This window comes from Roseimicrobium gellanilyticum, from assembly GCF_003315205.1.
Classification (GTDB): Bacteria; Verrucomicrobiota; Verrucomicrobiia; order Verrucomicrobiales; family Verrucomicrobiaceae; genus Roseimicrobium; species Roseimicrobium gellanilyticum.
This window is the reverse complement of record NZ_QNRR01000002.1, coordinates 1,139,542-1,181,343: the sequence shown is the minus strand read 5'-3', so window position 1 is coordinate 1,181,343 and position 41,802 is coordinate 1,139,542. Positions and strand designations below refer to the sequence as shown.

The window sequence follows — 41,802 nt, the reverse complement described above, 5'->3', positions numbered from 1 at the left end:
CAGTAGTCAGTAGTCAGTAGTCAGTAGTCAGTAGTCAGTAGTCAGTAGTCAGTAGTCAGTAGTCAGTAGTCAGTAGTCAGTAGTCAGTAGTCAGTTGGGGCGTAGCCTGGAGGAACGGAATTTGCACGAATGATCCAGCAGCCGTGACGCGAAGCGGCCTTGGCCTGCGCAGCCTGCTAAATTTTGCCGTGGGAGCGTAAAATACAAATGCTAGACACCCTGTTTGAACCCTTATGCACGGCATGAGGAAAGGTGGCAGGGGTCCGGGCCTTCAGACTTGTCCTTCTGTCCCGCAGACATCAGCCAAACTCTGCGATGAACTCCTGTGCCACGGTCGCGGAGTTGAGTCGTCGCGCAGACTTCATCATGATTTCATGTCCTGAGTCTGAAATCCAGACCAACAGGAAAGGCTCGCTTCCTCCAAATACACCACCAGCGCGAGCTGACTCAAGTCCCTGTACCAAGGCGTCAAGCAGGGCGTCCGAGTGGGCGACCTCGTAGTCGTCCATCACGCAGTTGTCTTCTGCTCTGCGGTGCATGGACTTGAAGTGTTCGTTGGCCTCCACAAGAAGCGCATTTGCTGCCACGAATCCGTCGTAATCCCAGTGTGCCCATTCATCGACGCCAAATCGGTAGTAGCGGTGAAGGCGATCCGTACGGGGCGCTTTGATGTCCGCCTCGGTATTGGCCACGGCGACGATGCTATCGATTTGATAGGGCTCACCCGGCAGAAGGGCGTAGCCGTAGAAGTCGATGTTCCGAGCGCGTAGGGTCTCGACCTGGATGCGAATACCTTCAGCCACCGCCTGGATCAGTTCTGTGCGGGGCTCAGAGAGCCATCTTTGCAGAGTATGAGTGTCCATGGTCGGTGGTCAGGGGTACCAAACTGCCCGGCCCGTGACGTCCTTTCACAAGGTCGCGGTGACATTTGGGCTTTTACCCGCAAGTGGAAGCCGCCAGGACTTCCACCTGCTCGACTGCTGGCAGAGGACGCGGATGGTGTTCCCTGAGTTCCCTCTCGGCCTTCTGCAAGTGCTGCAGGTAATTGGTTTCCTGCGCCAGCCAGCGAAGGCATGAAGGATCGTGCGAGCGATGGTGTACTTCCAGCAGATGCGAGACGTAGCGAATACGCCATCTCAACTGCTCAAGATGTTGTTCCCGGAGAAACGTGGCATGCATGGGATGGGAAAATCAGAAACTCACCTGCCCGCTGCTCAGAGCGCCGGAAGAGGTGTCGTGCTTGCGCCGAGGCCGGAGTGGGTGTGAAGGCTGCGCAGTTCCTTCTCCAAATGGACGTGCGCGTGGCTGAGCCGGTCGATCAGTTCCAGCTTGTCGACATGCCATGCGAAGTTGGGACGGCTGCGTTTGGTGCGGTGATGGCGCAAAAGTCCCTCCACATGCCGCACACGCCACTTGGCCTGATCCAAATCGATATCCCCCACGTTTTGATCCAACATGGCGAAAATTTATGAGTGCTGGAAAACACGTGCAACTGTTATGAATATTTTAGTAGGTAAAAATCCGTAAATTGTGGCGCAGACTTATTGATGGATAAGCAGGATCTTTATCTTTTGCCGGGATTGCATTCACGCGTCGAGCACTTTGCAATGAGCGCTGTCTACATCGTGCACTTTGCCTGAGGTATGTGGGTGGGCATTTGACGACAAATGCGGCCATCACGTCATCACCGTGATGGCATCACGTCGAAATCCGCGGTTCACCTCACTTCTTCGGAGCAAATGCATCCCTCAGCCCGACCGTCCGGCTGAACACGGGTTTGCCAGCGGAAGAGTCTTTGGGATCCACGAAGAAATACCCCACGCGGATGAACTGATAATGCTCGCCGGGGCCAGCCTCCGCAATGGAGGGCTCCAGCTTCGCTTCGGTCAGCACTTCGAGGGAGTTGGCATTGAGGAACTCGATGAAGTCTCCGCCTTCGCCAGCGGCCGCATCGGGATCATCCACGGTGAAAAGGCGGTCATAGAGGCGCACTTCGGCGCTGACAGCGTGCTTGGCGCTCACCCAGTGCACGGCGGCTTTCACCTTCGGACGACCTTCGGGATTCTTGCCGTGGCGGGTGTTGTCATCATAGGTGCCACGCAGTTCCACCACCTTGCCGGACTCGTCCTTGATGATGTCGGTGCAGATGACGCAGAAGGCATTCGTCAGGCGGACTTCCGCCCCGTGGGTGAAGCGGCGCCAGCCCTGCGGAGGCACTTCGGCGAAGTCATCCGCATCGATGTATACCTCACGGCTGAGGGGCACCGGGCGCGTGCCCGCATTCGGATCCTCGGGATTGTTCGGCACGTCTACAAATTCCACCTTGTCCTCAGGGTAGTTCGTGATGACGAGCTTGATGGGTTTGAGCACGGCCATGCGGCGCAGCGAGACCTTGTTCAGATCTTCGCGCACGGCATTCTCCAGCACGCTGTAATCAGTGAGCGCCTTGAACTTGGTAACTCCGACGCCCTTGCTGAAGACCTTCATGGCAGCCGGGGTATAGCCACGGCGGCGAATGCCACTGAGGGTCGGCATGCGGGGATCATCCCAACCGGAGACGTAGCCTTCCTTCACGAGGCGCAGCAGCTTGCGCTTGCTCATCACCGTCCAGTTCAGATTGAGGCGGGAAAACTCGCGCTGGATGGGGTGGCTGGGCAGGCCATCCACGTTTGCGATCAGCCAGTCATAGAGGGGGCGATGGTCCTCAAACTCCAGGGTGCAGATGGAATGGGTCACACCCTCCAGCGCATCGCAGAGAGGATGCGCGTAGTCGTACATCGGGTAGATGCACCAGGCGTCCCCCGTGCGGTGATGGTGTGCGTGGAGGATGCGGTAGATGACCGGGTCCCGCATGTTCAGGTTCGGGCTGGCCATGTCGATCTTTGCCCGGAGGGTGCGTGAGCCGTCCTCAAACTCACCCGCACGCATGCGGCGGAAGAGGTCCAAGTTCTCCTCCACACTGCGGTCACGGAAGGGACTGGGCTTGCCGGGCTCCGTGAGGGTGCCGCGGTACTGGCGCACCTGCTCCCCATTCAGGTCGCAGACGAAGGCGAGCCCCTTGGTGATGAGTTGCTCGGCGAATTCATAGAGCTTCCCGAAGAAGTCGCTCGCGTAGAAAAGATTCTTCCCCCAGTCGTAGCCCAGCCAGCGTACGTCCTCCATGATGGAGTCCACGTACTCGGTTTCCTCCTTGGTGGGGTTCGTATCGTCGAAGCGGAGGTTGCACTGGGAATTCGGCGCGAAGTCTTCTGCGATGCCGAAATTCAGCGTGATGGATTTGGCATGGCCGATGTGGAGGTAGCCATTGGGCTCCGGGGGAAAGCGGGTCACCACCTTGCCGCCGTTCTTCCCCGCCTGCACATCCGCAGCGATGATCTCCCGGATGAAGTCCAGACGAGGTGCGGTGGAAGCGGGGGCGGCAGCGGGTTCAGAGCTCATGAAAATGGGACGGAAGGGGTTACGACAGTAGCGCGGACGGTGAAGGTGGAAAGTGCGGAGTTTTTGGGAATGCGGAAATGGAGTCAGGGGACAGGCAAGGCTGGAGGGGAATGGCCGCAAAAGAACGCAGAGGACGCAAAAAGAGAGAAGGGGGAGTGGGGTGAAGAGTGATGAGGACGCTTCCGGTTAACCGCAAAGAGGCAGAGGGGCAAAGGACGCAGAGGTGGGAGGGTTTGGTGCTGAGTAGGCGATGTGGGGAGCGGGTGGTCGCGTTTTCGAAGCAGAGGAGGCGGAGATGCGGAGGGGTGAACTCATTCCCACAGGTGTTTGTTGTGCGGGACGGGCGGGTAGGAAAACCCGCCGGACGCTGTCCGGTCAGGAGACCTGTCTTCCTGGCTGGCAGAGGGCTACATTCTTACCTTTGGCTGCTTTGCGATTAAACCAAGTAGCGTCGCCCGCGAGGTCACCTCAGAGTCGTCCTTTTTACACAAGCCCTCGTTGCGTCTCTGCCTCCTCTGCTACGAGAGGCACCACCCCCTCCGAGCCTCAGACCCACCCGGTCGCCAATATCCTCTCAATCCTCTGCGTCCTTTGCCCCTGCGCCTCTTTGCGGTTAACCGGAATCGTCCCTACCGCTCGCCACCTTCTACCGCCCCATCCTTTTTGCGCTCTTTGCGTTCTTTTGCAGCTATTCCTTCCGTGCACTTGCCACGTTTCGCCTGCCATAGTATGGCGAAACTTGCCTGCGCCACCCACCTATGTTCTCGCCTCAGGAACGCCATTTGCTCATCACCATTTTCCTGGTGCTGATGATTGGGGCAGTCGTGAAATCCTGCCGTAGTCGTGTCACGGTCAATGAGATTCCCAAATCCAGAGAGAGTGGGATTCAGTCAGTTCCCCCCGTTGATGAGGGTCAGGATTAATTGACCCTGAGGCACAAATGCATCATCTTGGCCACCGCCCCCACGAATGAAGGACTATATCGCTTTCCAGCTAGCGGTGCATGAGGTTTGCCGGAAGGACTCACGGTTCTCTCCCCAGGCATACGGCTTCCTTTGTGAGACCCTGGAGCATACCTCCAAGATATTGGATCGCTCCGAGGGGGAAGACCGCCACGTGTCCGGCCAGGAGCTCATGCAGGGCTGGCGGGACCTCGCCGTGCAGCAGTTCGGGCCCATGGCATGGTTCGTCATGTGCGAGTGGGGGGTGCTCAGCAGCGAGAATGTGGGCGCCATGGTCTACAACTTCATCGAAATCGGCTACTTCCGGAAGAACGAGACGGACAACATTGAGGATTTTTCCGATGGGGTGGATCTCGAGACGGCGCTGAAAAAGCCCTTCATCCCGGCCCGGCTGGAGCCCGGAGCCGAATGAAGGAGAGAATGCGCCCACGATTTGCATTCTGAATTTGCCCGCCGGGGAAATTCACTGTTCGTTATGGGCCGGCCCTGCCCGCATCGTCATTTTTCCACCGCATGTTCACTCTGCCCCCCAATTCCGCCCAGCTCCGCACCCTGGCCAATGGCCTTGAAGTCATCATCCTTGAGGATCACTCCCATCCGCTGGCGGCCGTCCAGCTTTGGGTGAAGGCTGGCAGCCTCCATGAGGAGAAATGGACTGGCGCGGGCCTGGCGCATTTGGTGGAGCACATGTTCTTCAAGGGCACCGAGCGCCGCACCGCCCCGGAAATCGCCCAGGAAATCCAGGCTCGTGGTGGCTATGTGAACGCCTACACCACCTTCAACCGCACGGTCTACTGGATCGATGGTGTGGCTGAGCATGTGGACGGCTATCTGGACATCCTCTCGGACATGGCACGGCGCTCCACCTTCCATGCGGATGAGTTGATCAAGGAGCAGGAGGTCATCCGCCGTGAGTTCGCCATGGACAATGATGATCCCCAGTCCGTGGTGCAGCACCTTCTCCAGGCCACGGCATTCCGCGAGCATCCCCTGCGCCATCCCATCATCGGACACCTGCAGATTTTCAATCAGGTGAGTCGCGATGATCTCCTTCACTTTGTGCACCGCCACTATGTGCCGAACAATTGTTTCCTCGTCATCGTGGGTGACGTCGATACGGAAAAGACGCTACAGCAGGTGGAGCAGCACTTCGGCTCCTGGGAGCGTCGTCCCTATGAGCCTGTGATGATGCCGGAGGAGCCCACACAGGTGGCTCCACGTCGTGCCGAGCATGAGTTCAATACGGACATCGTACGCCTCAGCATGGGCTGGCACATCCATGGCGACACTCATCCTGACAAGCCAGCGCTCGACGTGCTGGGGTTTGTCCTGGGCAGCGGTCGGAGCTCCCGTTTGAATGTGGAACTCCGCGAGCGCCTTGGCGTGGCCCATTGGGTGGGCTCCGGTGCATGGTCCGCGCTGGACCGTGGTGTCTTCGCCCTGGAGGCCGAATGTGATGGTGATGACCTTGTGAAGGCGGAGGCCGCCATCGGGAGCGTGTTGCAGAAGTTCAAGGATCAGGGCTGCACCAAGGATGAACTCGACAAGGCGGTGAATGCCACCCTCAGCGGCCAGCTCCGCATGCGCAGCACCACGAGAGGCATGGCGTCCAGCCTTGGCCACAGCTGGCTGGCCGTGGGAAATCTGGACTACGATCGCACCTTCCTGCAGCGTGTCAGCGATCTGACGGTCAGTGATGTCACGAATGTGGCGAACCGTTACCTCACGGAGGCCACGCTTTCACGGGTATCCCTGCATCCCACCGGCACGCTGAAGAAGCAGTCAAAGAATGGCAACGGTGTGAAGCGTGAGGAAGCGCAACGCTTTGTGCTGAGCAATGGACTCACGCTCCTGGTCGGTGAGAATCCGCGCCTTCCGCTGGTGTCGATGCGCGCGCAGTTCCTTGCAGGCGTGCCTGTGGAGACCATGGCGAATGCCGGCGCCACGCAGGTGGCCGCGCAGATGCTGCTGAAAGGAACTGCCACCCGCACGGACGAGCAGATTGGTTCGCTGCTGGAAGATCGCGGTGGCTCCGTGACGGCGAATGGCGATGTGCATCGATTCTTCGCCGGTGCAGAGGTGATGAAGGGCGATGAGGCCCTCGCCATGGAACTGCTGGGCGATTTGCTGATTTCCCCTTCCTTCCCCGAGGCTCACCTGAAGAAGATCCAGAAGCGGCAGCTTGCTGCCATCCGTGAAGAAATGGAGGATCCGCTGACGGTGGCGCTGCGTTGCGCCCGCCGCGACATCTTCGCGACCTTGCCCTATGAGCGCACTGCCATGGGAACGCTTGAAACGGTGGAGAAGCTCTCCGTCGATTCCTGCCGCTCGATCTGGCAGCAATCCGTGACGGGGGGCAACGGCATCATCTCCGTCTTCGGCGATGTGAAAGCGGATGAGATGCGCGCACTGGTGGAACGTCATTTCGCCAGCCTGCCGGAAGGCGCGCGCTCCACGGCGGGATTCGCGCCCATGACCCAGACGGCGAGCCCGCTGCGTCGCGAGCTCACGCTGGACAAGGAGCAAGGCGTGCTGGTGCTGGGCTTCCCGACTGTGGGCATGAAAGACGCCAACGTGCCTGCGCTCAATCTTATCGATGAAGCATGCAGCGACATGGGCTCGCGTCTCTTCAATCACATTCGCGAGAAGATGGGCCTGGCCTACTATGTGGGCGCGCAAGCCTTTCATGCGCTGGGCGCCGGAGCCTTCTACTTCTATGTGGGCTGCGATCCGAAGAAGCTCGACCTCGTGGAAGAGGAACTGCGCAAGCAGATTGCCGACCTCGCCGCTGGCGGCCTTGAGAGTGCCGAGTTCCAGCGTGCGAAGACCACGTGGAAGTCCTCCTGGCTGCGTCAGCAGCAGGGGAATGGAGCCATGGCAGACGCACTGGGCTGGGATGAACTGAATGGTTTTGGCTTCCGCCACCACGCGAAGCTCCCGGAGATTCTGGAGAGCGTTACCGAGGCGCAGGTGAAGGATGTTGCGGCTCGCTTCTTTGATCCGGCGAAGGCGTTCACGGTGCGGGTGAAGCCGTGAGCTGATTCCCGGGGGAGAACGACATCCATGACCGGGCACCGCCACGATTTGGTTCTGATGGAACAAACAATCTAGGCGGCTGCCCGATGCAGGTTGGATTCAAGGTCCGGCGAACTCAGGCGTGCTGCTGATCCGCTGGAACCCCTAACCGTCCAACCCCCCCCCAATGAAAACCAAACTCTGGATGCTGGGCATCTTGATGATGTTCGGCAGTCTTACCAGCTGCACGGTCTACGACGACGATGATCTGGATGACGTCGCGGACTATGATGATGACGATGATGATGGTGTAGCCGTACGCACCACGCACCGCCGCTACATTGCGTATTCGGACTCTGAGCCCTATCCCAGGATGTATTACACTGCGCCCGCGCACCGGAGCTACTACTACCGCACTCCAGTGAGAAGAACGGCCGTCATGTATGGATATTGAGGGTGTGATACCACAGGAAGGGAAATGCTCGCGATTGATCCGGATGCCAAGACGCGCAGCCGCCTTGGGCTGCGCGTAGGCCAAGGCCTTCGGCAGGGGTTCTCTCAATCACTGCACGCTCATGTGCGATGTGGGGTGAGCTTGTGAAGCAAGCGCACCTTCGGTGATGGCCACCACACCGTTCTCCTACGCCACCTCTACTTCTTCGTTACGACGTCCTCCTGCTTCAGCCACTTCCGCATAAGGTCGTCGCCGAAGAGTTTCCCTATCATCCGGTACTTGGATCGGTGCAGGGGATTGTCGCTGTCCAGTGGCTCATTGATGACAGCGCGAGGCGGGCGGAAGTAGGAGGAATGCACGAAGCGCATCTGGCTGCCATCGTTCACCACGAAACCAGTGTGGCAGTCGAGGCCCACGATGTAGATGCCAGGACCGTGCTCCTTCAGGTACTGAACGATGGTCTCCAGAGGCTTTTCGTGGTACACGCGAATGGTATCCTGCACGCAAAGAGATTTGATGATCGTCTGGGAGGGCTGCTGGGCGAGCTTGATGCGTGGTAGCTTGAGTCCCGCATCACGCAGGGGGGTGGTGACGAAATATCCGCAAGCAATGGCGCCTTCTCCCGGCACTTCTGAGATGCCATTGAAGTCCCACGGGGTGCCGTCCCATGCGGGTAGGATGTCGGTGAGCAGTGCCCGCGTGAGGATTTCGCGCGCTTCATGCAGCACGGCTGTTTGCGCCTTGGGATTCTGGGAGGCGCTGTATTTGTCCCTGAGTGCTTCGCGCATTTTGGCAAGAGCCGCCAGAGCGTCGCGATAGGACCTCCGCTTCTCTTGGAGTTGCGCTTGAGGCAGGGTAGAGGAGGGGGGAGTCTTGGTGGATTGCTGCGCCAGCGCATCACCCTTTTCCGCTGGGCGGCATGCAGGAGGGGCCATCAGGAGCAAGAACGCGACATAGGTACAGAAAGTACAGGGTTGCGGCGAAGAGGGCGTTCGCATGGCTCCATCCTTTGCCCGGGCGTCCGGGAAGTCAGGTAAATGGACCGTAAAATCGTGCGTGCCATGCGCCTTGAATCTGCAATCCGAGGCACTGCGCCCGCCTGGCAATGCCGGATCTTTTCCATCGCCAAGCCGCCCGGCACCATGTAAAACCGCACTCCCACTTCATTCCCATGCTTCGCAGACTCTTTGCCCCACTCGCCCTGCTGGCGGTCGTGACCGCCGCCGCCGTCTTCGCCGCTCCTGCCGCCACGCCGAAGAAAAAGATCCTCTTCTTCAGCAAGTCGAGCGGCTTTGAGCACTCAGTCATCTCCTGGAAGAAGGAGAATCCGAGTTGGGCGGAAAAGGTGCTGCTGGAACTGGGTGGCAAGCACAACTGGGAGTTCACCTTCTCCAAGGACGGCTCCAAGTTCAGCAAGGATTACCTGGCCCAGTTCGACGCGGTCTTCTTCTACACGACGGGCAATCTCCTGGAGCCCGGCACGGATGGCCAGCCGGCCATGACAGCGGAAGGCAAGCAGGCGCTCTTTGACTACGTGCGCAGCGGCAAGGGCTTCCTGGGCACGCACTCCGCCAGCGATACCTTCCATACCGACAACGAATCCAAAAAAGGACCGGAGCGTTTCAAGAACCACGGAGACAAGGCGGACCCGTATGTGCGCTTCCTCGGTGCGGAGTTCATCAAGCACGGCGCGCAGCAGCCTGCGACGGTGCGCGTGACGAATCCAAAGTTCCCCGGCTTTGAGAAGGTCGGTGCGGAGTACAGCTTCCCCGAGGAGTGGTACTCGTTGAAGGACTTCACCCAGGACATCCACGTGCTCAGCGTCATCGATGCCCCCAGCATGAAGGGTGATGAATACAAGCGTCCTCCATTCCCCATCACCTGGGCTCGCAAGGAAGGGGATGGCCGCGTGTGGTACACCGCCATGGGCCACCGCGAAGACGTGTGGACCAATCCCATCTTCCAGGACATCCTCGTGGGTGGCATCAAATGGGCTCTGGGTGAAGTGCAGGCGGAGGTGCCGCCGAACCTGAAGGAAGTGGCCCCCGAAGCCTCGACGAACCCTCCCTACGTGGAACCCAAGCCCGCAGCTCCGAAGCCTGCCAAGCCGAAGACGGAAGCTCCCAAGGCGGCTACCGCCAACTAGGCAATCCACGTACAGGATTGCGGCATCTGCAACTCCAGTGTCCACTCACGCAGGGTCTGGAAGTCTAATGGCTCCGGCTGGCAGTTTCTGACCGCTTTACGACGGAATTGCCCATTGACCTGCGTAACCCTCCTTCACTGCTTTTTCCTTCAAACCAAACCATGAATCCGAATACCACTGACACCCGCCGCGGTTTCATTCGCAAAACCGCTGTTGCCGCTGCCGGCAGCTTCTTCGCGCCAAACATTCTCAAGTCGCAAGAGGGCGGCGGGAAGAAGGTGAACGTCGCCGGCATCGGCGCCATGGGCAAAGGCGAGTCCGACATCGGCATCTCCGCTGAAGGCGCCAACATCGTCGCCATCTGCGACGTGGATCGCGACCGTCTCAAGCAGATGTCCGCGAAGTATCCAAACGCCAAGGCCTTCGACAACTTCCCTGAGATGTTCGAGACCATGGGCGACAAGATCGACATGGTGACCGTGTCCACCCCGGACCATGCGCACTATCCCGCTGCCATGGAAGCCATCAAGCGCGGCAAGCACGTGTGCGTGCAGAAGCCCCTTGTGAACCGCATCTGGGAAGCCAACCAGCTTCACGAAGCCGCCAAGAAGAAGGGCGTGAAGACCAACATGGGCAACCAGGGCCACACCGGAGAGCAGATTCGCCAGCTCAAGGAGTGGATGAATGCCGGCATCATCGGCAACGTGAAGGAAATCCACGTGTGGACGAACCGTCCCATCTGGCCGCAGGGCAAGGATGCGAAGAACAAGATGGTCCCAGGTCCGCTTCCCAAGGTGAAGGTCGGTCCGAAGGACGCTCAGGTGGAGAAGGAACTCGACCTCAACTGGCAGGCCTGGCTTGCGCAGACTCCGGACATCCCCTTTACCAACGGCCTGCATCCCTTCGCCTGGCGCGGTCACCTGGAGTACGGCGCGGGCGCCATGGGTGACATGGGCTGCCACATCATGGACGGTCCCTTCTGGGCCTGTGAACTTGGCGAGCCCTACAAGATGGAAGCCGAGTGCGATGAACTGACGGACATCTCCTGGCCGAAGTCCTCACACGTGATCTTGTACTTCAAGCATGCCAAGTATGGCGAAATCAAGCTGCACTGGTACGAAGGTGGCCGCAAGCCCGAGCGTCCTGCGAAGCTGGAGTCTACTCGCGACTGGAGCAAGATGAACGGCGGCTTCTACATCGTGGGTGAAGAAGACACCATCCTCAACGTGGGTGACTACTGCGAGCACCTCGAAGTGGCGGGCAATCGCGAGAAGCTCGTGAAGTTCTTCAAGGATACTCCCAAGACCCTTGAGCGCTCCCTTGCTCCTGGCAAGCCCCAGCTTGAACTGGTGAAGGCCATTGAGCAGGACAAGATCGCTGGATCGAACTTCGACTACTCCGTGCCGCTCACGAAGCTCTGCTTGTTCGGCAACCTGGCCATCCTCAATCCTGGCAAGGTGATCAACTGGGATACTGCCAAGCAGGCCACCGGTGACGCCGAAGTCGATAAGCTCCTCAAGCGAGCTGCCGTGCGCCAGGGCTGGGATTACAGCGCGGACAAGATCTAAGTCATGCGCGAGTAGCTCAGCTGCTGGCTACTCCAACTCATCGAGAAGGCATCCCGCGTGAGTGGGATGCCTTTTATTTTGGAGGAGATGCGGAGATTTGAGCGGTGTCTCTTTCCTCACATCTCCTCTCTCATCACCCTTGTGCGATCCCACCATCCTGCCCCTCACCAAGCCGCACCTGCCGCAGTCGCGCGGCGCTCTCTTCAGAGGGCAGGCTGTTGATGTACGTGCCACTGCCCAGCTCAAAGCCCGCGAGGTGACTCAGGCGGGGAACCACTGCAAGGTACCAGTGGAAGCAGCAGGCACTTTCCTCGCCCACCGGAGCAGACCGAATCGTGAAGTTGTAGTCTGGATCCCCGGCAGCGGTGCGCAGGCGCACCAGCAGTCGCTTCAGCACGGTCGCAAGTTCCTCGATCTGCTCATCCGTGATGGAATCGTAAGAAGGCGCATGCGTGGTGGGAAAGATCCATGTGTGGTAGGGAGACAGCGACGCATAGGGAACAAAAGCCGTGAATGACCTGCTGGTCTCCACCACACGTTCACCCGCCTTCAACTCATCCGCCATCACGCGGCAGTAGAGGCATTCGCCGTGCACCTCATGAAATCTGCGCGCCTCGTGCAGCCGCATGCGCACCTGGCAGGAGACTACGGGTGCGGCAATGATTTGGGAATGCGGATGCAGCAGGGAGGAGCCGGCGCGCTCCCCATGATTTTTGAAGACCACGATGCCTCGCACATGGGCCAGCTTTTTCAGTTCCATGTACCTGGCGCGATACACCCGCAAGATGGTCGCCAGGTGAGGGACGTCCATGTCTGCCAGCGCGAGGTCGTGCCGCGGATGCTCCACCACCACTTCATGCGCGCCTGCTGCAGCCATCGAGCGGAAAGATTCGTGAGCCTGCCTGTGAAGTTCGGGTGTGGGGGTGAATGCCGCAAACTTATTCGGCAGCACCCGCACGGCCCACTTGCCATCGGGCGCTGCATCCCGCAGGATTTCCGGGTCCGTCTGTTTCTCATTGCCGGGGCAAAACGGACAGCCTTCGCTGTAGGGGGCCTGGATGGGGCGTGGTTCGGGAATCTCCTTGTGGAAATCATCCGGCCTGCGCCCCCGCGCCGCTGCCATGATGACCCAGTCCAGGGTGATGGGATTGTACCTCAGCTCGGGAGATGCCAGCGCACTCATGCACTCATCGTATCGCATCCGCCGTGTCCACACGAGAAACAAAGTGTGAATCGTTCGCGCTGGCTTTCAGCTTGATACCTCATGCCCGAGCGGTGGTGCTTGCTCTTTTTTCGCGATCGCTTTATTACATGGCGCTGCGGATCTCTGCATGAAGCGCAAGCTTGAGCGCGATTTGTTGTGCTGCCCATCCACCGCTCTCTCCCATGACTCGTGTCCAAGAAATGCTCCATCGCACCACCCAGGGTGCACTCTTCAAGCTCGTCATTGAAGAAGTGCCACTCGTGGAGCCCGCGCAACCCAAGGAAGTGAAGTATTGCTTTCACTTCTCAGGCGTCATGGTTGCTGCCGAGGGAGCCAGGACCTATTTCAAGCATCCCAAGGACAAGGTGAAACCGCTTGCGGAGCAGTACGAAGAGATCCTGAAAGCCTGGCTGCAAACCCTCGCGGAGAAAGGGGACTCACTCACCGAAGTGGACAACGGCGCCACTTGTGAACTGTTCTCCCTTCAGCAGCAGCAGCAGGTCCGCGCGGCCCTGAACGCGGACTACGCGATTAAGGCAAATGGGACGGTGGTGTGAGAATTGCTGCGGAAAGGCGCTCCAGATGCATGAGCGGTTCCATGGAACCATGAATGTAAATTTCGTTGAGCCCTGGGATGCTCGTGTGGAAAGTATATGACTTCACCGTTATGAATTTCACTCTGGGTGCCTTTGCAGCACGTCTGATTCTGGTCTGCGTCGTGGGGCTCGTATGTCAATGCAGCTCTCCTGATGTCCGTGTCCCTGTCCCATCCGCGCAGCCGATGCATTTCCGTGAAGACCAGCTCACAGCGCGTGTGAAGAAGCTTAAGCGTGGAGACTCCATGGAGCGGTGTGTGAGTCTCCTTGGTGAACCCACCAAGCGTAGTCGGCTGTATCCCAAAACAAGCATGGAGTTGTTGGGCACAAACTTCTACTATGTGATCCGGCAGAAAGGCAGCCACCTGGATGCGGGCACAGACCGCTATCTTGCAATCTGGTTTGATGCGACTGGTCATATGGCGCGGACCAATTGGTATGGTCAGCCCTGACCTTCCGGACCATCATCATTGGACGGTCCTGCGGAAAACGTACGCGGGCTGGGGATCGAACCCAGGACCAATTGGTTAAAAGCCAACTGCTCTACCGCTGAGCTACCCGCGCGTTTTTTTGAGGGGAGAGTTAGGTAGGCGTTTTGGCAGAAGGTGCAAGCGGGAATTCGTCCTGAAGGACTTTTTCCGCGAGTGTCAGCAGTGTCACTTCGGGACGAGCGACCAGGAAGGCGTGCATGCCGGCGGCGTGAGCTCCTTCGAAGTCGCAGCGTTCATCGTCACCAAGGTGAAGGCATTGCGAGGCTGCGACGTTGGCAGCGGTCAGGGCTGCTTGGAACATGCGTGCGTGCGGCTTGCTGGCGCCGACGTCGCTGGAGAGCAGCACCTGCTCAAAGAAGTGCGCGATGCCAAGGCCACTCAAGATGGGATGCAGACGGCGGTCGAAGTTCGAGAGGACGAAGAGACGCAGGTGGGGGCCATTGTGAGAATGAGCACGCAGGAGTTCCAGTGCGGGAAGAGTGTCCTCATAGAGCTGCCACGCGTCGGCGTTCGCGAAGTGCGCATACATGTCTGCAAACATCGGCTCGAACACTTCCTGGGGAATCGCTCCGGAATTGGTCGGGGCAGCTCCGTGGGAGAAGGTGAGTCGCACGACTTCATGCCACCAGGAGCGATCATCGTCCATAGGCGGCACACCTTCAGGATGCACCGGCGAGGGGACTGCTTTCCACGCGGAGCGGAAGGCTTTTTCCAGGGCACGAGGCTCTGCTGCCACCCCATGCTTCGCCGCGATGCGTGCATAGGTATCGCCCACCGGTTCATGCAGGTGAAACAAGGTGCCTGCAGCATCCAAGAAGATGGCGCGCAGCTTGGGATGTGGATCACCGGGAACTGTCATCCGGGCGCTTTCGCCGTCCCAGGGCGTGAGAGCAAGCGGTGATGATGGTCCTGAGGAGTTCGCGCCACGCATCGACGACCTGGCGCCGATGGTTCGGCTGGTTGGGCGCAAACAACCACTGCAGCCGCGGCTCTCTGCGCAGGTCGCTCGAGTGGGCGATTTTTGAATGGTAGTAATCCTCCAGCTCTCCCTCTGTGGCCACGTGGTGGCGCGACCCCTGTCCCAGGGCAATGCTCTTCTGGGAAAGGGTCGGGCGTATCTGCAGCCGGCGGCGCTTGAAAGGTTCATTCCACGGAGTGAGAAACAGCTTGAGCAGGACCGCAGCCTCTAGGGGGACGACATCGGTGGGATGCAGGGTCAGGTGACGTCCCACGGTGTAGTTTCCATCCTCGAACCGGTGGATGTAGCGATAGCCAAAGACTGGCCGGAGCCAGCCGTGATGTCTCTGTGCCGCAATCGGTCTGCTCGTGTCGAACTCGGGATATGCGGCCTCCTTCGGGTCCATCAAGTAGGCCATGCCTATGGCGTACGCCTGGCCGCTCCAGAGGTGCAGTGCAGCGTAGAAGGAGTCCCTGGAGTGCACGTGAAGAAACTCCGTGGTATTCAGGGCAAATTTCCAGCCGGTGATCTCCCGTTCCACTGCCATCACCTCCTTGTCCACCTCCTCTGCATCGAACTCGGGGCAGGTCGCATTCCGCACCTCCCAGTGAGGCGCGAGTTCACGGCAGATTTCCACCGAGCGATCTGTGGAACCGCGATTGATGAGAATGCCGTGGTCGAACAGCGGCAGATGATGGCGCAGCCAGAGAGGGAGGAGGTATTCCTCGTTGTAGAAATGCGAGATGACCGTAGAGCGCAAGGGGGGCGCGGGCCAGGGGAGTGCTGACATGCGACGGATGCGGACGGTGGTGGGCGGTGAGAAGTTTTCGCTGCCTTTGATTGCGACAAGAAGGGTGAGTTCCACCTCGGTGCTGTTGCTGGCAGGCAGTGGCACCTGCAGCTGAAAGCCGCACTGAGTGGGGACCTCATGCTGTCCTCGGAAATGCGTCACCACATCATCGCGATTCGTCGTTTGTGTGAAGGCAACGTCCGGCATTTCAGCGATGCGGACTACGCCATGCATGGGGCTGCCGTCGAGGGCAAACATCCACCCCCGGACCAGCACTTCATGAGGTGACAGGGCCCTTACCCGTGGCTTCGGATCGTCCACAAACCATTTGACCGCGAGCGGCATCTCGTGTGGGGCGGAGGTTTCTGGCATGGAAGGGAATGGCCGGTAGTCTGTGGTGGCGCTTTCTGTTGCTAGACCATCGGCGCACGGGTTTCATCTTCTATCTCTGCCTACCTGCTTGCTGCCAACTCAGGTCCACATCACCTCATGTCGCTCCTCTACCCTCGCTTGAAGCTTACCCACCTGCCACTAATGATGAGGCTCGGTGTGCAGGGTGCGATAGTAGCGGGAGTCTACGGCATCGTGCACGACCAGATCACCTACACCATCTCCCCGGAATACTTCACCGAGTTCAAGGCGGAGCAATTTCGCTACATGGACTTCGGCTGGCCAGAGCGGGTGTATGCGGGGCAAATAGGTTTCATGGCCACCTGGTGGGTGGGATTCATTGCCGGGTGGTTCTTGGCGCGCCTGACGGTGCCACATGTCCGGCGTGAGGAGGCGGTGCGGTGTTGCTGGCAGGGGTTTGGGATGCTGTTCGGGGTGGTTGTTCTGGCGGGTATGGCAGGGGCCGGGGTGGGGTGGTGGGAGACCCGCCAGGGAACTGACCCGAGCACCGGGTCGTGGATGGACTTTGCCCGCAGCTACGGGGTGCGGGACGTGCCGGGCTTCATCCGGGCGGCCTGCATTCACAATGGCAGCTACCTCGGTGCGCTGCTGGGATTGACGGGCGCTTGCTTCTACACCAGGCGGCGTGTGAGGTCCTTTGGAGACGCTGCAACCGCGCCGTTCACACCCGTCACAACCTCCGAAAAAAGAACGATCTAGCCCCGGAAGTCCCTGCTCCCTTCGTTTTCCTTTACCGGGGATAAAACTGCTTGCCAGTTCTATTCTTTCAGATACCTTCACCTTTCCTTCCGGGGCGAAAAACTCGAGATTCAATTCTCCAGAGCGAGAGTGGGACTAGTCCCGCTCTTTTTTTCGTCTGGGGAGGTCTTTCCGTTTCCTCTTTCCCCTCACAGCCATGGTCAGCGAACTTAAAGCCCTGTTTGAATACTACCAGAAGGAGAAAGGCATCGACCGCAGCAAAATGGTTGAGGCCCTTCAAAGCGCGCTTCTGGCCGCGTCCAAAAAGAGCATCGGTCCCGCCCGGGAACTGAGGATCGAGATCGATCCTGACAAGGGCACGATCAAGGCGTTTGCCAAGCTCCTCGTCTCTGAGAACGTGGAAAACCCCTTTGAGCAGCTCGCGGTGAAGCATGCGCGCAAGCTGAAGCCCGACGCCCAGCCGGGGGATGAAGTGGACGTGGAGGTCACGCCCAAGGACTTCGGCCGTATCGCCGCCCAGACGGCGAAGCAGACCTGGATGCAGCGCCTGCGCGAAGCGGAGAAGGCGAATCTCTACGAAGAATTCAAGGACCGGACGGGCGATGTCGTCAGTGGCACCATCCGCCGTTTCGACAAGTCGGACGTGATCGTGGACCTCGGCAAGTTTGAGGGCGTCATGACCGGCCGCGAGCGCGTGCCCACGGAGGACTACACCGTTGGCGACCGCATGCGCTTCTACGTGAAGGCCGTGGAGAAGAGCACCTCCCGTGGACCTGAGATCATCCTCTCCCGCAGTCATCCGAATTTTGTCCGCCGTCTCTTCGAATTTGAAGTCAGCGAGATCTCCGACCGCACGGTGGAAATCGTCAGCATCGCCCGCGAGGCTGGCTACCGCACGAAAGTGGCTGTCTTCAGCGCAGATGAGAAGGTGGACCCCGTGGGTGCCTGCGTTGGTCTCCGTGGAGCCCGCGTGAAGAACATCGTCCGCGAACTGAACAACGAGAAGGTGGACATCATCCACTGGAACAAGGACGTGGCCGAGTTCACGAAGGAGGCGCTCAAGCCCATCAAGATTCTCTCCATCGGCGTGGATGAGGCGAATAAGCGCGTGCACCTCACGGTGAGCGAGGAAGACCTCTCCAAGGCCATCGGCCGCAAGGGACAGAACGCCCGCCTCACCTCCCGTCTCATCGGGTATGATCTGGTGATCGAGAAGGACGAACATGCGAAGAAGGTGTTCGAAGGACACATGGGCGGAGCGGCCCACCAGCTGGTGGAGGCGCTCGGCATCACCGAGGAGGAGGCCGCCAAGCTCGCCGCCGAAGGCATCACGGAGCTCACCATCCTTGGCGAAGCCGGTGTCGAAGACATCGCACCCGCCTTCGACGGCGACACCGAGCGCGCTCAAGCCATTTTGGACAAGTATGCGGCCTGGAAATCTCCTGCGTCCGTAGCCTAAGCATTCGCCATCATCCCGCGTTTTCGTTTTTCACATTCCTGAGCTAAGAAGCACCCAGCCAATTTCCCTCTGCTGCCCGAACTCGAATCTTCCCGCATGGCAACCAAGCCCCCGACCTCCAAGACAACCAAACGCAGCTCTTCCCCCGGTGAGGAGCCTGCAGCCCCGTCCGCGGAGAAGACGACCAAGAAGGCAACCGTCTCACTGATCGATGAGGCTGGAGCCAAGAAGAAGCGTACGGGCGAGCTGAAGACCGGCTCCGCCTTCACGCCTCTGGGGGCCAAGCCTGCCGCGAAGCCCGCGCCCGCCGCCAAGGCTGCGCCCGCACCCGCCGCTCCTCCCAAGAAGACGCTGGACCAGGTGAAGGCCGAGGCGCTGAACCTCTTCGACGAAGAGGAACGCAAGGCTGAAGCCCGCCGCACCCGCCGTGAGGAAGCTGCTGCTGCGCCTGCCCCAGCTCCGGCCTCCAGCATTTTGCCCCCCATTTCCCTGCTGCGGGAAGAGGAGCCCAAGCCGCGCCCCGTGCCGGTGGCTGCTCCGAAGCCAGCCCCCGCTCCCGCTCCCGCCCCCCAGCTCACTCCAGTGGCCGTGGAAGAGGCCAGCGACCCCAAGGTCATCCACCTCAAGCCGCCCATCATTGTGCGCGACCTCGCGGAGCGCATGGGCTTGAAGACCTTCAACATCATCAAGGATCTGATGGGTTTCCAGGTGTTTGCCAAGGCGGATACTGCCGTGGAACCGGAAATCGCTTCGAAGGTGTGCGAGTTGCACGGCTTCACCTTTGAAAAGGAGAAGCGCGAAAAGGGTGCCGGCGTGCACAAGGTGGAGGAGAAGATTGTCGAACCCCCGCCACCGGAGCCGCCGAAGGAAGAGGAGAAGGACGTCTTCGAACTTCGTGCTCCCATCATCACCTTCATGGGTCACGTCGACCATGGAAAAACTTCCCTCATGGACGCCGTGCGCAAGTCGAGCGTCGTCAAGGGCGAGGCGGGCGGCATCACGCAGCACATCGGTGCATACAGCGTATTCTACAACGACCGCCCGATTACGTTTATCGATACTCCTGGTCACGCCGCATTCTCCGAGATGCGCGCCCGTGGTGCGGACATCACGGACATTGTGGTGCTCGTCATCGCTGCGGATGACGGCTTCATGCCGCAGACCATCGAGGCGATGAACCACGCGAAGGCCGCGAAGGTCACCATCATGGTGGCCATCAACAAGGTCGACCTGCCTGCCGCCAACCCCATGCGCGTGAAGCAGCAGCTTCAGGAGCATGGCCTCATGCCGGTGGAGTGGGGTGGTGATACGGAAGTGCTGGAAGTCTCCGCCACGAAGGGCATCGGCCTGGACAATCTCCTTGAGACCATGTCCCTGCAGGCAGAAGTGCTCGACCTGCGTGCGAATCCCAAGGCGCCCATGCGTGCCACCGTCATCGAGTCCCGCATGGACCCGGGTCGTGGACCTACCGCGACCGCCATTGTGCAGAACGGCACGCTCAAAGTCGGCGAGCCCTTCATCTGCGGCCCGTACTGGGGCAAGGTGAAGAACCTCATCAACGATTTTGGCAAGCCCATCAAGGCCGTGCTCCCCGGTATGCCGGCGGAAGTCATCGGCTTCAGCGGCATGCCCAATGTGGGCGATGAGATCGTGGAGATGGACAATGAGCGCAGCGCGAAGCGCCTGAGCGAAGAACGGCAGGAGGAAATCCGCCAGAAGAAGCTCGCCGCTCCCCGTCGCAGCACGCTGGAGACCCTCTTTGCCAACATCGAAGAAGGCGCGAAGAAGAATCTCAACATCGTCCTCAAGACGGATGTGCAGGGCTCACTGGAAGCCATCATCAAGGCGCTCAAGGAAATCAAGAGCGACAAGGTGGAGGTCAAGGTGCTGCATGGAGCTGCCGGTCCCATCTCCGAGGGTGACATCCTCCTCGCCAGTGCTTCGGACGCCGTTGTGGTGGGCTTCAATGTGAAGGTGGAAAACACCGCCGTCTCCATCGCCAAGCGCGAAGGTGTGCAGGTGAAGCTCTTCTCCATCATCTACGAACTGCTCGACCAGATGAAGGAGGCCATGCTCGGCCTGCTGGATCCGGAAACGCGCGAGAAGGTCATTGGCCACGCTCGTGTGAAGCAGGTCTTCAAGCTGAGCCGCGGTATCGTGGCTGGCTGCGTGGTCACCGATGGCCGCGTGGACCGCAAGGCCCGCGCCCGCGTGCTGCGAGGCACCACTCCGGTGTACGATGGCGCCATGGACACCCTGCGCCGCTTCCAGGACGAAGTTCCCGAAGTCCGCAATGGTCTCGAGTGCGGTATCCGCCTTGCTGGCTATCGCGAGTACCAGGAGGATGACGTCATCGAGGTCTACGAGTTGGAGAAATTCCAACAGACGCTGTGAGGTGGTGTGGGGGCTCGCTCACAGGGTGATGCTCCCGCTCAAGTAAACAGTGATCAGTATTCAGTAAGCAGTGAACAGTGTCGCTTTCCATCTCTTGGAACGGCGACAGGTTGTTCCAATGAGCCTCTTACGTCGCTGCTTCCTACGGTTCTCCGCTGAATTCTGTTTACTGACCCACTGATTACTCAGCCATTTTTCTCCCTGACTCACCACCGCCATGAACCACCGCCTCAAGCGCGTCACCGAACTCATCAAGCGTGAGCTCGGCCCCATCCTGGACCGCAACCTCACCTTCAAGGGATGCTTCGTCACCATTCATGACGTGGAAATCACCACGGACCTGAAGCATGCGAACATTCACGTGAGCATCCTGGGCGATTCCATGCCGCATGAGGACATCATCAAGAAGCTCCACAGCAGCCGCTCCATCATCTCGCGCGAGCTGTACAAGCGAGTCACCCTGAAAAACTCACCCCAGCTCCACTTCAAGGCGACCGACTCCATCGAGCGCGGCGTGCGCGTGCTGAACATCATCGAAAACCTGCCTGAACCACTGCCAGATGAAGAGCCGGTGGTGGAGGAGGGTGAAGGTGATGGTGACGGGGAGGAAGGGGAAGATGCGCGGGAGGATGGGAAGCGGTAGGACGGTGAGCGGTGCGACGGTAAGCGGTAGGACGGTCAGTCAGTAGTCAGTCCATGCGCCAAACCGAAGCAACACGTCATCCATCACGATCTGGCCATTGATCACCCCTGTTTCAGTCTCCGAAGTTCCTCTGCGTCTCTGTGTCTCTGTGTTGAACACCCTGCACGAAAACACACCCAGTACCACCTTCCCAACCGTCGCACCTGCCATGTCCGACTCCCTCTCCACCATCGCCACCACGCTCCGCGACGCGAAGACCATCGCCGTCGCCTCCCACGTGCGGCCAGATGGGGACTCCATCGGCTCTATCGTGGCACTGGGTCGTAGCCTCGCACTCGCAGGGAAGACGGTGCACATCATCAGTGAAGATGAGGTGCCGGGGAATCTGACGTTTCTCCCGGGCACGGAGCTCATCCAGCGTGCGGATGGCCAGGCGCTGGACATCGATGTGGCTGTGGCGCTCGATACCGCCACGAAGCCCCGCCTCGGTGACCGTGTGAATGGCTGCATGGGGAAGGCACCCCTGCTGGTGAACATCGACCACCACGGCACCAACCCGCAGTACGGGCACCTCAATTTCATCGACATCAGCTATCCCGCCACGGGTGAGATTGTGTATGAGCTTCTCTCACACCATGGGTTCCCCATGGATGATGGCATCCGGCAGAATCTCTTCGCTGCGATCAGCACGGACACCGGCTCCTTTCAGTATGATAATACGTCACCGCGCACGCATCGCATCGTGGCGGAGATGATGGAGCAGGGGCTGGACACCGCCGAGCTCGCCCGCAGCCTCTACCAGAGCCACCCCCTGCGCCGCACGCTACTGCTGAAGGCGCTGCTCAATGAGATGCAACTCACGTGCGACGGACGCATCGCGAGCTGGGCGCTCACGATGGAGACGCAGAAGGCGGTGCAGATGGAGCCCGGCGATACCGAGGGGCTCATCGACTCCCTGCGCACCATCGAAGGCGTCATCGCCGCCGTGATTTTTGAAGACATGCCCGACGGCAAGATCCGCATCAGCGCCCGCAGCAAGGATCCCCGTCTCGATGTGTCGAAAGTATGTGCTGAATTTGGCGGAGGCGGCCACCGGATGGCTGCCGGCGCCCGCATGCCCGGCCCCATTGCCACAGCCGAGGCACGCTTCTTTGACTCCCTGCAAAATGAAATCAAACGACTCAGTTAACGGCGTCCTCCTTGTCGACAAAAGCCCGGACATGACCTCCCACGATGTGGTGGCGGTCGCACGTCGTTGTCTCAATACACGCAAGATTGGCCACTGCGGTACTCTCGACCCCATGGCCACCGGCATGCTCATCCTCGTGATCGGCAGTGCCACCCGCATCCAGGACCTGCTCATGAGCGAGGACAAGGAGTACCTCGGCACCGCGACGCTTGGCACCACCACCAGCACGCAGGACAAGGAAGGCGAACCCTTGGAAACGAAGGAAGTTCCTGCCGACCTCACGGAGGCCCAGGTCCGCGCCGCGTTTGATGTGCAGATGGGGGACTTCTACCAAACGCCTCCGATGGTCAGCGCCATCAAGAAAGACGGTGTGCCCCTCTACAAGCTCGCCCGAAAAGGTCAGGAAGTGGAGCGCGAGCCGCGCCTCGTGCATGTGTTCAACTACGAGATCAGCCGCTTCGCCCTGCCCGAGATCGATTTCAAGGTCACCTGCAGCAAAGGCTTCTACGTCCGCACCTACGCGCATGACCTCGGCCAGCGTCTCGGCTGTGGCGCCCATCTGAGCGCCCTCCGCCGCACCCGCTCCGGCCACTTCACCTTCGTCCCCGGCAAGTTCACCACCTTCGATGCTTTGAAGGAAGGTCGCCGCGAAGAGGTCATCAGCAGCATGTACTCGCTGTATGATGTGTCGAAGCTGCGCGGGGTGTAGTTTGTCCGGTGCGGCGGTGAGCGGTAAGTGGTGCGGTGGTGGAGTCGTGCCGCATTCAACATGGCTCGCGTTAGCGAAGCCCGACGAAGGAGGATTCCCTTCGCGAGTCAGTGGGTCTGCGGCATCGCTTGGTGCCCGCTTGAGAGAATAGGCGCAAGAGAACGAAAAAGGGGAGTGCTCTTGTCCTGATGTGCTTTGCTCTCATGGAGCAAAACGTGAGACATGTGAGTCCACTCCATCCCAAGGCGATGCGTCGGGCCTTGGTGCAGTATCACATTTTCGGCTGCTCACAGGTCATCCTCATTGATCCTGAAGTTCCTTCATGGAGGTATCTATTCCGCTCATATCATCGCTCGGAGGACCTGCATAGGTGAACCTGAGCGTCGTGCCATCAGGTATGGTAATCACCGCTACTGGATTCGAACCGCTGCTCTCCAAGGTGACGGTGCCCTGCATATCGACGCGGTCTGTGACAGGCTTCTCTCCTAGAAGGTCGTAGAATTGTAGATGGCACGTGTCGCTGCTCTTGCTCGTCCAATGACCATAAAAGAACGTATGCATGATATCCAACTGGAAGTACCGGCCCGACGCGTCAAACCAAATTCCGCCAGCCGGACCTTCCCAGTGACCGAAAATGTCCGCATTTCTTTTCGCTAGTGGCAGATGGATGAAACCAAACCAGGCGACAAGGGTGACAAAGCACCCGCACAGGAACGACACGCAGGCGTTTAATTTCATTTGCAGAGGGAGTGAGATGAGGTGACTTCCTGAATGCCGCATGCTGGTTAAAAAACGTGCGGGTGGCTACAGGGATATCAGGAGACACATTGGTGCACAAGGTTGAAAAGCCTGGCAGTCGAAGGCGGAGCGTGCACAGGAAGTCGGTCTCCTGACCGGACAGCGTTTGGCGGGTTTTCCTACCCGCCTCTCACTGCAGTATCGTACTCGATTCTATGTAAAAACTTGGAAATGCTCACTGCCAGATGGACCGCCTGATGATGATTCCCTTTGACCACAGCCTTGGATCATCTCCTATCTCGGCGGCCGTCCATCGGGATTGAGCCAAACTGCGATCGTCAGGTCTTGGTTGCGAAAGCTCCACGCCAATATGACGCCTCTCCTGCCGTTGGGTCCCTCACTCTCATTCGCGTGATGTAGAAACTGGTGGAAGCTGTCCGCGCGGAAATGTGGGAAATTCGCCGGCCACTCCTTTGCGGCATCTCTGACGTAATCACTTTCGGGATGCCTGCTCAGTTGGAACAGCGCCCACGCACGCAGCTCATCGGGATTCACGGTGCTCTTAAATTCATCGCGAGCCCGGTTCGCTTGGTAAGATGGCCATATGAGCATAGAGGCCATCCAAATGACTGGTGCCGCACAAACCAACACTGCTACCAGGCAGCCGAATCCGCTTCTTTTCGAGCCCGGGCCATTGCTGTTTCCAAGCTGTGGGAGGTATTGATGAGCGTGCAGGGAGTGGTTCACGGCATACTTTTGAGGTGCTCAATCGTTGTGGGGCTGGCGGAATGAAATTCCCTTGGCCCACTTCTGAGCAGTGGGTAGCCACTCCTCATCCTCCACATCCGCAGGCGTACCGTCGGATTTCAGTAGAACCGTCACCGTCAGGTTCTGGTCGAAAAAGCCCCATCTCAAACGTGCTTCCAGTCGGGGCTCAAAGCCGTGTGGCTTGCTAGAGGGATAGAGGCTCAAAAGAAAGCGCCTCGTTGGTAGTTGAGGAAAAGTCTCGGGCCAGTCGTGTACGGCTTCTTCGATGCATCCGCCTCCGGGATGCTTCCTGAATTGCGCCAATACCCAAGAACGCAACTCGTCTGGATTTACACTGCGTTTGAATTCATCTCGCGCACTCTCGATGCTGTGGTTCGCTCTCATCGTGGCCTCATAGACGATGTCGCCGACGCAGATAGAAGTGGCAGCATCACCAAGCATCATAGGGCCTGTCCTTTCGCATCCATTCGTTCTGTATGGACAGCTCATGCGACCATTTTCGTTCGGGTACAGTCACCCTTTCTTGCCGCCCTCCAGAACAGCAACGCGGAACCCGCAAACAGCAACACAAAGACCCCGTTCAGTCCAAGCACCGGCAGCACCCCAGGGCTGAAATCGCCGGGCCTTACCATCAGAGCCACGAAGGGAACGAGAAGCTGCGCAAACGTCATCACGAACAACGTCCAGCCCATACCCAGAGGTTCAAACCGCGCCTTCACCGCCCCAATCACACCAATGGCAAGTACACCGGCATAGAGAAGGTTCGCCGGATTCTCCCCACTCCCGATGAGCCCCACCGCCCCATTCACCCAGACAAGCGCAAGGCCCGCAAACAGGGCCACACCCGTGGCGGACCGGTAGCTTCCTCCCGCCGCCTTCCTTGTCACCAGCTTGTACGTGAGGATCACGCTGGCAATGAGCACCCACATCACGATGAAATCGGCCACACCCCAAGCCCACCCTTCCACCCGGAACAACATCGCCGCTGCGGGAATCGATAAGATGCACGTAGGCACGAGCAGGACAGGAAGGAGGCTCTTCTTGGTCATGAGCGCAGTGTCCCAAGAAGCTGTGAAGTCCTTATGAAGCTCGCGTGAAATGGGAGTGAATTTGGTCATCATTCAGTGCGTCCTCTCCTGGCCACCCATCCTCGTGAGTTCATTGGACTCCCGCTTTAAGAAGCCGTAGCCTCTCCCGCAACCATCCCGCATGAAATCCACCATCGAACCCACCATGCGCCTGCTCGCAGTGTTCGGTGTCCTCTTTGGAGTCGGCTTTGGCGTGTTCCAGTTCTGGAAGTCCGTGGGTGAGAAGTACCCGGAAACCCTCGGGCCAAGCATGCTTCTGGTCATGACCTCAAGCTTCCTCGCGGCGACATGCGCATTCCTCGTCTTCTACTCGCGCCTCTCCCTGGTATGGCTGAGCCTCGTGGCCATCCTCGGTTGGTCGGGCGTGGCCTGGTGCGTCACAAGATAGTGCACCCGGTATGTGGACTTTCTCCCAACCTCCTACTAACTACTGACTACTGACCACCCGTAACGGCCTTCCTCGTCTCACCGTCGTACCGCTTACTGTCGCACCGCATCACCGCCTCCCGTGCATCACCTCACTTCCATTCACGACCTCGCCAAATTGCCCGGCCCACTCGCACTCGCCATCGGTGTGTTTGACGGCGTACACCTCGGGCATCAGGAAGTGATTCGCGAGGCCATGGTCTACACGGAGAAACACGGTGGCACTGCGGTGGTGATGACCTTCGACCCGCATCCGCTCAAAGTCCTGCGCCCTGAGGCCGCACCACGTCTCCTGTGCAGCACCCGGCACAAGCTGCGCATCCTCGAGGACCTCGGCATCACGCATACGCTGGTGTGTCCCTTTGACGAGGACTTCGCGAAGATGGACGCGCAACAATTCATCGAGGCCCTGACCGGCGCCTGCAATCCACTCGGATTCATTTCCGTGGGCTACACGTGGAGCTTTGGCAAGGGCAGGGGAGGAAACATCCACCACCTCATGGAGCTGGGACAACTTCACGGATTCGGCGTGTATGGCGTGCCTGAGGTGAAGGCGCAGGGCACCGTGGTGAGCAGCACGCTCGTGCGTGAGGCGGTGCGAGGTGGCGACTTCAAACGCGCCCGCCAGCTTCTGGGCCGTGACTACACCGTGATGGGCGAGGTGGTGCATGGCCGGCATCTTGGTAATCAGCTTGGATTCCCCACTGCAAACGTCGCCATGGAGAATGAAGAACTCCCTCCCAATGGTGTCTACGCCGTGACCGTGCGTTGGCTCAGCGGTGGTGGCATCGCCGCACCCAAGGATGTGCTGCCCGGAGTCGCCAACCTCGGCGTGCGACCTACCGTGGAATCGCAAGGCGAGCGCTCATTGGAAGTGCATCTCCTGGACTTCACCGGCGACTGCTACGGTGCACAGTTCGAAGTTGCCTCTATCGAAAAACTCCGTGACGAGCAGAAGTTCTCCGGGCTGGATGCGTTGAAGGCCCAAATCGCCAGAGATGTGGAGGCAGGCAGGGCCATGCTGGCAGGGATGTAGGCTGCAAGGCCGCGTCCAATTTTCGAAGCCCAATCGCTTCTCACTGCCCTTCAGCCGTGTGGATGCATGAAATGTATCACCGTGATAGGTGATGCATATCGCCCGTGAGCATCCATCACCCGTATCGTGATCGAACTAATAGTAAAACCAAGGAGGTCGCGATGACAATTGGACCCGATGAAATCATCGATATGAACTCCGCACTGGAACGGTGCGAAGGTTACATCACCCTCGGCATGCTCGATGAAGCGCGGGAGGAATTGCGATCCGTGCCCAAGGAGTTGCGCACCACTTTTCCCTACATGGCAACGTGCATGAATCTCTGCCTGCATTTCCACTGGTGGGATGAGGGCGCGGAACTCGGCAGGAACCTGGTGCTTCGCTGGCCCGGCAACCATGAAGTGCGGGCCGCCACGGTTCACTGCATGCTGAAAGCAGGCCGGGAGCTGGATGGCATTCTCCTGATGCGCGGTATCGATGCCGGTGCACCCCATGACGCAGAGGAAGAAGATGATCAGGGAGACCGCGATCTGCCAGACAGCGACATGGACTGGCGTCATCGCAGGTAAGCTCATGTGACATCATGGTCACGAGCTGGATTGAACGTCCGGCTCGTCAAAGTGTCTCCATTGCCGTACCTCTGCCACCGTCAGGGTGGCTTGGTGACCACATCGCACTTTGCACTCCAACTCCCCCCAATCCACGCCGGAACGTTCCCTGGCGCGCAAGAGTGGCCTGCCCATGAGGCAGTGGCTTTCGCGACGCCGTTTCCTCGGTCAATCCGCCGCCACGCTTGCCGTGGGTTGGGCATCCACCGCCAGCGCCGAGGATGGTGAATTCGAGTCCGGTAGCATCGACCTCCGCCCCGGTCAGCAGGTGAAGGAAACCGGTCCTCGCATCGTGCGTGTGTCCGTGGAGTTGCCGAATCTCCCACCTCAGATGGATGGCTTCCGCATCGCGCAAATCAGCGACTTGCATCTGGAGCCCTACACCACGGCCCGGCAGATCGCGCGCGTGGTCAGGCTTTGCAATTCCCTGCAGCCTGACCTGGTCGCGATGACCGGTGACTTCGTCACGTACAACGCACGACCCGCTGGGAAGCTCGCTGAGATACTCTCTGAGTTGAAGGCGCCCCATGGTGTGTATGCCTCCCTGGGGAATCACGATTTCCAATCCGGGCATGAGAACGTGGTATACGCCCTGGAGCAGAAGGGCATGCCGGTGCTGCGCAATGTGTGCCGCGCCATCCACACAGACAAGGGCGTGCTCCATCTCGCTGGCATGGATTCACGCTATGTCTCCAGCCCACACCTGCGCTCCACGCTGGACTCGTGGCGGGAGAATCAGCCCCTCGTCATGATGATGCACGAGCCGGATGTGGCGGATGATCTTGCGGAAGCCAAAGTGCATGCACTCCAGCTTTCCGGCCACACGCATGGCGGCCAGGTCCGCTTCATGGGTCTGCAACCTTCCATCCATCGCCGCGCGAAGTGGGGGAAGAAGTACCTCGCCGGTGCTTACAACGTGGGCACCGTGCGCCTCTACGTGAATCGCGGCATCGGCACCGTGGGCGTCCCCCTGCGCGTGCAATGTCCTCCGGAAGTCACGGAGATCACGCTGCGCAGTCCGGAGCTGAGACGGGCGCTGGCGAAGGTGTGATGTCCGCCATCACACCCTCCTGAGCATCACCCCGAGCAACAAGCTCAGCAGCGCCGTCCACGCAAACCAGTGGCCGATGGGCTTGAGCTGTTCCGCAGGCTTCAATCCGGCGACAATCTGGTCCGGCTGATAACCTGTAAGCGCAAGCAGCGACTCTGGTGCTTTCGACTGCAGACGATACTCGGCAGGATAGGGCGCGTGGTAGTGCTTCACCTCCAGCTTGTCGTGATCTTTGTCGTGCAACCGCAGGCTCAGGTGCTTGCGCGTTCCGATGGGTACGCGAGCTTCATAACGGCCGAGACCGGTCTCGCGAATCTTCACGTCTTGCGTGTTGCCATTTTCATCCAACACCTGGGCATTCCAGTTGATGAGGCTCACGGGAGCGTTGTCCGGACCACGGCGTTCGATGCCGAGAATCCATTCGCCATCACGTGTGGTACCGCGTGCTTCGAGGCCCTCGACGTCCGTCTTGCGCAGTGCACCGCGCAACACCTGCGCCCAGAAGCGGCCGCAGCCATCCCACGCGAGCCACTCACCGCCCCACACTTCCGTGATGTCAGACGTGTACGCGAGACCGATGCCCAGACCGAAACGTCCCACCGCCAGCAGTGGGTCACCATGCTCCGCAGCCAGCAGCACCTGCGCGGCAGGCTTGGCTTCCGTCATCACATATCCCAGCGCCACCGGCAGGCTGTCGGCATCATAACCTGCCAGCATGGGGTGCTCGGTGATCTCGATGGGTTGGAACAGGCCTTCCTGCACGGCAGACTTGGAAGCCTGCGTCGTTTCCTTGGTGAAAATCTGCGGCAGTGAGGCCGGGTCATTGCTTTCGTAATAACGACCACGTCCCGCTTCGGCAATCTGCTGCAGCAGTTCACGCGCCGCGCCATCACCGAGGCCCACAGTGGAGACCGTCACACCACCATCCACCAGTTGCTGTGTGAGGCCGAGGTGGTCTGCCTCGTTCGTCTGTCCATCCGTGAGACAGATCATGTGCTTCACCTTCGCCGTCGTACGCTCCAGCATCTCCTTGCCCATCACCATGCCGGGATACATGTAGGTGCCACCACCAGCCGCGAGCGAATCAATGGACGCCTGAATGGTGCCTTGCTGCGAAGCCGGTGTCATTTCGCAGATGACCTGCGCGTCGCTATCAAAGCCAATCACTGCAATCTGGTCCTGCGGGCCGAGCAGTTCTGCGGCGCTCTTCGCGGCCTGTCGCGCAAGTGCGATCGGCGTGCCTTCCATGGAACCGGATTTGTCGATCACGAGCACCATGGCCAGCGAGGGTTTCTCCTTCTCCTTCTCGAACCTTGAGACAAGCGGTAGCACTTCCTCCACCGGTGTCTTGTAGTAGCCCCCGAGACCGAAGCTGTTCTCACTGCCCAGCATCACCAGGCCGCCACCAAAGTCCGCCACATAACTGCGCAGCAGCGTCATCTGGCGTGGCGTCATGTCCGTGGCGGAGAGATTCGCGATGATGATGGCATCAAACGCGAGAAGCTCCTCCATGCTCTCCGGCAGACCTCGCTTGCCGCGCAGATCCACATCGAAATCCTGCTCCTTCAGCGAGCGGGTGAAGGCGCGCATCTTCTTCTCATCCTCGTGCAGCATGAGCACACGTGGCTTGCCGCGCACGGTGATAGTGGTGGTGGCCTGGTTGTTGATGGGGAAGTGATCCTTGTCCGGGATAAGCTCGGTGCTCCAGACACTGGGACCGGGCGTGGTCATCTCCGTGTCGAACCACACCTTCGCCTCTTCACCCGGCTTGAGCGCCACGGTCTTCTCCTGCACGGCCACGCCCTTGTTCAGCAGGCGGACCTTCGCATTCATGGGCTGATTGGCCATGGCGCGCGCGGTCAGACGCAGCACTTCGCCATGGAAGGCGAAGGGCGAAGTGCTGTCTACACCCAGCAGAACCGCTTCCGGCTGGCTCAGCGTTTTCAGCGGGACAAACTTCACATCCACGCCTTCCGCTTTGAGTTGGGTGAGGGCGGCGTCCACTCCGTCCTCCGTATCCACCCCATCGCTGAAGAGCACCAGACGCCGCGCCTTGCCCGCAGGGAATGCAAGACGCGCGGCGAGCATGGAGTCACCCAGGCGCGAATGCGCGCGGAAGGCGTCATCCGCCACACCCTTCATCCATGCGTCCAGCATCGTGCGGAAGTCTTCCAGTGGCTTCTCTCGCAGACCATCCGCCACGGCGAAGAGCGAGTGGGTGTCATGCCGACGCAGCGCCTTGATGCCGGCATCCACCTGATTGAGCGCTTCCTTGGCCGAGGGCAGGTCGGCGGACTGCGAGACATCCACCAGGAAGACCACGTGCGCTTCGTCCGTCTTGTCTCCGGCGAAGGGCTGGCAAAGGGCAAGGACCAGAAGAATGATGCCCAGGATGCGTAGTGCAAAGGATGCAGTGCGCAGCCCGGTGGGCCGGTCCACCAGCGAATGGTAGAAGCCTGCGCCAACACCGACGAGAACAAGCAGCCAGAAGAGAGGTGAGAGGGTGGTGAAGTCCATGTGCGCCTAGCCTACCTTCCTCCGGTGATAAAGGACCGACTCGCCTGCCACCACCAGCACGCCCAGCACGAGGAGCCAGTAGGAGGGGGATTGTCCGCTGGCAATGGGCTTCGCGGTGTCCTTGAGTGTATCATTTTGTAATTGGGACTCTTCAGGCGAGACCAGCGAGCATCCCGCGCTCCAGGCGCCGCCGGCGTGCGCGATTTCGTAGAAGCCGCTCTCCAGCAACTCACCCGTATCAGGTCCAGTGATGGTCGTTTCCGTGCCGGAGGGGGACTTCATCGTTGCCGTCGCGCCTTCTGCGAGTCCGGGTACGCGGAGACTGCCGCCCGTGGGTACTGTGGCCGGAGGTGCACCCTCGCGATGGGTCAGGTGTGCCGTACCATTGTGCACCATCACAGGGAACCACGCTGAGAGGTAGAACTGCGCCACGATGGGGTCGAGATTCACCACGCACACCATCTGCTCACCCTGACGCATCAGGTGGATGAGCGGCGTGCCCCCTTCATCCGCCACCAGCACCACGGCACCGGCAGGCGCAGTGAGCTTGCGAGCTCCGGCGAAGTTGATGGTCTCCGCATCGAGATACCGCAGCAGCGGATGGTCCTTCGCCACAATCTTCGGCACGGGGTTGAGAATCTCTTCACCGACCTGTGACCAGAAGGGCGACTCACCCTGTGGCTGGAACACAATGGCGCTCGCTGTTTCCGGAGCCTTGCCACGCGCGAGGAAGATGCGCGCACTCTTCGCATCCTGCGCCAGTGTCAGCATCTGGTCACTGCGGTCGAAGGCCGCCACCACATGCTGGAGGAAGAATCCGTCCTCCGCGAGCACACCCACAGGCACCGGTTCACGCGGCGGCACATAGAGGTTCACCGTGTTGTCCGTGGTCAGCGCATCATCAAGGCCAAGAGAAGCCGTCCATCGGCCACTCGGCGCATCATCGAGCGTCAGTGTCACCGGGGCGTTGTCACCGGCATTCAGCGTCACAGGGATGACTTTCACCATGCGCTTGCTGTCCATGTGGGTGAGCGTGATGTCCGTCTTCACCGGCTCTTTGGAAGAGGAAACGGGAAGAAGGAAAAGCCCCAGCCGCTCCACACCTCCAGGCACCGCCCGCAGGTCCGCCCGCGCGAGTCCCACGTTCGTCACCTCGCCGCCGATCTTGATGACCTCCACCTGCGGCAACCGCGCCGCATCATCCAGGCATCCATCCGTGATGAGCAGCACACGCGTGTTCTTCATCCACTCATTCCCCGGTTGGAGCGAGCGCAGCGCCTCCACTCGCGAGGGAAGCTCCGTCGGTCCGATGGCATCCACTGCATCCAGCAACGACTTGCGATGCCGCGTGGGATGCGCGCGCATCTCCGTCTCAGAGGCGAATGTGGCCACCGCCGCCCGCTGCGTACCGTTGAGTCCCGTGATGAGCGCCTTCGCCTTGGCCTTCGCCTGTTCCAAGCGCGTGCTCGTGCCTTCCTTTGCGGACATGGAGGCTGAATGGTCCACGACGATGAGCAGGTCCTTGCGTTCATCTCCAGCAAAGTCGGGCTCTGCCAACGCAAATGCCACCGCCGCAAACGCCAGCGCCATCAGAATGAGCGAAAGCACATCCCGCAATCTATTGAACAACGCCGATGCCTTCTTCTCCGTAAAAATCTTCTGCCACAGGAAGTAGGCCGTCACCGGCTTCTTCCGTGGCCTGACCTTGAGGAAATAAATCGCCGCCAGCGGCGCGAGTGCCGCAAGTGTCCAGAGGAAGGCGGGAGCGAGGAGGGACATCCGAAAGTAAGCAGTAACCAGTGTTCAGTAATCAGTATGAGATGGTGGAGGAGAACTCTAGATTGATTGCGTTTAGGGGATGATGATTAGGATTGTAGGGTGCAAAAAATTCTTCGAAGTCTTCCCGAAGGATGGCTGAACTAGGTTGGCAGAAATCCTTGTGACGCAGGATCATCTTGCCAAGCATGCGACCAATCTCCAGACAGAGTTGATAAAATGGCGCAGCGGTCTCCCGGGAGACGTATTGCGAATCTACTGAGGTGATGAGCCAGTGCTGCGTTTCAAGCTGTTCTCCGTCGGCATCTGTTAGCTTGCTGACAAAGTGGCGCGGGTAGGCTCGCTTCGCCCAGCCTTCCGCAATCTGGCCTCCGATGGAACGCGAAGCTCTCCGTATTTGATCCGTAAGGCCGTAGCGCTCGAAATCTGGAAACCCACGAGACAAGTCCAAAACCTCCTTCTGCAACAATCGCGCCTTCTGGTAGACCACCAGTTCATGAAAGCTGCGCGCATATTCCAGTTCCATAGAATTTAGAGATGCTTCTGATTACTGAACACTGATTACTGTTTACTCCTTATCCGACCAATCCCCCTCGTCTCAGAAGATCCTGAATCACTTCATCAAATGGCCGCTCCGTCGTGGTGCTCACAAAGCCAAGACCCCGCTTCGCGCACGTGCGCTGCAATCCAGCATTCCATTCCGCGACGGCTTCTTCGTACATCTTCGCTTCACGTGGAGACACGGTGACTTTCTGCGAGGCTCCCGTTTCCACACACTCCAGGGTTACATCGCCCTTCCATGCGCACTTCAGGTCGTTGTCGTCCAGCGTTTGCAAGCAGAAGACCTCGTGCTTGTGCCACTGCAAGCGGCTCAGGCCTTCTTCGTAGCCGCCAGGGAAAAGAAAATCCGAGATGACACACACGAGACCTTTGCGCCGATGCCTCGCCTCGAACTCTCGCGCACAGGCCGTCAGGTCCGTGTCTACGCCAAATGAGGGCGCGGCATCGAGGGAGCGCAGGAACGGGATGACTTGATTGCGCCCACGCGTAGGGTCAAAGAGCGGTCGCAGCTTGTCCGCCAGCCCATACACCGCGAGACGGTCGAGCGTATTCAGTGCGATGTAGCCGAGCGCTGCGGTGAGTTCCTTCGCATACTGCTGCTTGCTCGCCATCGAGGGACTGCAATCAATCAGCAGGTAGATGGTGGCGTCTTCTTCGAGTTCGAAGAGCTTGATGAGCAGTGACTCGAACTTTGCATACACGCGCCAGTCGATGGAGCGGTAGTCATCGCCCAGCGAGTACTGCGCATAGTCGGCGAAGGTGATGCCGGCGCCCTTCTTCGTGCTGCGACGATCCGCCTGCAGGGAGCCGCCAAGAATCTTCCGTGCCAGAAGGTAGAGCGACTCTAGGCGGCGGATGAAGGCGGGGTCTGTAAGCATGAGGAGGATTTGGGCAGGAGGCCGGTGGCAATGCGTTAGGGCTGATAACCGCTTTTCCAGGGATGCGATCTCACCAATTCCATTTCACCAGCGCTGAGGTGCTTCCAGAGAGTCAGCACCATGTCTGTATCGGAGTTCGGAATGTGCCATGGACCCTCGTCGGTTTCGGCATTTTCGAGGACGATCGTACCGGCTTCGTTTGTTGAAATGGTCCAGCCATTCTCATCAGACAGCCAGCAATCAGGATGTTCAGGATCGTGCGTGCTGAGCTCAGCCAGTGCAGTTCGCATGTCTGACTCAGACGGATTCGTGACGCTTCCACTCCAGCGCTTCTGCAAGTAGGTGTTCATACCGCCCCTCGCTGATGCCTATTCCTTCACCTTGGCCAGCACGTCGGCGATGACTTCATCCGTCTTCACGCCCTCGGCTTCACCTTCGAAGGAGAGGAGAATGCGGTGGCGCAGGGCCGGGATGGCGGCCTTGGCGATGTCCTCACGCGCGACGTGATAGCGGTCATCCAGCAGGGCATGCACACGGGCTGCGGCGAGGATGGTCTGCGCACCGCGCGGGGAGGACCCGTGGCGCACATACTTCTTCACGCGGTCCGTGGCCTGTGCATCCGAGGGATGCGTGGCGCGCACCACCCGCACCAGGTAGTCCTGCACCGAGGCTTCCACCGGCACTTCACGAACGAGTTGACCCATCTTAAGCACGTCGTCACCGTTGGCCACTGCGCTGATGGCGGGCAGTTCCACGCCGCCAGTGCGATTGAGGATTTCCACGAAGTCCGCGTGATTCGGCACGGGGACGAAGAGCTTGAAGAAGAAGCGGTCGAGCTGTGCTTCCGGCAGCGGATAGGTGCCATCTTGCTCGATGGGGTTCTGCGTTGCCAGCACGAAGAAAGGCTTGTCGAGCTTGTGCGTGGAGCCCGCCACGGTGACGGACTTCTCCTGCATGGTCTCCAGCAGCGCGGACTGTGTCTTCGGCGTGGCGCGGTTGATTTCATCCGCCAGCAGCACATTGCAGAAGACGGGGCCGGGCTGGAATTCGAAGACCTTCTTGCCATCCTTCTCCACGAGGATCTGCGTGCCCACGATATCGGCAGGGAGCAGGTCAGGCGTGAACTGGATGCGCTGGAACTTCAGGTGCAGGGCACGCGCCAGCGTATTCACCAGCGCCGTCTTGCCCAGGCCTGGCACACCTTCCAGGAGTACGTGGCCTCCACACACCACGGCGGTGAGCACACTGTCGATGATGTCCTTCTGCCCAACGATGAACTTCGAGACTTCGCTTCGGAGCTTGTTAAACGAGTCGTGGAAATGGGAAACAGCAGCCTTGGTATCGGGAGGGTGGGGGAGAGACATTGCGGGAGACTTGATGTGGTGGGAGTGGCAAGAAGTAACCAGTGTTCAGTAAACAGTAATCAGTGTTCAGAAGGCAGTGATTTCAGAGCCTGTTGGTGTGTTCGAAGGGGGCAGAGGGTCATGGAGTTGGACTTCATTTCTGATTACTGGACACTGACCTACTGATTACTTGGCTCGAACTGGCCAAGCGCTCCAACAACCCATTCCACCCACTCCAGCCGCCCTACTTCTGGGCTTCAGTCTTCTTCTCCGCGCCCACCTCCTGGATGCCCTTGAAGTATTCCTTCACGCCTTCTTTCACTTCGGCGGGAACGTCTTCGCGTTGGATGAAGGACTCAAGCTGGCGTTTCCATTCGCGCTCCGTGGCTTTCACCTGACGCGTGGCCGTGCCGGTGCCGCTGTCTGCGGCTTCGATGCTGGTATTCGCCGGACCACTGCCCTTGATGCCCTCGAGCTGGTCGCGGTTGCCATTGTCCATCGTTGGTTCGCTTTCGGCGCGGCGGGATTCCACACTGCCCCAGCCGGCCTTCTTGCCGCCGGGCTTGTTGCCCATGCACTGGGCGAGTGACTGGCATTCCTTGTTGCCCAGGTAGCCTTGGCACTGGCCCGCGCACTGACCCAGCTTCATGAGCTTCTTCATCAGGTCGCGCTGACCGGCAGACTTGCACATGCTCTGGCAGAGCTGGCCCAGCTTCTGGTTGGCGTTCTTCTGACCGCTCTTGCACTGGCTCTCGCTCTGCTTCTGGCTCAGCGCCTTTTCATACTGCTGCATGGCTTCGTCTAGCGAGGCCATCTGCTGGTCCATGGAGGATTGGGAGCTTTCGCCCTGCTGGCCTTCCGCCTGGCTCTGCTGCCCGGACTGGCCGTTGTTGTTCGGGTTGCTTTGGGACTGGGAGCTCTTGTTGCCGTTGCCCTGCTTGCCCGTGCGCTGTTGGAAGTTGCGTGCGGCCGCGGCCATGCGTTGCGCGGCAGCCTTCAGCTTCGCGAGTTCCTTGCGCGCCTCGTCAGGTTTTGTCACGTCCGCCTTGAGCTCCATCTTCTGGAGGTCGGCGGCGGCATCGCGGTAGTTCTTCTCCTCCAGCTTGCGGCCTACTTCACGCAGCTCGGCTTCCTGCTTCAGTTCCTCACCAGCTTTCGCGAGAAGGTGTTCCTGCTCACGCTGGCTGAGCTTCTGGGCGGCCTCCTGCAGCTTGCGCTCCAGCTCCGCGTACTGCCGCATCGCTTCCTTCTGGTCCTTGGTCTCCTTGAGTTCCTTCACCCACTGACGCCATTCGTCGGGCTTCAGCAGTTCCTTCTCATCTTCGGACGCGTTCTTGATGAGCTCTTCCACTTCCTCTTCGAGCTCCTTGTTGATCTCCTCGGTCTTCTTGGTGGTCTCCACTTCGAGAGCCAGCTTCTCCATCACGAAGGGCGTGGCTTTCCGGAAACCCATGGCGACGCAGGCCACCAGCAGGATGGCCGAGATGGAGAGCAGCCGGCGTGGCCAGGCCAGCGAGATGGAGCGGGCATCCAGGGCCTGCACGCGCTCGGCGGTCTGCACCGCCTGCAAGGCGTAGAGCTCACCCTCGCGGTGCTCCCGGCTGAAGCCGAGGTAGGAGGTCAGCGAATCCTTCAGGCCGAAATGGTCGTCCGCCACATGTGCGGCTCTGGCCTCGGTCGTGCGGCGAATCATCCAGGCGGCAATGGCCAGCGCTGGCACTGCCAGGGTCGCGATCAGGTAGCCCATGCGAGGCACGGCATACCCTTGCAACACCCACAACAGGCACCACCCCGTGAGCGCGATCAGGACCGCCAGGAGGATGATGGAGAAGAGCCGGACACCTCGCGCCTGCTCAAGCCGGGCGCGAACTGTGGCAATGAACAAGGCAATGCGATCGTGGGCTGCCATGGCGTTCTTTGGATTGCTCGGTTTTTATTACGAGATGGTTAGAAATACCAGATGAACCTCACGGCGGCAAGGCGGGAAACGACTCGCGGTACTTTTGCGGAAATTTTACAATCCGGGCTTCAGGTGGGGCTCACCAGCCCCAACGTCCTGCTTCGACGGACCTTGGGGCTGGTTCATTCACATTTTTTTCTTCACTTACGCATTACTGCTTAGCCGCCGCTTTCTTGGCAGCTTCCTGCTCTTTTCGCTGAAGCCGTTCGACTTGGAGGCGCAGACCCACAGGGAGTTTCGCGATGTCCATTCCTTCCAGCACCTTCATGGCCTCGGCATTCCTCCCCATGTTGTCCAGCGTCTCGGCTTTGCGGATGAGCGCCGGATTGCGCAGGGATTGGTTGCCACCTACTTCGGCGAGCACGGCATCGAGTGCGGCCAGGGTCTGCTCTGCCAGTCCCTCCTCCTCAAACCAGTCTGCCATCTCATAGAAGGAGCGGCCCTCCCGGGGGATGAGGCGGGCGATCTTCATCCCGTGTTCGATGAGTTCGGGCTTGCTGAGCAGGTTCGTTTTCCCGGTCAGGATGGGCATTTTGAAGGAAGCACCCGGATTTGTCCTGGCAATCTTCTGGGTCCACTCGTCCTTCACCGCAGCCTCGACCAGCGCGAGGCGGCGCTCCAGCGGCAGCCGCACCTTCGGATTGCGCCCGCACAGGTCACCCAGGGTGATGAAGAGCGAGCTTTGCGTGCGGTACCGGTCTACGAATTGAGCGGCGTGTTCCTTGGAAAGCGATTTGCGCCAGTTCGCGAGTCCTTCCAGATCACCGTCATACAGGTAGATGGCGGTGCGCACACCGATGGCATCACCTATCTGGGTGTCATCGTTGCTCGCATAGCTTTTGAGGATGGTATCTGTCAGGGGCAGCATGTCAGAAGCCTTGGCGGGTGGCTGGCTTCTCCAGAAAAGGCGGGTACGGGAGAGCACCATGCGTCCGGAGTATTCCTTGATGTTATCCCGCAGCCACTCGTCCCACCCCGAGTGCTGGTGCACGGTCTCGTAGAAGGTATCGAAGGCCTTGCAGTCACCCGTGAGCGCCTTGTTGTGGCTGTCCAGCAGAGGCATCAGGATTTGCCAGCGCATTTTCTGGGATTCATTCTGGGAGGGCAGTGCTTTCACGTCGACCTTGGAAGCAAGTGCTGCCACCACGGGAGCTGTCTTGTCATTCGCGGCGGAGGCGCCAAAGAGCCAGCCGGTGGCGCGGGCGCGCATGGCATCATCCTTGATGACCTCCGGACGGAAAGCTTCCGCAGCCAGATCTCTGCGGGCACGGTAGTCTGGCGGACCACTGAAGCGCTCACGATAGCCCTGCGGTGGATCATTTCCCACATCCATGAAAATGCGGCCCAACTCGGCCAGTTCAGGATCCTTGCAGGCCACGAGGAACTTGTCCCGCGCCGTCGTATTCAGCATCGTAGCAACGCCCTCAGCCTGATTGTTGTCGTTGCTGGCCGTGTCCAGCGAATCGTAGAACGGAATCCACTGGGTGAGATCCTTCCACTGCGCGCGGAGGAATTCCGTAGCACCCTCAAAGTCCTCCTGCCGCGCCATTGCCGCGAAGGTGAGGTAGCTGTCATCCAGCGTGGTGCGGAATTCCGTGCGCAGGCGCGACTGCCACGACTTCTCACGGGCGCGCACCGCCAGTTCCCACATGGCGAAGACAGCAGTCTCCGCGGGATCATAAGCCCGGCCCATGCGTGAGGACTCCTGATTGCGCGCATTGCGCACCACCCAGGCATCCCACACGTCCTTGGCCAGCGCCTTCCACGCCTCATTGGCGGGCTCTTGATTGAAACAACGCACCGCCGAGGCGAGGTGATAGGCACTGTGCGCCCACGAGTTGCGCAGACCTTCCACGGAGAGTCTCACCGTCGCGTACACCATGCGGCTGTCCACCTCCTCGCGGCCGTAGTGGCAGATCCAGTTGGCAAGGGCGAGGCGTACGCGGGGATTCAGCGAGGCGTCTTCCATCACGCCCAGCAGGTAGTCCCAATCTTCCTGCCGCATGGAGGGCATGGCGGGGTCTTCGGGGCGTTTGCCATCCGCTCCGAGCACCACCTTCTTGCCCGGGGAGGTGAAGTTCTGGAAACGCGCTGCAACTGCCAGGTGTTTGGAGAGCGCGGCGTAGGGTTTCTTGGCTCCCTCACCTTCCGCCCAGGTGACCACACCACCACGGAGCCGCAGAGGCATCTGCGCCACCAGGTTGGCCAGCATTGGCATGAGGATGGCGGAGTTCTGCCCCTTGAGGTTCCCGTTGATGCGGCTGAGTGTCACATGCAGGGCCGTCTCGGGCCTCCAGTAGCCGCCCTCGCGTTTCCAGGAGTCCTGCACCGTCTTGTTCCACTGATTGGAGTTCGGGTGACCGGGGTGCTGCAGTTTGCCGGTGGTGTCCGTGTTGTAGAGACGCACGCCCAGTCGCACAAGATCCCAGCCGGTGCGCCAGTCCATGATCGCATCCGCGAGCTGGCTGCGAGGCGTCCAGCCGTTCCAGTTCTGCCCATCGTCCCAGCCTTTGGCAGCCATCTTCTTTTCGATGAGCGTGCATCCCTTTTCGAAGAGCTGCACCGCGTCGTCGTCCTTCCCTTCTTGTGCGAGCTTCACAAACTCGCCGCGGAGGAAGTCGAAGAAGGGTCTGTCCTCCATCTTCAGTTCCTCAAGGGTGTTCGCGGTAAGGACCATGGCACGACGTTCCGCGAGGGATTTCATCTCCGCGGCAAAGAGCGGCCGCAGGACTTCCTGGCGCTCCTGGGGCATGTTCTCCGGCCGCTGTAGCGCAGGCCACACCTGCTTCAGCACTTCGCGAAGTTCATCCTGCGCGGGGGTGCTCAGCTTGGTGAGCTCGTCCCTGCGGGCCGTGACAAAGGCAATCAGCTCTGCATCATGCTTCTGCTCCAGTGAGGCGATGGACAACTGCGTGCCGAAGGTGCGGGTGGGGGATTGCTTGAGATGTTCAAGGATTTCCGTGCGCAGCTTGTCACGCTTGCGGATTTCTGAAAGCAGTCCGCCCAGCACGGTTGGCACATAGCGATCCTTCGTCGTGTATGCGCGGAACTCCGCCGCCTCCGCGCCAAAGGGTGGCAGGCTGAGCACCAGGGAGAGCGCCTTGGAATCATTCAGCACGCCATCGTCATCGAGACGGTATTTGATCTGCTGGGCCGCGGCCGGTGTTTCGAGCCACTTCTCGGTGATCATTACAGTCAGGGCCGCGCCGGGCACACCGTCCTCCTGGAGCAGGCCGTCAATGAACTGCCCGTAGCTATAAGCCTTGGCATTCTGCCTTTGTGAACTCGTGCCGCCATAGCGCTGGCTTACAAAGTCCTGGGTTGCCTTGCGCCTTCCTTCCGCGTCGCCGAAGAGGTTGTCTCCCAGTTTTTCAATGAACGCCACCACTACGGGCGTGCCCTTCTTTCCGGCTTCCAGGCGCAGCCAGGGTTGGATGCAATCGAGATCCAGGTGGTTGTTTTCGCGGAAGCTGCCTTTGATCTTGGCAATCATCCAGTCGTCCAGATTGACTTCCAGCTTCCGTTCCACAGCGAAGCGCAGCAAGTTCTCCATATACCCGCCGTCGGAGAACCAGAGCCAGGTCATCTGGTTCATCGAGTTCCTCGAGCTGCCGACCTTGGCCCAGTCATCTGCTGCCGTGGTGAATTCCTCTGGCTTGCCAAACCAGAGTTTCGCAAACGCCTTTGCAGAGACAAGCTGCGGTGTCTGTTTGGAAGTGTCCGCATTTCCCGCCACCAGCGGATAGATCTCCTTTTCCAGGCGCTCTTCCGCACCCTCCTTCCACGCGGCGTAGATGAGAAACTCGGCAGGCTTCGGCTGCCACAGGCGCTCGGAACCACCGGAACTGTAGCTGTAGCCATATTGGCTGCGCGCGTTCTCGATGCGCCGGCGATTGGCGGGATCGTTGGTGAGCTTCAGGCACGCC

The 41,802-nt window shown here is 59.7% G+C and carries 36 protein-coding genes and 1 tRNA gene (1 of these 37 only partly in view); 17 read left to right on the top strand and 20 right to left on the bottom strand.

The annotated features are described in order from the left end of the window. Nucleotides 1-299: 299 nt before the first annotated feature. From DES53_RS10125 to DES53_RS10110, 4 genes are all read right to left on the bottom strand, one after another. The gene (locus tag DES53_RS10125) at nucleotides 300-863 is read right to left on the bottom strand and encodes a DUF4303 domain-containing protein (protein WP_113958103.1); all 564 of its coding nucleotides are present in this window, start codon (nucleotides 861-863) and stop codon (nucleotides 300-302) included. Nucleotides 864-936: 73 nt separating this feature from the next. Further along, complete coding sequence (locus DES53_RS32905) at nucleotides 937-1,179, bottom strand: hypothetical protein (protein ID WP_170156992.1); 243 nt, start codon at nucleotides 1,177-1,179, stop codon at nucleotides 937-939. A gap of 35 nt (nucleotides 1,180-1,214) precedes the next feature. After that, complete coding sequence (locus DES53_RS10115) at nucleotides 1,215-1,457, bottom strand: hypothetical protein (RefSeq protein WP_113958101.1); 243 nt, start codon at nucleotides 1,455-1,457, stop codon at nucleotides 1,215-1,217. A gap of 265 nt (nucleotides 1,458-1,722) precedes the next feature. Continuing rightward, a complete protein-coding gene (locus tag DES53_RS10110; protein WP_113958100.1) occupies nucleotides 1,723-3,438 on the bottom strand; it encodes a glutamine--tRNA ligase/YqeY domain fusion protein in 1,716 nt (571 codons plus the stop codon). Nucleotides 3,439-4,407: 969 nt separating this feature from the next. Here DES53_RS10110 and DES53_RS10105 point away from each other — a divergent pair. The 3 genes from DES53_RS10105 (at nucleotide 4,408) to DES53_RS10095 (ending at nucleotide 7,869) form a co-directional block, all read left to right on the top strand. After that, nucleotides 4,408-4,812 carry a Minf_1886 family protein gene (locus DES53_RS10105; protein ID WP_113958099.1) on the top strand — a complete coding sequence of 135 codons (405 nt, stop codon included), beginning with the start codon at nucleotides 4,408-4,410 and terminating at the stop codon, nucleotides 4,810-4,812. Between the two features lie 101 nt (nucleotides 4,813-4,913). Further along, a complete protein-coding gene (locus DES53_RS10100; RefSeq protein ID WP_113958098.1) occupies nucleotides 4,914-7,436 on the top strand; it encodes a M16 family metallopeptidase in 2,523 nt (840 codons plus the stop codon). 166 nt (nucleotides 7,437-7,602) lie between these two features. Then, on the top strand, nucleotides 7,603-7,869 hold the full coding sequence (locus tag DES53_RS10095) for a hypothetical protein (RefSeq protein ID WP_113958097.1): 267 nt from the start codon (nucleotides 7,603-7,605) through the stop codon (nucleotides 7,867-7,869). Between the two features lie 197 nt (nucleotides 7,870-8,066). Here the strand turns inward: DES53_RS10095 and DES53_RS10090 are convergent, their stop codons facing one another. Continuing rightward, nucleotides 8,067-8,804 carry a hypothetical protein gene (locus tag DES53_RS10090; protein WP_113958096.1) on the bottom strand — a complete coding sequence of 246 codons (738 nt, stop codon included), beginning with the start codon at nucleotides 8,802-8,804 and terminating at the stop codon, nucleotides 8,067-8,069. A 236-nt stretch (nucleotides 8,805-9,040) separates the two neighbouring features. On the opposite strand from DES53_RS10090, the gene DES53_RS10085 reads away from it, so the two are divergent. Further along, complete coding sequence (locus DES53_RS10085) at nucleotides 9,041-10,015, top strand: ThuA domain-containing protein (RefSeq protein WP_113958095.1); 975 nt, start codon at nucleotides 9,041-9,043, stop codon at nucleotides 10,013-10,015. 161 nt (nucleotides 10,016-10,176) lie between these two features. Beyond that, the gene (locus tag DES53_RS10080) at nucleotides 10,177-11,583 is read left to right on the top strand and encodes a Gfo/Idh/MocA family protein (RefSeq protein WP_113958094.1); all 1,407 of its coding nucleotides are present in this window, start codon (nucleotides 10,177-10,179) and stop codon (nucleotides 11,581-11,583) included. Nucleotides 11,584-11,716: 133 nt separating this feature from the next. Here DES53_RS10080 and galT read toward each other — a convergent pair whose 3' ends face one another. After that, the gene (galT, locus tag DES53_RS10075) at nucleotides 11,717-12,766 is read right to left on the bottom strand and encodes a galactose-1-phosphate uridylyltransferase (RefSeq protein ID WP_113958153.1); all 1,050 of its coding nucleotides are present in this window, start codon (nucleotides 12,764-12,766) and stop codon (nucleotides 11,717-11,719) included. A gap of 203 nt (nucleotides 12,767-12,969) precedes the next feature. On the opposite strand from galT, the gene DES53_RS10070 reads away from it, so the two are divergent. Together DES53_RS10070 and DES53_RS32500 are read left to right on the top strand one after the other, a co-directional pair. Then, complete coding sequence (locus DES53_RS10070; protein WP_147263326.1) at nucleotides 12,970-13,344, top strand: hypothetical protein; 375 nt, start codon at nucleotides 12,970-12,972, stop codon at nucleotides 13,342-13,344. A 224-nt stretch (nucleotides 13,345-13,568) separates the two neighbouring features. After that, on the top strand, nucleotides 13,569-13,835 hold the full coding sequence (locus DES53_RS32500; protein WP_147263325.1) for an outer membrane protein assembly factor BamE: 267 nt from the start codon (nucleotides 13,569-13,571) through the stop codon (nucleotides 13,833-13,835). 40 nt (nucleotides 13,836-13,875) lie between these two features. Here DES53_RS32500 and DES53_RS10060 read toward each other — a convergent pair. The 3 genes from DES53_RS10060 to DES53_RS10050 all read right to left on the bottom strand — a co-directional run bounded on the left by DES53_RS10060 (nucleotide 13,876) and on the right by DES53_RS10050 (nucleotide 15,994). After that, nucleotides 13,876-13,947 (bottom strand) — tRNA-Lys (locus tag DES53_RS10060). Between the two features lie 18 nt (nucleotides 13,948-13,965). Next, nucleotides 13,966-14,733 (bottom strand): HAD-IA family hydrolase, encoded by a 768-nt coding sequence (locus tag DES53_RS10055; protein WP_170156991.1) that lies wholly within the window; start codon nucleotides 14,731-14,733, stop codon nucleotides 13,966-13,968. Then, nucleotides 14,717-15,994: a glycosyltransferase family 2 protein gene (locus DES53_RS10050; RefSeq protein WP_211325496.1), complete on the bottom strand. Its 1,278-nt coding sequence runs from the start codon at nucleotides 15,992-15,994 to the stop codon at nucleotides 14,717-14,719. The genes DES53_RS10055 and DES53_RS10050 overlap by 17 nt, the downstream gene beginning before the upstream one ends. 117 nt (nucleotides 15,995-16,111) lie before the next feature. On the opposite strand from DES53_RS10050, the gene DES53_RS10045 reads away from it, so the two are divergent. From DES53_RS10045 to truB, 6 genes are all read left to right on the top strand, one after another. Continuing rightward, complete coding sequence (locus DES53_RS10045; RefSeq protein WP_113958090.1) at nucleotides 16,112-16,732, top strand: hypothetical protein; 621 nt, start codon at nucleotides 16,112-16,114, stop codon at nucleotides 16,730-16,732. Between the two features lie 196 nt (nucleotides 16,733-16,928). Continuing rightward, a complete protein-coding gene (gene nusA / locus DES53_RS10040) occupies nucleotides 16,929-18,191 on the top strand; it encodes a transcription termination factor NusA (RefSeq protein WP_113958089.1) in 1,263 nt (420 codons plus the stop codon). Between the two features lie 96 nt (nucleotides 18,192-18,287). After that, nucleotides 18,288-20,585 (top strand): translation initiation factor IF-2, encoded by a 2,298-nt coding sequence (gene infB, locus DES53_RS10035; protein WP_113958088.1) that lies wholly within the window; start codon nucleotides 18,288-18,290, stop codon nucleotides 20,583-20,585. 217 nt (nucleotides 20,586-20,802) lie between these two features. Further along, on the top strand, nucleotides 20,803-21,228 hold the full coding sequence (gene rbfA / locus DES53_RS10030) for a 30S ribosome-binding factor RbfA (RefSeq protein ID WP_113958087.1): 426 nt from the start codon (nucleotides 20,803-20,805) through the stop codon (nucleotides 21,226-21,228). Between the two features lie 208 nt (nucleotides 21,229-21,436). Further along, the gene (locus DES53_RS10025) at nucleotides 21,437-22,417 is read left to right on the top strand and encodes a DHH family phosphoesterase (RefSeq protein WP_113958086.1); all 981 of its coding nucleotides are present in this window, start codon (nucleotides 21,437-21,439) and stop codon (nucleotides 22,415-22,417) included. A gap of 31 nt (nucleotides 22,418-22,448) precedes the next feature. After that, complete coding sequence (truB, locus tag DES53_RS10020; protein WP_245958130.1) at nucleotides 22,449-23,126, top strand: tRNA pseudouridine(55) synthase TruB; 678 nt, start codon at nucleotides 22,449-22,451, stop codon at nucleotides 23,124-23,126. Between the two features lie 300 nt (nucleotides 23,127-23,426). Here truB and DES53_RS10015 read toward each other — a convergent pair whose 3' ends face one another. The 3 genes from DES53_RS10015 to DES53_RS10000 all read right to left on the bottom strand — a co-directional run bounded on the left by DES53_RS10015 (nucleotide 23,427) and on the right by DES53_RS10000 (nucleotide 25,753). After that, complete coding sequence (locus DES53_RS10015) at nucleotides 23,427-23,864, bottom strand: hypothetical protein (RefSeq protein ID WP_113958084.1); 438 nt, start codon at nucleotides 23,862-23,864, stop codon at nucleotides 23,427-23,429. 765 nt (nucleotides 23,865-24,629) lie between these two features. After that, nucleotides 24,630-25,076, bottom strand: a complete 447-nt coding sequence (locus tag DES53_RS10005) for a hypothetical protein (RefSeq protein ID WP_113958082.1) — start codon at nucleotides 25,074-25,076, stop codon at nucleotides 24,630-24,632. Between the two features lie 41 nt (nucleotides 25,077-25,117). Further along, the gene (locus DES53_RS10000) at nucleotides 25,118-25,753 is read right to left on the bottom strand and encodes a hypothetical protein (protein WP_113958081.1); all 636 of its coding nucleotides are present in this window, start codon (nucleotides 25,751-25,753) and stop codon (nucleotides 25,118-25,120) included. Between the two features lie 88 nt (nucleotides 25,754-25,841). On the opposite strand from DES53_RS10000, the gene DES53_RS09995 reads away from it, so the two are divergent. From DES53_RS09995 to DES53_RS09980, 4 genes are all read left to right on the top strand, one after another. After that, nucleotides 25,842-26,108, top strand: a complete 267-nt coding sequence (locus tag DES53_RS09995; RefSeq protein ID WP_113958080.1) for a hypothetical protein — start codon at nucleotides 25,842-25,844, stop codon at nucleotides 26,106-26,108. 120 nt (nucleotides 26,109-26,228) lie between these two features. Then, nucleotides 26,229-27,182: a bifunctional riboflavin kinase/FAD synthetase gene (locus DES53_RS09990; protein ID WP_113958079.1), complete on the top strand. Its 954-nt coding sequence runs from the start codon at nucleotides 26,229-26,231 to the stop codon at nucleotides 27,180-27,182. A 161-nt stretch (nucleotides 27,183-27,343) separates the two neighbouring features. Beyond that, a complete protein-coding gene (locus DES53_RS09985) occupies nucleotides 27,344-27,751 on the top strand; it encodes a hypothetical protein (RefSeq protein WP_113958078.1) in 408 nt (135 codons plus the stop codon). Between the two features lie 109 nt (nucleotides 27,752-27,860). After that, nucleotides 27,861-28,841 (top strand): metallophosphoesterase, encoded by a 981-nt coding sequence (locus DES53_RS09980; protein ID WP_113958077.1) that lies wholly within the window; start codon nucleotides 27,861-27,863, stop codon nucleotides 28,839-28,841. Nucleotides 28,842-28,850: 9 nt separating this feature from the next. Here the strand turns inward: DES53_RS09980 and DES53_RS09975 are convergent, their stop codons facing one another. The 8 genes from DES53_RS09975 to DES53_RS09940 form a co-directional block, all read right to left on the bottom strand. After that, nucleotides 28,851-31,358, bottom strand: coding sequence for a VWA domain-containing protein (locus DES53_RS09975; protein WP_113958076.1), 2,508 nt, complete (start codon nucleotides 31,356-31,358; stop codon nucleotides 28,851-28,853). 6 nt (nucleotides 31,359-31,364) lie between these two features. Next, nucleotides 31,365-33,137, bottom strand: coding sequence for a VWA domain-containing protein (locus DES53_RS09970; RefSeq protein ID WP_113958075.1), 1,773 nt, complete (start codon nucleotides 33,135-33,137; stop codon nucleotides 31,365-31,367). A 31-nt stretch (nucleotides 33,138-33,168) separates the two neighbouring features. Further along, on the bottom strand, nucleotides 33,169-33,660 hold the full coding sequence (locus DES53_RS09965; RefSeq protein ID WP_113958074.1) for a four helix bundle protein: 492 nt from the start codon (nucleotides 33,658-33,660) through the stop codon (nucleotides 33,169-33,171). Nucleotides 33,661-33,709: 49 nt separating this feature from the next. After that, on the bottom strand, nucleotides 33,710-34,573 hold the full coding sequence (locus tag DES53_RS09960) for a DUF58 domain-containing protein (protein ID WP_113958073.1): 864 nt from the start codon (nucleotides 34,571-34,573) through the stop codon (nucleotides 33,710-33,712). A gap of 35 nt (nucleotides 34,574-34,608) precedes the next feature. Beyond that, nucleotides 34,609-34,923 carry a hypothetical protein gene (locus DES53_RS09955; RefSeq protein ID WP_113958072.1) on the bottom strand — a complete coding sequence of 105 codons (315 nt, stop codon included), beginning with the start codon at nucleotides 34,921-34,923 and terminating at the stop codon, nucleotides 34,609-34,611. An 18-nt stretch (nucleotides 34,924-34,941) separates the two neighbouring features. Beyond that, nucleotides 34,942-35,937, bottom strand: a complete 996-nt coding sequence (locus DES53_RS09950) for an AAA family ATPase (RefSeq protein WP_113958071.1) — start codon at nucleotides 35,935-35,937, stop codon at nucleotides 34,942-34,944. Between the two features lie 223 nt (nucleotides 35,938-36,160). Continuing rightward, nucleotides 36,161-37,825: a hypothetical protein gene (locus DES53_RS09945; RefSeq protein WP_113958070.1), complete on the bottom strand. Its 1,665-nt coding sequence runs from the start codon at nucleotides 37,823-37,825 to the stop codon at nucleotides 36,161-36,163. 202 nt (nucleotides 37,826-38,027) lie between these two features. After that, on the bottom strand, nucleotides 38,028-41,802 hold the 3' end of the coding sequence (locus tag DES53_RS09940) for a tetratricopeptide repeat protein (RefSeq protein ID WP_211325495.1). Its footprint extends 5,339 nt past the window's final position; 3,775 of the gene's 9,114 nt are visible here — the last part of the coding sequence; its start codon lies beyond the right edge, outside the window — the gene reads right to left on this strand; its stop codon occupies nucleotides 38,028-38,030.

Coding starts and splice junctions, on each gene's coding strand:
- DES53_RS10125 (WP_113958103.1), bottom strand. CDS start 863: ATGGACACTCATACTCTGCAAAGATGGCTCTCTGAGCCCCGCACAGAA.
- DES53_RS32905 (WP_170156992.1), bottom strand. CDS start 1,179: ATGCATGCCACGTTTCTCCGGGAACAACATCTTGAGCAGTTGAGATGG.
- DES53_RS10115 (WP_113958101.1), bottom strand. CDS start 1,457: ATGTTGGATCAAAACGTGGGGGATATCGATTTGGATCAGGCCAAGTGG.
- DES53_RS10110 (WP_113958100.1), bottom strand. CDS start 3,438: ATGAGCTCTGAACCCGCTGCCGCCCCCGCTTCCACCGCACCTCGTCTG.
- DES53_RS10105 (WP_113958099.1), top strand. CDS start 4,408: ATGAAGGACTATATCGCTTTCCAGCTAGCGGTGCATGAGGTTTGCCGG.
- DES53_RS10100 (WP_113958098.1), top strand. CDS start 4,914: ATGTTCACTCTGCCCCCCAATTCCGCCCAGCTCCGCACCCTGGCCAAT.
- DES53_RS10095 (WP_113958097.1), top strand. CDS start 7,603: ATGAAAACCAAACTCTGGATGCTGGGCATCTTGATGATGTTCGGCAGT.
- DES53_RS10090 (WP_113958096.1), bottom strand. CDS start 8,804: ATGGCCCCTCCTGCATGCCGCCCAGCGGAAAAGGGTGATGCGCTGGCG.
- DES53_RS10085 (WP_113958095.1), top strand. CDS start 9,041: ATGCTTCGCAGACTCTTTGCCCCACTCGCCCTGCTGGCGGTCGTGACC.
- DES53_RS10080 (WP_113958094.1), top strand. CDS start 10,177: ATGAATCCGAATACCACTGACACCCGCCGCGGTTTCATTCGCAAAACC.
- galT (WP_113958153.1), bottom strand. CDS start 12,766: ATGAGTGCGCTGGCATCTCCCGAGCTGAGGTACAATCCCATCACCCTG.
- DES53_RS10070 (WP_147263326.1), top strand. CDS start 12,970: ATGACTCGTGTCCAAGAAATGCTCCATCGCACCACCCAGGGTGCACTC.
- DES53_RS32500 (WP_147263325.1), top strand. CDS start 13,569: ATGCATTTCCGTGAAGACCAGCTCACAGCGCGTGTGAAGAAGCTTAAG.
- DES53_RS10055 (WP_170156991.1), bottom strand. CDS start 14,733: ATGACAGTTCCCGGTGATCCACATCCCAAGCTGCGCGCCATCTTCTTG.
- DES53_RS10050 (WP_211325496.1), bottom strand. CDS start 15,994: ATGCCAGAAACCTCCGCCCCACACGAGATGCCGCTCGCGGTCAAATGG.
- DES53_RS10045 (WP_113958090.1), top strand. CDS start 16,112: ATGTCGCTCCTCTACCCTCGCTTGAAGCTTACCCACCTGCCACTAATG.
- nusA (WP_113958089.1), top strand. CDS start 16,929: ATGGTCAGCGAACTTAAAGCCCTGTTTGAATACTACCAGAAGGAGAAA.
- infB (WP_113958088.1), top strand. CDS start 18,288: ATGGCAACCAAGCCCCCGACCTCCAAGACAACCAAACGCAGCTCTTCC.
- rbfA (WP_113958087.1), top strand. CDS start 20,803: ATGAACCACCGCCTCAAGCGCGTCACCGAACTCATCAAGCGTGAGCTC.
- DES53_RS10025 (WP_113958086.1), top strand. CDS start 21,437: ATGTCCGACTCCCTCTCCACCATCGCCACCACGCTCCGCGACGCGAAG.
- truB (WP_245958130.1), top strand. CDS start 22,449: ATGACCTCCCACGATGTGGTGGCGGTCGCACGTCGTTGTCTCAATACA.
- DES53_RS10015 (WP_113958084.1), bottom strand. CDS start 23,864: ATGAAATTAAACGCCTGCGTGTCGTTCCTGTGCGGGTGCTTTGTCACC.
- DES53_RS10005 (WP_113958082.1), bottom strand. CDS start 25,076: ATGATGCTTGGTGATGCTGCCACTTCTATCTGCGTCGGCGACATCGTC.
- DES53_RS10000 (WP_113958081.1), bottom strand. CDS start 25,753: ATGATGACCAAATTCACTCCCATTTCACGCGAGCTTCATAAGGACTTC.
- DES53_RS09995 (WP_113958080.1), top strand. CDS start 25,842: ATGAAATCCACCATCGAACCCACCATGCGCCTGCTCGCAGTGTTCGGT.
- DES53_RS09985 (WP_113958078.1), top strand. CDS start 27,344: ATGACAATTGGACCCGATGAAATCATCGATATGAACTCCGCACTGGAA.
- DES53_RS09975 (WP_113958076.1), bottom strand. CDS start 31,358: ATGGACTTCACCACCCTCTCACCTCTCTTCTGGCTGCTTGTTCTCGTC.
- DES53_RS09970 (WP_113958075.1), bottom strand. CDS start 33,137: ATGTCCCTCCTCGCTCCCGCCTTCCTCTGGACACTTGCGGCACTCGCG.
- DES53_RS09965 (WP_113958074.1), bottom strand. CDS start 33,660: ATGGAACTGGAATATGCGCGCAGCTTTCATGAACTGGTGGTCTACCAG.
- DES53_RS09960 (WP_113958073.1), bottom strand. CDS start 34,573: ATGCTTACAGACCCCGCCTTCATCCGCCGCCTAGAGTCGCTCTACCTT.
- DES53_RS09955 (WP_113958072.1), bottom strand. CDS start 34,923: ATGAACACCTACTTGCAGAAGCGCTGGAGTGGAAGCGTCACGAATCCG.
- DES53_RS09950 (WP_113958071.1), bottom strand. CDS start 35,937: ATGTCTCTCCCCCACCCTCCCGATACCAAGGCTGCTGTTTCCCATTTC.
- DES53_RS09945 (WP_113958070.1), bottom strand. CDS start 37,825: ATGGCAGCCCACGATCGCATTGCCTTGTTCATTGCCACAGTTCGCGCC.